The sequence below is a fragment of the Burkholderia sp. MSMB1589WGS genome (assembly GCF_001636105.1).
Lineage (GTDB): Bacteria > Pseudomonadota > Gammaproteobacteria > Burkholderiales > Burkholderiaceae > Burkholderia > Burkholderia humptydooensis.
Map to the genome: position 1 here is coordinate 170,626 of NZ_LNJT01000001.1, position 56,594 is coordinate 227,219.

At 67.1% G+C, this 56,594-nt stretch carries 51 protein-coding genes and 4 tRNA genes (2 of these 55 only partly in view); 25 read left to right on the forward strand and 30 right to left on the reverse strand.

The features are described from left to right. From WT16_RS00795 to WT16_RS00805, 3 genes are all read right to left on the reverse strand, one after another. Positions 1-806: the 5' portion of a permease gene (locus WT16_RS00795; RefSeq protein ID WP_063532517.1), read on the reverse strand. Its footprint begins 256 nt before the window's first position; 806 of the gene's 1,062 nt are visible here — the first part of the coding sequence; it begins with the start codon at positions 804-806; its stop codon lies off the left edge, out of view. Positions 807-1,138: 332 nt separating this feature from the next. Beyond that, positions 1,139-2,191 (reverse strand): NADP(H)-dependent aldo-keto reductase, encoded by a 1,053-nt coding sequence (locus tag WT16_RS00800; RefSeq protein WP_015601897.1) that lies wholly within the window; start codon positions 2,189-2,191, stop codon positions 1,139-1,141. Between the two features lie 100 nt (positions 2,192-2,291). After that, positions 2,292-2,729, reverse strand: a complete 438-nt coding sequence (locus tag WT16_RS00805; protein WP_059934408.1) for a PaaI family thioesterase — start codon at positions 2,727-2,729, stop codon at positions 2,292-2,294. A gap of 181 nt (positions 2,730-2,910) precedes the next feature. Here WT16_RS00805 and WT16_RS00810 point away from each other — a divergent pair, with 181 nt between their 5' ends. From WT16_RS00810 to WT16_RS00825, 4 genes are all read left to right on the forward strand, one after another. After that, positions 2,911-3,387, forward strand: a complete 477-nt coding sequence (locus WT16_RS00810; protein ID WP_006026611.1) for a helix-turn-helix domain-containing protein — start codon at positions 2,911-2,913, stop codon at positions 3,385-3,387. A 590-nt stretch (positions 3,388-3,977) separates the two neighbouring features. After that, positions 3,978-5,279 (forward strand): dicarboxylate/amino acid:cation symporter, encoded by a 1,302-nt coding sequence (locus WT16_RS00815; RefSeq protein WP_006026610.1) that lies wholly within the window; start codon positions 3,978-3,980, stop codon positions 5,277-5,279. Positions 5,280-5,368: 89 nt separating this feature from the next. Further along, positions 5,369-6,388 (forward strand): tRNA dihydrouridine(20/20a) synthase DusA, encoded by a 1,020-nt coding sequence (gene dusA, locus WT16_RS00820; protein ID WP_063532518.1) that lies wholly within the window; start codon positions 5,369-5,371, stop codon positions 6,386-6,388. 71 nt (positions 6,389-6,459) lie between these two features. After that, positions 6,460-6,535 (forward strand) — tRNA-His (locus WT16_RS00825). A 636-nt stretch (positions 6,536-7,171) separates the two neighbouring features. Here the strand turns inward: WT16_RS00825 and WT16_RS00830 are convergent. The 6 genes from WT16_RS00830 to ssuD form a co-directional block, all read right to left on the reverse strand. After that, complete coding sequence (locus WT16_RS00830; RefSeq protein WP_009912545.1) at positions 7,172-7,426, reverse strand: hypothetical protein; 255 nt, start codon at positions 7,424-7,426, stop codon at positions 7,172-7,174. A gap of 74 nt (positions 7,427-7,500) precedes the next feature. Next, complete coding sequence (locus tag WT16_RS00835) at positions 7,501-7,698, reverse strand: hypothetical protein (RefSeq protein WP_006026607.1); 198 nt, start codon at positions 7,696-7,698, stop codon at positions 7,501-7,503. Positions 7,699-7,832: 134 nt separating this feature from the next. Beyond that, complete coding sequence (locus WT16_RS00840; RefSeq protein WP_006026606.1) at positions 7,833-8,048, reverse strand: molybdopterin-binding protein; 216 nt, start codon at positions 8,046-8,048, stop codon at positions 7,833-7,835. Between the two features lie 84 nt (positions 8,049-8,132). Next, the gene (locus WT16_RS00845) at positions 8,133-9,146 is read right to left on the reverse strand and encodes an ATP-binding cassette domain-containing protein (protein WP_059934227.1); all 1,014 of its coding nucleotides are present in this window, start codon (positions 9,144-9,146) and stop codon (positions 8,133-8,135) included. Continuing rightward, on the reverse strand, positions 9,143-9,961 hold the full coding sequence (gene ssuC, locus WT16_RS00850) for an aliphatic sulfonate ABC transporter permease SsuC (RefSeq protein ID WP_006026604.1): 819 nt from the start codon (positions 9,959-9,961) through the stop codon (positions 9,143-9,145). Before ssuC ends, WT16_RS00845 begins: the two co-directional genes overlap by 4 nt. 17 nt (positions 9,962-9,978) lie before the next feature. Then, a complete protein-coding gene (gene ssuD / locus WT16_RS00855; protein WP_009912551.1) occupies positions 9,979-11,136 on the reverse strand; it encodes an FMNH2-dependent alkanesulfonate monooxygenase in 1,158 nt (385 codons plus the stop codon). Positions 11,137-11,441: 305 nt separating this feature from the next. Here ssuD and WT16_RS00860 point away from each other — a divergent pair, with 305 nt between their 5' ends. Then, positions 11,442-11,906, forward strand: coding sequence for a hypothetical protein (locus WT16_RS00860; protein ID WP_006026602.1), 465 nt, complete (start codon positions 11,442-11,444; stop codon positions 11,904-11,906). A gap of 298 nt (positions 11,907-12,204) precedes the next feature. On the opposite strand, the gene WT16_RS00870 is transcribed toward WT16_RS00860, so the two are convergent. Genes WT16_RS00870 through WT16_RS00880 form a run of 3 tightly spaced genes read right to left on the reverse strand, consistent with a single transcriptional unit; the run spans position 12,205 to position 14,215 of the window. Then, on the reverse strand, positions 12,205-13,347 hold the full coding sequence (locus WT16_RS00870; RefSeq protein WP_063532519.1) for an enoyl-CoA hydratase/isomerase family protein: 1,143 nt from the start codon (positions 13,345-13,347) through the stop codon (positions 12,205-12,207). Positions 13,348-13,374: 27 nt separating this feature from the next. After that, on the reverse strand, positions 13,375-13,713 hold the full coding sequence (locus tag WT16_RS00875; protein ID WP_006026600.1) for a multidrug efflux SMR transporter: 339 nt from the start codon (positions 13,711-13,713) through the stop codon (positions 13,375-13,377). Positions 13,714-13,717: 4 nt separating this feature from the next. Beyond that, on the reverse strand, positions 13,718-14,215 hold the full coding sequence (locus WT16_RS00880; RefSeq protein WP_006026599.1) for a heme-degrading domain-containing protein: 498 nt from the start codon (positions 14,213-14,215) through the stop codon (positions 13,718-13,720). 268 nt (positions 14,216-14,483) lie between these two features. Here WT16_RS00880 and WT16_RS00885 point away from each other — a divergent pair. The 4 genes from WT16_RS00885 to WT16_RS00900 all read left to right on the forward strand — a co-directional run bounded on the left by WT16_RS00885 (position 14,484) and on the right by WT16_RS00900 (position 17,122). Further along, positions 14,484-14,560: transfer RNA gene (locus WT16_RS00885), tRNA-Met, on the forward strand. Between the two features lie 376 nt (positions 14,561-14,936). Continuing rightward, on the forward strand, positions 14,937-15,482 hold the full coding sequence (locus WT16_RS00890; protein WP_006026598.1) for an NUDIX hydrolase: 546 nt from the start codon (positions 14,937-14,939) through the stop codon (positions 15,480-15,482). Between the two features lie 8 nt (positions 15,483-15,490). Then, entirely contained in the window at positions 15,491-16,258 is a 768-nt protein-coding gene (gene aat, locus WT16_RS00895; protein ID WP_015601105.1) for a leucyl/phenylalanyl-tRNA--protein transferase, read from the forward strand. Between the two features lie 33 nt (positions 16,259-16,291). After that, positions 16,292-17,122, forward strand: coding sequence for an arginyltransferase (locus tag WT16_RS00900; protein WP_015600343.1), 831 nt, complete (start codon positions 16,292-16,294; stop codon positions 17,120-17,122). A gap of 55 nt (positions 17,123-17,177) precedes the next feature. Here the strand turns inward: WT16_RS00900 and WT16_RS00905 are convergent, their stop codons facing one another. Beyond that, the gene (locus WT16_RS00905; protein ID WP_015601316.1) at positions 17,178-18,293 is read right to left on the reverse strand and encodes an ISAs1 family transposase; all 1,116 of its coding nucleotides are present in this window, start codon (positions 18,291-18,293) and stop codon (positions 17,178-17,180) included. Positions 18,294-18,484: 191 nt separating this feature from the next. Here WT16_RS00905 and WT16_RS00910 point away from each other — a divergent pair, with 191 nt between their 5' ends. From WT16_RS00910 to WT16_RS00920, 3 genes are all read left to right on the forward strand, one after another. After that, positions 18,485-19,522, forward strand: a complete 1,038-nt coding sequence (locus WT16_RS00910) for a quinone-dependent dihydroorotate dehydrogenase (RefSeq protein WP_009912565.1) — start codon at positions 18,485-18,487, stop codon at positions 19,520-19,522. Between the two features lie 109 nt (positions 19,523-19,631). Then, positions 19,632-20,426, forward strand: a complete 795-nt coding sequence (locus WT16_RS00915) for a cystine ABC transporter substrate-binding protein (RefSeq protein WP_063532520.1) — start codon at positions 19,632-19,634, stop codon at positions 20,424-20,426. 142 nt (positions 20,427-20,568) lie between these two features. After that, a complete protein-coding gene (locus WT16_RS00920; RefSeq protein WP_015600753.1) occupies positions 20,569-21,228 on the forward strand; it encodes an amino acid ABC transporter permease in 660 nt (219 codons plus the stop codon). Positions 21,229-21,302: 74 nt separating this feature from the next. Here WT16_RS00920 and WT16_RS00925 read toward each other — a convergent pair whose 3' ends face one another. The 6 genes from WT16_RS00925 to rnr form a co-directional block, all read right to left on the reverse strand. Next, positions 21,303-22,286, reverse strand: a complete 984-nt coding sequence (locus WT16_RS00925; protein ID WP_063532558.1) for a Gfo/Idh/MocA family oxidoreductase — start codon at positions 22,284-22,286, stop codon at positions 21,303-21,305. A gap of 102 nt (positions 22,287-22,388) precedes the next feature. Further along, the gene (locus tag WT16_RS00930) at positions 22,389-23,102 is read right to left on the reverse strand and encodes an FCD domain-containing protein (protein ID WP_009912568.1); all 714 of its coding nucleotides are present in this window, start codon (positions 23,100-23,102) and stop codon (positions 22,389-22,391) included. A 338-nt stretch (positions 23,103-23,440) separates the two neighbouring features. Continuing rightward, positions 23,441-24,136 (reverse strand): ribose-5-phosphate isomerase RpiA, encoded by a 696-nt coding sequence (gene rpiA / locus WT16_RS00935; RefSeq protein WP_006026590.1) that lies wholly within the window; start codon positions 24,134-24,136, stop codon positions 23,441-23,443. Between the two features lie 159 nt (positions 24,137-24,295). Further along, entirely contained in the window at positions 24,296-25,195 is a 900-nt protein-coding gene (locus WT16_RS00940) for an N-acetylmuramoyl-L-alanine amidase (RefSeq protein WP_063532521.1), read from the reverse strand. A 126-nt stretch (positions 25,196-25,321) separates the two neighbouring features. Further along, positions 25,322-26,065 (reverse strand): 23S rRNA (guanosine(2251)-2'-O)-methyltransferase RlmB, encoded by a 744-nt coding sequence (rlmB, locus tag WT16_RS00945; RefSeq protein ID WP_006026588.1) that lies wholly within the window; start codon positions 26,063-26,065, stop codon positions 25,322-25,324. A gap of 132 nt (positions 26,066-26,197) precedes the next feature. Continuing rightward, positions 26,198-28,633 (reverse strand): ribonuclease R, encoded by a 2,436-nt coding sequence (rnr, locus tag WT16_RS00950; RefSeq protein ID WP_006026587.1) that lies wholly within the window; start codon positions 28,631-28,633, stop codon positions 26,198-26,200. A 269-nt stretch (positions 28,634-28,902) separates the two neighbouring features. On the opposite strand from rnr, the gene WT16_RS00955 reads away from it, so the two are divergent. From WT16_RS00955 to WT16_RS00970, 4 genes are all read left to right on the forward strand, one after another. Beyond that, a complete protein-coding gene (locus WT16_RS00955; RefSeq protein WP_015601316.1) occupies positions 28,903-30,018 on the forward strand; it encodes an ISAs1 family transposase in 1,116 nt (371 codons plus the stop codon). Positions 30,019-30,113: 95 nt separating this feature from the next. Continuing rightward, a tRNA-Leu gene (locus WT16_RS00960) sits at positions 30,114-30,200 on the forward strand. 156 nt (positions 30,201-30,356) lie between these two features. Further along, positions 30,357-30,443, forward strand: a tRNA-Leu gene (locus WT16_RS00965). A 334-nt stretch (positions 30,444-30,777) separates the two neighbouring features. Further along, a complete protein-coding gene (locus WT16_RS00970; protein ID WP_063532559.1) occupies positions 30,778-31,941 on the forward strand; it encodes a glycosyl hydrolase 53 family protein in 1,164 nt (387 codons plus the stop codon). A gap of 29 nt (positions 31,942-31,970) precedes the next feature. Here the strand turns inward: WT16_RS00970 and WT16_RS00975 are convergent, their stop codons facing one another. The 6 genes from WT16_RS00975 to ugpC all read right to left on the reverse strand — a co-directional run bounded on the left by WT16_RS00975 (position 31,971) and on the right by ugpC (position 39,647). Beyond that, complete coding sequence (locus WT16_RS00975) at positions 31,971-33,284, reverse strand: sugar efflux transporter (protein WP_063532560.1); 1,314 nt, start codon at positions 33,282-33,284, stop codon at positions 31,971-31,973. A 4-nt stretch (positions 33,285-33,288) separates the two neighbouring features. After that, the gene (locus WT16_RS00980; RefSeq protein ID WP_063532561.1) at positions 33,289-35,259 is read right to left on the reverse strand and encodes a beta-galactosidase; all 1,971 of its coding nucleotides are present in this window, start codon (positions 35,257-35,259) and stop codon (positions 33,289-33,291) included. A 37-nt stretch (positions 35,260-35,296) separates the two neighbouring features. Further along, entirely contained in the window at positions 35,297-36,148 is an 852-nt protein-coding gene (locus tag WT16_RS00985; RefSeq protein ID WP_006026583.1) for a carbohydrate ABC transporter permease, read from the reverse strand. An 11-nt stretch (positions 36,149-36,159) separates the two neighbouring features. Further along, the gene (locus WT16_RS00990) at positions 36,160-37,077 is read right to left on the reverse strand and encodes a sugar ABC transporter permease (RefSeq protein WP_006026582.1); all 918 of its coding nucleotides are present in this window, start codon (positions 37,075-37,077) and stop codon (positions 36,160-36,162) included. 113 nt (positions 37,078-37,190) lie between these two features. Next, positions 37,191-38,429, reverse strand: a complete 1,239-nt coding sequence (locus WT16_RS00995; protein ID WP_063532522.1) for an extracellular solute-binding protein — start codon at positions 38,427-38,429, stop codon at positions 37,191-37,193. Between the two features lie 63 nt (positions 38,430-38,492). Continuing rightward, positions 38,493-39,647 carry a sn-glycerol-3-phosphate ABC transporter ATP-binding protein UgpC gene (ugpC, locus tag WT16_RS01000; protein WP_063532523.1) on the reverse strand — a complete coding sequence of 385 codons (1,155 nt, stop codon included), beginning with the start codon at positions 39,645-39,647 and terminating at the stop codon, positions 38,493-38,495. Between the two features lie 235 nt (positions 39,648-39,882). Between ugpC and WT16_RS01005 the strand changes: the two genes are divergently transcribed. Further along, positions 39,883-40,896 carry a LacI family DNA-binding transcriptional regulator gene (locus tag WT16_RS01005; RefSeq protein WP_009917110.1) on the forward strand — a complete coding sequence of 338 codons (1,014 nt, stop codon included), beginning with the start codon at positions 39,883-39,885 and terminating at the stop codon, positions 40,894-40,896. Positions 40,897-41,027: 131 nt separating this feature from the next. Here the strand turns inward: WT16_RS01005 and WT16_RS01010 are convergent, their stop codons facing one another. Together WT16_RS01010 and WT16_RS01015 are read right to left on the reverse strand one after the other, a co-directional pair. Then, positions 41,028-41,405, reverse strand: coding sequence for an outer membrane protein assembly factor BamE (locus WT16_RS01010; protein WP_006026578.1), 378 nt, complete (start codon positions 41,403-41,405; stop codon positions 41,028-41,030). A gap of 44 nt (positions 41,406-41,449) precedes the next feature. Further along, complete coding sequence (locus WT16_RS01015; protein ID WP_063532524.1) at positions 41,450-45,559, reverse strand: YadA-like family protein; 4,110 nt, start codon at positions 45,557-45,559, stop codon at positions 41,450-41,452. On the opposite strand from WT16_RS01015, the gene WT16_RS34660 reads away from it, so the two are divergent. From WT16_RS34660 to WT16_RS01030, 6 genes are all read left to right on the forward strand, one after another. Continuing rightward, positions 45,543-45,920 (forward strand): hypothetical protein, encoded by a 378-nt coding sequence (locus WT16_RS34660; protein ID WP_231892008.1) that lies wholly within the window; start codon positions 45,543-45,545, stop codon positions 45,918-45,920. The genes WT16_RS01015 and WT16_RS34660 overlap by 17 nt on opposite strands. A gap of 494 nt (positions 45,921-46,414) precedes the next feature. Next, complete coding sequence (locus WT16_RS33395; RefSeq protein ID WP_156521389.1) at positions 46,415-46,795, forward strand: hypothetical protein; 381 nt, start codon at positions 46,415-46,417, stop codon at positions 46,793-46,795. Positions 46,796-46,942: 147 nt separating this feature from the next. Then, positions 46,943-47,776 carry a response regulator gene (locus tag WT16_RS01020; RefSeq protein WP_043282585.1) on the forward strand — a complete coding sequence of 278 codons (834 nt, stop codon included), beginning with the start codon at positions 46,943-46,945 and terminating at the stop codon, positions 47,774-47,776. 12 nt (positions 47,777-47,788) lie between these two features. Next, the gene (locus WT16_RS33400) at positions 47,789-47,971 is read left to right on the forward strand and encodes a hypothetical protein (RefSeq protein WP_156521390.1); all 183 of its coding nucleotides are present in this window, start codon (positions 47,789-47,791) and stop codon (positions 47,969-47,971) included. A 194-nt stretch (positions 47,972-48,165) separates the two neighbouring features. Further along, the gene (locus WT16_RS01025; RefSeq protein WP_063532525.1) at positions 48,166-49,647 is read left to right on the forward strand and encodes an alkaline phosphatase family protein; all 1,482 of its coding nucleotides are present in this window, start codon (positions 48,166-48,168) and stop codon (positions 49,645-49,647) included. Between the two features lie 116 nt (positions 49,648-49,763). After that, positions 49,764-51,353, forward strand: a complete 1,590-nt coding sequence (locus WT16_RS01030) for a PA domain-containing protein (protein ID WP_063532526.1) — start codon at positions 49,764-49,766, stop codon at positions 51,351-51,353. Positions 51,354-51,469: 116 nt separating this feature from the next. On the opposite strand, the gene WT16_RS01035 is transcribed toward WT16_RS01030, so the two are convergent. The 3 genes from WT16_RS01035 to WT16_RS01045 all read right to left on the reverse strand — a co-directional run bounded on the left by WT16_RS01035 (position 51,470) and on the right by WT16_RS01045 (position 54,550). Next, positions 51,470-53,182, reverse strand: coding sequence for a SulP family inorganic anion transporter (locus WT16_RS01035; RefSeq protein ID WP_009912573.1), 1,713 nt, complete (start codon positions 53,180-53,182; stop codon positions 51,470-51,472). 46 nt (positions 53,183-53,228) lie between these two features. Continuing rightward, positions 53,229-53,855: a ParB-like protein gene (locus WT16_RS01040; protein ID WP_063532527.1), complete on the reverse strand. Its 627-nt coding sequence runs from the start codon at positions 53,853-53,855 to the stop codon at positions 53,229-53,231. A gap of 140 nt (positions 53,856-53,995) precedes the next feature. Continuing rightward, entirely contained in the window at positions 53,996-54,550 is a 555-nt protein-coding gene (locus WT16_RS01045) for a GNAT family N-acetyltransferase (RefSeq protein WP_063532528.1), read from the reverse strand. Positions 54,551-54,924: 374 nt separating this feature from the next. On the opposite strand from WT16_RS01045, the gene WT16_RS01050 reads away from it, so the two are divergent. Together WT16_RS01050 and WT16_RS01055 are read left to right on the forward strand one after the other, a co-directional pair. Next, positions 54,925-56,151, forward strand: a complete 1,227-nt coding sequence (locus WT16_RS01050) for an MFS transporter (protein WP_006026569.1) — start codon at positions 54,925-54,927, stop codon at positions 56,149-56,151. Between the two features lie 216 nt (positions 56,152-56,367). Continuing rightward, positions 56,368-56,594, forward strand: partial view of a TetR/AcrR family transcriptional regulator gene (locus WT16_RS01055; protein ID WP_063532529.1) — the 5' portion only. 730 nt of this gene lie beyond the right edge of the window; only the first 227 of its 957 coding nucleotides appear in the window; the start codon lies at positions 56,368-56,370; its stop codon lies off the right edge, out of view.

Genomic DNA, 56,594 nt, shown 5'->3' on the forward strand with positions numbered 1-56,594 from the left:
ATCCAGCCGATCCCGTTGCCGATGTCCGGCCCGATGTGCGGAAACAGCCACGCACGCGCCGCGCCGAGCAGCAGCACGAGCACCAGGTATTCGGGCACGAGGCGCACGGTCATCCGCGCGAAAATCTTCATCCACCGCACGAACGCGTTGCCGGCCGCCGCCTGCTCGGCGACGAGCTTCGCGCGCAGCGCATCGTCGACGACGCGCGTTTGCGCGCCGGCGAGACGATTGATCAGATAACCGATGCCGAACACCATCGCGACGCCAAGCACGAGCCGCAGCGCACTCCAGTGCCAGCCGAGCACGAAGCCCATGAACACGAGCGCGGCGGGATTGAGCACGGTGTTGCCGAGCCAGAACGCGAGTGCGCCGCCCGGCGACGCGTCGCGCTCGCGCAGGCCCGCGACGACGGGCGCCGCACAGCACGTGCACATCATGCCCGGCAGCGCGAGCAAGCTCCCCGCCGCGACGCTGCCGAAGCCCGTGCCGCCGAGCGCGCGCACGACCCAGTGCGCGGGCAGGAGCGCCTGCACCGCCGAGCCGAGCAGCAGGCCGAGCACCATCGCCTGCCAGATCGCCTTGCCGTATGCCCACGCGTAATCGAGCGCCGCCTGCAGCGACGGCCCCGGCGCGTGCGCCGCGGCGCCCATCAGGATCGACTGGCCGATCGAATGATGCTCGGCCGCGACGAACGCCTTGTGATAGTACGGAAACCACTTCACGTAGAAGAGGCCCGCGACGGCCAGCACGACGAACGTCGCGAGGCCGAGCGCCGGATGCGGTGTGTAGGAACGGGAACTGCTCATGCTGGTCGCCGTGAATGCGTGTGATTGAACGTTATGGCGCATCGACGCAGAAAGCCGAAGACGGACGAATGCCGCGTCGCGTCATGACGCGACGGACGCGGCTCATCGGCGCCTCGGTTTCGGATGCGGGATGACGCGTCCGGCCTGACGAGCCGGACAGCCAACGGAAAGCGGCAATTATCGCACGCGGCGCGCGATTCTCCGATTGGGGCATTCGAGGCGGCGGCGCCTGGCGTCCTGCCGAACGGCGTCCGGTGGGCCGTCAGCGCATCCGCGAGGCCGACAGGCCAACATCTCGGCAGGCCGAGGGCCGCGCCGCCGACCGTCAGCCGTTACGGCGCAGGATTCGGCTGCTGCTCATGGAGCGCGTCGATTTCGGCGAGGATCTCGGGCGACAGCTTCACATCGACGCTCGCGATGTTTTCGCGCAATTGCTCGAGCGACGTCGCGCCGATCAGGTTGCTCGTCACGAACGGCCGGCTGTTGACGAACGCGAGCGCGAACTGCGCGGGCGACAATCCGTGCCGCCTCGCGAGCGCGACATAGCGCGACGTCGCCTGCACCGCATGCGGCCTGCTGTAGCGCTGAAAGCGCTCGAACCGCGTGATGCGGGCGCCCTCGGGACGCGCGCCCCCTTCGTACTTGCCCGACAGCCAGCCGAACGCGAGCGGCGAATACGCGAGCAGCCCGATGCGCTCGCGATGGCTGAACTCCGACAAGCCGTTCTCGAACGTGCGGTTCAGCAGGCTGTACGGATTCTGGATGCTGACGATGCGCGGCAGGCCGAGCTTCTCGGCCGCGCGGAGAAATTGCGCGACACCCCACGGCGTCTCGTTCGACACGCCGACATGACGCACCTTGCCCGCTTTCACGAAATCGCCGAGAACGGCGAGCGTCTCTTCGATCGGCACCGTGTATGGATCGTCGATCCACGGATACGCGGGGCGGCCGAACGTCGTCGTGCTGCGATCCGGCCAGTGCAACTGGTACAGGTCGACGTAATCGGTGCGCAGGCGCTTCAGGCTGCCGTCGAGCGCCTCGGTCAGGTTCCTGCGGTCGAACTGGTTGCCCGCGCCGCGAATGTGCGTCGGGTTGTGCGGCTGGCGCGCAGGGCCGGCGATCTTCGTTGCGATCGTCAGCTTCTCGCGCAGCGTCGGGCGCTTCGCGAGCCACGTGCCAAGATACGTCTCCGTGCGGCCCTGCGTTTCCGCCTTCGGCGGCACCGGATACATCTCGGCGGCGTCGATCAGCGTGACGCCCCGGTCGGTCGCATAGTCGAGCTGCGCATGCGCATCGCTTTCGGTGTTCTGCTCGCCCCAGGTCATCGTCCCGAGACCGATCAGGCTAACTTTGACGCCTGAATCGCCGAGTGTGCGGTATTCCATGCCGAGGTTCCTGTCGCGTCGAATGCAAAGACCCAAAGCTAACACATCGGAACAATTGCTTCAGGGCATCGCCTCGACGCCGGCGCGCCACGCATGCCGCTTACGCCGGCCGCTGGATGAAGCACGTCGCCGACGCGTGCGCGACCACCTTGTCGTCCGGCGTCTTCAACGTGCCCTCGGCGACGCCGAGACTCTTCGAGAGATGGATCACACGCCCTTCGGCGACGAGATCGACGTCGCGAGGCACCGGGCGCAGCATTTTCACGTGCAGATCGACGGTGCCGTAGCCGACGCCCGGATCGAGCATCGTATGCACCGCGCACCCCGTGACCGAATCGAGCACCGTGGCGGCGAAGCCGCCGTGCACGCCGCCGAGCGGATTCAGATGGCGGCCGTCGGCGCGCGCGGTCATCTTCACGTAGCCGAGCTCGACGCTCTCGGGCCGCATCGGGATCGTCTCGGCGATCGACGCGGCGGGCAAGTCGCCCGCCGCCGCGGCGCGCAACAGTTCGAGACCGGACAGGGAAAGCGGATTCATCGACGACACTCCTCGCAGGGATGCGGAACGCGGCGCGACGCGCCATCAGTTCCAAAAAAGAACTTATATTGGCGCTCATTATTGGCAGACGCTCATCGGCTGTCAATACACAAGGGCGCGGCCGATTCGAGCGTGCGTTCTATAATCGAACGCACTTTCCCTGCTCTCACGGAATCCGATCATGAAATGGGACGACGTCGGCTCGATGCCATGCTCGGTCGCTCGCACGCTCGCCGTGCTCGGCGACCGCTGGACGATGCTGATCCTGCGCAATGCGTTTCTCGGCCATCGCCGCTTCGAAGCGTTCCAGACGCAACTGGGACTCACCCGCCACGTGCTCGCGGAGCGGCTCGCGCGGCTCGTCGACGAGGGCATCTTCACGAAGCGCGCGTATCAGGACCGGCCGCCGCGCTTCGAGTACCGTCTGTCGCAGAAAGGCCTCGACCTGTATCCGGTGCTGCTCGCGCTCGCCGCGTGGGGAGACCGCTGGAAGGACGACGGCAACGGGCCGCCCGTCGTGCTTCGCCACCGTCGATGCGCTCACGTGATGCATCCGGTGATGGTGTGCTCCGAATGCGGCGAGCCGATCGATCCACGGGAAGTCGAGCCCATGCCGGGGCCGGGCTGGGCCGAGCGACAGGCGGACAAGGTCGAGTGACGGCGCGGGCCGCCGCCCGCAACGGCGACGATCGCGCCGCGATCCGGAACCCGCGTGAGCGTAGACATGCGAGCGCGAGGCGGCCCGCTCACCGCGGCACGAATTCAGCCGTGGCCGATCTGGCGGCGGTTTTCCGCATGCCGGAAAAACTTTGGATCGCGAACCGTTCGTGCAGACAAACGCATGACGCACGGCTCTTCTCCGGTCGATGCGGCAAGCCCTCGTGACATGCGAGCCGGCGAAACCGCATTCGGCGGCCTCACCCGAACGCGATCACGAGCCGCCGCAACAGCGCGCACCGCACCGCCGCCGCCGATCCGCAGGGGCGTGCGCGGCGACGGCCGCGCGACACACGTGCGACGCGATGTCCCGAGCGAACGGCTGTCATTTTTGAAAGCGGCCCGGTCAATTGATGTACCATAGCGCCCGCTTGCGTCGAGCGTCCGCCTCCCGCCACCCGTCTCCCGCGAGCATTGTCTGGTGCGTGCCGTACCGGAAGGCGCGCGAACAGCTCAGATTCCCAGTCCACTGCTTGCACGCCGGCGAGCCGCGCCGTCATCTGCATTACCTGCCGTGCATTTGGACTCCTCATGAAGAAAAGACGCAACATCACCTCGTACATCGTGATTGCGATGATCCTCGGCATCGCGGTCGGCTATGGCTGCCACAGCGCGTTTCCGGACCCGGCGATCGCGAAGGAAATCGCCGGCTACGTCTCGTTGCTGTCCGACGTGTTCCTGCGTCTCATCAAGATGATCATCGCGCCGCTCGTGTTCGCGACGCTGACAGTCGGCATCGCGCACATGGGCGACACCGGAGCGGTCGGCCGGGTCGGCGTGAAGGCGCTAGGCTGGTTCTTCGTCGCGTCGCTCACGTCGCTGCTGCTCGGCCTGCTGGCCGCCACGGTCCTGCAGCCGGGCAGTCATCTGAGCCTGCCGCTGCCCGCCACCGATGCCGCCGTCAACCTGAATACCAGCTCGTTCACGCTGAAGGACTTCGTGACCCACCTGGTGCCGAAATCGATCGCCGAAGCGATGGCGAACAACGAGATCCTGCAGATCGTCGTGTTCTCGATCTTCTTCGGCACCGCGCTGTCCGCGCTCGGCGACGCCGGCAAGCGTCTGACCGGCGTGATCGAGGATCTCGCGCAAGTGATGCTGAAGGTCACGGGCGCCGTGATGTGGTTTGCGCCCGTCGCGGTGTTCGCGGCGCTCGCGTCGACGATCACGACGGAAGGACTCGGCATCCTGCTCACGTTCGCGAAGTTCATGGGCAGCTTCTATATCGCGCTCGCGCTGCTGTGGGGCGTGCTCACGCTCGCGGGGCTCGTGTTCCTCGGCAAGCGCACGTTCACGCTGATCCGCCTGATCCGCGAGCCGTTCCTGCTGTCGTTCGCGACCGCGAGCTCGGAGGCCGCATATCCGAAGCTGCTCGACGCGCTCGACCGCTTCGGCGTGAACCGCAAGATTTCGAGCTTCGTGCTGCCGATCGGCTATTCGTTCAATCTCGACGGCTCGATGATGTACTGCACGTTCGCGGTGCTGTTCATCGCGCAGGTGTACGGCGTCCACCTGCCGCTCGGCACGCAGATCACGATGCTGCTTCTGCTGATGCTGACGTCGAAGGGCATGGCGGGCGTGCCGCGCGCGTCGCTCGTCGTGATCGCGGCGACGCTCAACCAGTTCCACCTGCCCGAAGCCGGCCTGCTGCTGATCATGGGCGTCGACATGTTCCTCGACATGGGCCGCTCGGCGACCAATGCGGTCGGCAATTCGATCGCGGCCGCCGTCGTCGCGAAGTGGGAAGGCCAGCTCGACGACCCGCGCGACGATGTCGACTCCGACAGCGACGACGCGTCGCGCGAAGCGCCGCGGATCACGGAGCGCGTGTAGCGCGCGGCATTCGCATGCGCGGGCCCGACGGCCGCCTTGCGGTAAAATATGCGGTTATCCATGCGCCCCGGCGCTTTTCCGTACCGCCTATGTCCGCTTCGCCTGCCCTCAGTCCTCGCCGGGTGTCCGTCGCCCCGATGATGGATTGGACCGATCGCCACTGCCGTTCGTTTCATCGCACGATCTCGCGCCATGCGTGGCTCTATACCGAAATGGTGACGACGGGCGCGTTGATCCACGGCGACGTCGCGCGCCATCTGGCGTTTACGCCCGACGAAGCGCCCGTCGCGCTGCAACTGGGCGGCAGCGAGCCCGCCGATCTCGCGCACGCCGCGAAACTCGGCGAGCGCTGGGGCTACGACGAAATCAATCTGAATTGCGGCTGCCCGTCCGAGCGCGTGCAGCGCGGCGCGTTCGGCGCGTGCCTGATGAACGAGCCTCGGCTCGTTGCGGATTGCGTGAAGGCGATGCGCGACGCGGTGTCGATTCCGGTGACGGTCAAGCATCGAATCGGCGTCGACTCGGTCGACGACTACGCGTTCGTGCGCGACTTCGTCGGCACGGTCGCCGCGGCCGGCTGCGAGGTGTTCGTCGTGCATGCGCGCAACGCGATCCTGAAGGGCTTGTCGCCGAAGGAAAACCGCGAGATCCCGCCGCTCAAGTACGACTACGCGTATCGGCTCAAGCGCGACTTTCCGCAGCTCGAAATCGTCATCAACGGCGGCGTCACGACGCTCGACGAAGTCGAGCAGCATCTGCGGCATGTCGACGGCGTGATGCTCGGCCGCGAGGCGTATCACAATCCGTACGTGCTCGCCGGCGTCGACGCACGCTTCTACGGCGCGACCGCGCCGGCGCCGACGCGCGAAGCCGTGGAGGCGAAGCTCGTCGAATACTGCGCGACCGAGCTCGCGCGCGGCACCTATCTCGGCGCGATCGTGCGGCATGCGCTCGGCCTGTATCGAGGCGTCGCGGGTGCGCGCGGCTGGCGCCGCGTCCTGTCGGACAACAAGCGTCTCGTGCATGGCGATCTATCGATCTTCGACGAGGCGCGCACACACCTGGCGAACCCGGAAGAACTTTTTGAAAAAAAGGCTTTGCAAAGCTAAACGGCCTTTGTATAATCTCGCTTCTTCATTGATGCCGCTGCTGCAGCGAATCAAACGGAGAGAAAATAGTGGTGGCTGTAGCTCAGTTGGTAGAGTCCAGGATTGTGATTCCTGTCGTCGTGGGTTCGAGTCCCATCAGCCACCCCAAAGTTTCATTGCAAAACAGGCGCTTCGGCGCCTGTTTTGCTTTCCGCGACAAGAATTCGGAAACGACGCGCATGTCTTGCCGCGATTCGCAGACAACGCGAAATCTTCAGCGCCAATCAAACGATATTCGAAACTTCACCGGGATCGCACCGCCGCGCACTCGGCACGCAGAAGCTTCCCGGGCCTCCCCGCCCGCGGCGCCCATTTCCACTTCATGAGCCACCGTCGATCCTCCTGATCGCCGCAGGCCCTACGCCACACCGTTTCGCGCGCCGCTTTTGCGCCGACACTCCGGACGTTCGACGCCCAAAACGCGAAAGCCCCAACCGCATTACGCAGCCGGGGCTTTCTTTTGCATCAGATCCTTTGGCACGAGGAGAAGATGCTTTTGCAGTATATTCGACGCGCGCCGCGCGACATGTCGATTCTTTGTGAATATTTGTATCGCGAGTTAAGCGCTTTCGTGAAAACCGATTCGCTCGATCGGATCGATGCAAGACGGCAACCGGCGTGCGGCGCCGATACCCGTTCGGCACTCGCAGCGCGACCGCTGCGCGCCGACACCGCACCCACATCCGGCCCCCGCGATCCGCCGACGGATCGCCGGCATGCCGGCCAGCTCCCAGGCAAGCGTCGTCAGACGACGCCAGCGCCCAGCAATTCCCGGTCGATCGCCGATCGCGCGACGGCAAGCGTCTGCTCGATCACCCGGCGTTCACTGAGCAACAGCCCGTCAACGTGCACGAGCCGCCAGTCGATCATCACCGCGCCGCCCTGCAGCACCCGGTAATGCGCCTTCTCGCCCGCCCAGACCTGCTCGGTCTTCACTTCGATGTCGTAGCCCTTGTAGGCCTCGCCGAAGTCGCCGATGTCCCTGCCTTTCGGTTCCATTTCGTCGCCTCCCGATCCGGACGGCCGTGCCGGCGTCGGCACGGGCAAGCTCCGCCCGGCGTCCGCCATCCCCGTCAATCGTACGCTTCAGACAGGTAAGCCTTGCCGTCGTCGGTGATGTCGACCCGGTCCGGGCCGCTCTGATAGACGAAGCCGTCGTTCAGAAGCTCCTCGAGCGCAAGCCGGAAGCCCGCCGGCAGCGGGCGGCCGGCGCCGAACTGGTCGATCCATTTCAGCGCTTCGATCGCTTCGGGACTCAGGGTAGGAAACATGGCCCGCCTCCGCCGTCGGTTTCGTTCCATCCTAGCACTTTCGTTCATGCGCGGAAAAACGGCGAAGCCGGCGCCGACGGGCGCAAAGTGTCGCCCCGCGCGGGCCGGGCGCGCGCGGGCGGCGGCCGCCTCGCTCAGAGGCGGGCGATCGATACTTCGGTCGACTTGACGAGCGCCACCACCTCGGTGCCGACCTTCAACTCCAGTTCGTCGATCGAGCGGGTCGTGATGACCGACGTGACGATGCCGAACGGCGTGTCGACGTCGACCTCGGACACGACAGGCCCGCGGATGATCTCCTTCACCTTGCCTCGGAATTGATTTCGTACGTTGATTGCCGTGATGCTCATCGGGTATTCGCTCCGAATGGTTCGTCTGATTGATCGTGGCGATCGGTCCGATCGCGCGGGCGGCGGCGCGTCGTCGCCCGCCCGTCATACCGCCCAGCGCAATCCGCTCGCCGCCGCCGCGCGGCCGCGCGGAGCGCCGTCCGGAATCGCGGCGGCCGGCGTTGCATCCGCCGGCTCCGCGCCCGTCAACACGCGTTGCAGCACACGATCCTCGAACGCGGCGAACGCCGCCGACGCCCGCGCGCGCGGCCGCTCGAGCGGCACCCGCTGATCGAATGCGATCCGGCCCGCTTCGATGAGCAGAATCCGGTCGGCGAGCGCGACCGCCTCCTGCACGTCGTGCGTGACGAGCAGCGCGGTGAAGCGATGCTCGCGCCACAGGCGCTCGATCAGCGCATGCATTTCGATGCGCGTGAGCGCATCGAGCGCGCCGAGCGGCTCGTCGAGCAACAGCAGTTGCGGGCGGTGGACGAGCGCCCGCGCGAGCGCGACGCGCTGCCGCTGCCCGCCCGACAATTGCGCGGGCCAGTCGTTCGCGCGCGCGAGCAGCCCGACTTCGTCGAGCACCGCGCGCGCGTCGTCCTTCGCGCGTCGCCCGAGACCGAGCATCACGTTCTGCAGCACGGTCTTCCACGGCAGCAGGCGCGCGTCCTGATACATGATCCGCGTATCGAGCGCGCCGCCGCCTTCGCCGCGCTTGACGAGCGCGCCGGCGCTCGGCGTCTCGAGCTCCGCGACGAGACGCAGCAGCGTCGATTTCCCGCAGCCGCTGCGGCCGACGATCGAGACGAAGCTGCCTCGCTCGATCGCCAAATCGACATCGGCGAGCACGGCCCGCTCGCCGTAGCGCTTGCTCACGCGCGTCAGGCGCACCGATGCGTCGCCGGCGCCGGCGACGCGCCGCGCGTCAGCGTCGTCGCGCGGCGCACGGCCAAATGCGCCGCCCGACGCGAACGGCAGCACGTGCGCGCCGCTGTCGCGTTCGAGCACCGCGGCGTCCTGCGCATCGCCGTCGGCGGTGCGCGCCTGCGCGAGCTCGGCTTCGAGATCCGCTCCCGCGATCGGGCCGTATGTGGCGGCCAGCGTGGTTCCAGTCATGCGTCGGCTCCCGGTTGATACGCGGGGTGCCAGCGCAGCGTCGCGCGCTCGAGCCACTTCGCGAGCACGTCGGCGAGCTTGCCGAGTACCGCGTACAGCAGGATGCCGACCACCACCACGTCCGTTTGCAAGAATTCGCGCGCGTTCATCGTCATGTAGCCGATGCCCGATTGCGCGGAGATCGTTTCGGCGACGATCAGCATCACCCACATCAGCCCGAGCGCGAACCGCACGCCGACGAGAATCGACGGCAGCGCGCCCGGCAGGATCACGTCGCGATAGAGCGCGAAGCCCCTCACGCCGTAGCTCCTCGCCATCTCGACGAGGTCCGCGTCGACCGAGCGTATCCCGTGATACGTGTTGATGTAGACGGGGAAGAACACGCCGAGCGCGACGAGGAAGAGCTTCGCGTTCTCGTCGATGCCGAACCACAGGATCACGAGCGGGATCATCGCGAGCGCGGGGATGTTGCGGATCATCTGGATCGTCGAGTCGAGCGCGACCTCGGCCGTCTTCGAAAGCCCGGTCGCGAGGCCGAGCGCGAGCCCGACGCCGCCGCCGATCGCAAAGCCGACGAGCGCGCGCCACGTGCTGACCTTCACGTTCGCCCACATGTCGCCCGATTCGACGAGCGTCCACGCGGCGCGCGCGACGGCGAACGGCTCGGGCAGCACGCGATTCGACAGCGCCCCCGAGCGCGCGGCGAATTCCCACGCGAGCACGAGCGCAAGCGGCACGAGCCACGGCGCGATCGCGCGCGCGGCCTGGCCGGCGCGGCGAGCCGCGAAACCCGCGCCTGGATGCGTCATCGCCATGTCGGTGCCCTCCTCGCTCAGCTCTGGCTCGCCTTCGGCAGATACTGATTGCCGACGACTTCGCCGAACGGCCCCGACAGCGGCCCCGCGCGCCGCGCGCCGCCGCCGCCCTTGACGAGCGGGAACACGAGCTCGGCGAAGCGGTACGACTCCTCGAGGTGCGGATAACCGGACAGGATGAACGTCTCGATGCCGAGCGCCGCATACTCGCGCATCCGCGCGGCGACTTGTTCGGGATTCCCGACGAGCGCCGTCCCCGCGCCGCCGCGCACGAGCCCGACGCCCGCCCACAGGTTCGGATAGATCTCGAGCTCCTGGCGCGAGCCGCGCTTGCCGCCGTGCAGCGCGGCCATCCGGCGCTGCCCTTCGGAGTCCATCTTCGCGAACGCCTGTTGCGCGCGCGCGATCGTGTCGTCGTCGAGCCGGCTGATGAGGCGGTCGGCGTCGCGCCATGCCTCTTCTTCGGTCTCGCGCACGATCACGTGCAGGCGAATCCCGAACTTGATCTCGCGCCCGCGCTCGGCCGCGCGCGCGCGGATGTCGGCGATCTTCCTCTCGACCGCCGCGGGCGGCTCGCCCCAGGTCAGATAAGTATCGATGTGATCGGCCGCGATTGCATGCGCGGCGTGCGACGAGCCGCCGAACCACAGCGGCGGATGCGGGCGCTGAACGGGCGGGTACAGCAGCTTGCCGCCCTTCGCGCTCAGATGCTCGCCGTCGAAATCGACGCGGCCGTTCTCGTGCGATTCGGCGAGCAGCTTGCGCCAGATGTGCAGGAAGTCGTCGGTGATCGCGTAGCGCGTGTCGTGATCGGCAAAGAGGCCGTCGCCTTCGAGCTCGGCCGAATCGCCGCCCGTCACGACGTTGATCAGCAGACGCCCGTCGGAGAGCCGGTCGAACGTCGACGCCATCCGCGCGGACAGCCCCGGCGACGACAGGCCCGGCCGGATCGCGACGAGGAATTTCAGGCGCTTCGTCGCCGGAATCAGGCTCGACGCGACGACCCACGCATCCTCGCACGAACGGCCCGTCGGCAGCAGCACGCCGTCGTAGCCGAGCGTATCGGCCGCGACGGCGACCTGCCGGAAGTAGTCGTAGTCCGCGGCGCGCGCGCCCTCGGCCGTGCCGAGATAGCGGCTGTCGCCGTGCGTGGGAATGAACCAGAACACATTCATGCGAAGCTCCTGCCTGACTGATCGTGCAAAAAAGGGCGACGGCGACACGACGCGGCACGCGCATCGCTCGCGGATGAGCCGGGAAACACGCGTCGCGGCGGATCGCGCGATGCGCGCGCGCCGTCGCGCGGTGGGCGGCCGGGCCGTCTCTCGGGGAATCAGTCTAGGGAGCGCGGTTTCGTATAGGAACGATTTTTTTGAGCTTAGGTTTTCCGCTTTCGTGCATAGCGTGCTGCTGCAGCGAATATGCGCGCACGGGCCCCTATAATGTCGCACCAGGTCCCTGACAACCCGGCGCGCGCCGCATGGCGCCGCGCCTTCACGTGGCGCTCTCGATGCAGAAAGTGATCCTGCCGTTTCTGTCCGGCTTTCTCGCCGCTCTCTTCTTCCGCGAAGCGACGCTCGCGCTCTTGCACACGGCGGGCCTCATCGACGCGACGGGCTTCTCGACCGCGCCGTTCGCACCGCTCGGCATTCCTGAATTCGTCGCGAACGCGATCATGAGCGCGTGCTGGGCGATCCTGATGGCGTGGCTGTTGCGCGTGTCGCCCGAGCGCGCGGCGCCGTGGGTGCCGTCGCTCGTGTTCGGCGGCATCGTGCTGACCGCCGCGCGCGTGTTCGCGATCGATCCGCTGCGCGGCATCTGGCCCGCCGGCAACATGCTGCCGCCCCTCGTCGTCGGCTTCGTCGCGAATGCGGTCTGGGGCTGGGGCACGCTCGTGTTCATGCGCGCGTTCATGTCGGACGATGACGGCGGCGGCGACGCGTGAGCACCGCCGGCCCGGCGCGCGCGATGCGGCGCTCGGCTGCGCGGCCGGCCGCCCCGCGCGGAGCGGCGATCGCTCGCCATCCGCGCCGACGATCGCGCGATCGTCGGCGTCGATCGGCGCGCACGCCGACGGATCGACGCTCCCGCATCGCGCCAACCGATCATCGTTTTTCTGCGAATAGATCGTTCGAAGCGACCGTCCGGATCGATCCTGCTCGCGCCTGTCGAGCGCCGCTCGAACAACGCGAAGCGATCACGCGATGCCGCACACGCGATGCCGCGCGCGATCCGCAAAATCGTCAGTCGTGCAAATTCCTGAGCGGATGCTCGTCCGCGCGCCACGGGCTCTCGAACATCGCCGCGACCGCCTCCGCCGTCACGTCGGCGATCGCAGGATAGCGCCACTTCGGCGCGTGATCCTTGTCGACGATCACCGCGCGCACGCCTTCGATCACGTCGCCGCGCGCGAACGTCGAGCGCGTCAGATCGAGATCGCGGCGCAGGCAGTCGGCCATCGTCGCGCCGCGCGCGCGCTCGACGACTTCGAGCGACACCGCCATCGACAGCGGCGACAGCGAGCCGCCGCGCATCGCGGCGCGCGCCTTGTCGGCCCACGCGGCGCGCACCGCATCGTCGCGCTCGGCGTCGAGCGACGCCGCAATCGCGGCGACGTCCCCTTGCGCGAAATGCCGGTCGATCGACGCGCGCGCGGCCGCGAGCGCCGACGCATCGGGCGCGGGCGCCGGCGCGTGCCGCGCGGCTTCGGCCGCGATGCGCGCCGTCACCGCCGCGCCGTCGCCGAAGCGCTCGGCGCGCAGCGCGTCGACGAGTGCCGGCAGCGCCGCATCCGGCAGATAGGCGTCGGCGAGCCCCGCGTACAGTGCGCTCGCCGCGTCGAGCGTCGCGCCCGTGACGGCGAGATAGCGGCCGAGCGCGCCCGGCGTGCGCGCGAGAAACCAGCTCATGCCGACGTCCGGAAAGAGCCCGATGCGCGTTTCCGGCATCGCCATCTTCGTCGAATCGGTGACGACGCGCAGCCCGCCCGTGCGCTTCGCCGCCTGCGAGATGCCCATCCCGCCGCCCATCACGACGCCGTGCATCAGCGCGATATACGGCTTCGGGTACGTGAAGATCGCGTGGTTCAGCGAATACTCTTCGATGAAGAACGTGTCGATCGATGCTTGATCGCCGCGCCGGTGCGCGTCATGGAAGAAGCGCACGTCGCCGCCCGCGCAGAACGCGCGCGGATGCGGGCTGTGGATCACGACCGCGAGCACGTCGGCATCGTCGCGCCACGCGTCGAGCGCGCGATGCAGCGCACGGATCATGCCGGTCGACAGCGCGTTGAGCGCCTGCGGGCGGTTCAGCTCGAGAAAGCCGATGCGGTTCGCGACGTGCGCGCGGACGTCGGCCTTGGGCGAATCGGAATGGAATGCGTTCATACATTGAGAAGTGGGCGGGCGCGGCCGTCAATGCGCCTGCATGTTCGAAAACAGGTTGAGCACCGCGACGCCCGAGATGATGAGCGCGAGCCCGACGATCGCGGGCCAGTCCGGCACCTGCCGATAGAGCACGACCGCGACGAGCGTGATGAGCACGATGCCCGCGCCCGACCAGATCGCGTACACGATGCCGACCGGCATGCTCCTGAGCGTCAGCGACAGGCAATAGAACGCGGTGCCGTAGCCCGCGGCGACGACGAGCGTCGGCCCGAGCCGCGTGAAGCCTTCGGCCGCGCGCAGCGCCGACGTGCCGATCACCTCGGCGACGATCGCGATCGCGAGCCATGCGTAAGCGGGCAGTTGCATCGCGTCAGCTCCTCGCGAGCGCGAGCGTCTCGTACGCGTGGCCGAGCTGCGCGCACAGCGCCTCGACGACGAGCTCGTGGTCGCCGCGCTGCGGCAGCCCCGACACCGTGACCGAGCCGATCACGCCCGCGCCCGCGACCGTCAGCGGAAACGCGCCGCCGTGCGACGCATATTCGGCGACAGGCAGCCCGTGCTTGTCGGCGAGCGTCGCGCCCGCCTGCTGCATCCGCAGCCCGACCGCATACGAGCTGCGCCTGAAGTGCGCGGCGACGTTGCCCTTGCGGCGCGCCCAGTCGACGTTGTCGGGTGTCGCGCCGTCGAGCAGCGCGAAGAAGAGCGGCTGACCGAACGTGCGCACGTCGATTGCGACCGCGTGGCCGCGCGCGAGCGCGAGTTCGCGCAGTTGCGAGCCGAGCGCCCATGCGCGCGCGGCGTCGAACTGCGGGAACACGAGGGTCTTTTCCTGTACGGCGATCGACTGCAGATCGAGAGCGATATCCATGAAGCGTATAGGCGAACGAAAGCGGGAATACGGAAGGAAAAGGCGCGCGCCGTCCCGGATGGCATGCGCACTGCGCGGCCCTTGCGGCGCGGCCGGTGAAGCGACCGGTAAAGCGGCCCGATGGAACGGTCCGATAAACGGTCCGATTCTAGCGCAGCACTGCCTGCGAGCTGTTCGGCGAGCCGCTCGGGCGAGTCGGCAAACGGAAATCATCAGGAAGGTGTTGCATTTATCCGGGCAACTCCCTATAATTTTATTTTTCGACGGACGCGGGGTGGAGCAGTCTGGCAGCTCGTCGGGCTCATAACCCGAAGGTCGTAGGTTCAAATCCTACCCCCGCAACCAAGCCAGTTTTTTCGCAGGCAAGCCCCAAGCGCGAGCATGCGAAAACGGATGAATCCGCGTCGAAACCGATCAGAAAGCCCGCCCTCCACGGTGGGCTTTTTGCTTTTCCAACGCCTGCGCGATTGCGTCGCCGATCTGCATCCGCGCGCCATCGCATGCGACCGGCACAAGACGAGCTGCGATACGAGCGAAAAACGATGCGGGAGGCGGCGCGAAAATGCGAGACGAAAAGCGCGAAACAAAAATCGCGATCGCACTCAGCCCCGCGAACCGGCCGCGCCGCCGCGCCCGCCCGCTTGGCGCCGCTCGACTTCGCGCGCACGAGAATGCCCTCGCCCGGTGATACACTCGCATCACCATTTCCCATCCCCTTTCTATGAAATTCTGTTCCGTTTGCGGTCACGAAGTCGTCGCGCGCATCCCGCCGGGAGACAATCGCGAGCGCTTCGTCTGCGACCAGTGCGGCACGATCCACTATCAGAACCCGCGCAACGTCGTGGGCACGATTCCCGTCTGGGGCGATCAGGTGCTGCTGTGCCGGCGCGCGATCGAGCCGCGCTACGGCTACTGGACGCTGCCCGCGGGCTTCATGGAGATGGGCGAGACGACAGCCGAGGCCGCCGCGCGCGAAACGCTCGAGGAAGCGGGCGCGCGCGTCGAGGTGCAGAACCTCTTCACGCTGCTGAACGTGCCGCACGTCCATCAGGTGCATCTCTTCTACCTGGCGCGCCTTGTCGATCCGTCGTTCGAGGCGGGCGAGGAAAGCCTCGAGGTGCGGCTCTTCGACGAGGCGGACATTCCGTGGGACGAGATCGCGTTCCCGACCGTCAGCCAGACGCTGCGGTTCTTCTTCGCCGACCGCGAGGCGGGCGACTACGGCGTCCACACGGGCGACATCTTCCGCTCGCTGCGCAACGGCTAGGCACGCGCATGGTCCCCTGGCTCGGCCCAGACGATCCGTTTCCGAGCGTCGAGCGCGCGCTCGGCGCGGCGAGCGGCGCGCCCGGCCTGCTCGCCGCGAGCGCGGACCTGCTGCCGTCGCGCCTCATCGACGCGTACCGGCGCGGAATCTTCCCGTGGTATTCGGACGGCCAGCCGGTGCTCTGGTGGAGCCCCGATCCGCGAATGATCCTCGTGCCCGCCGAATTCAGGGTTTCGGCGACCTTCAGGAAGACGCTCAAGCGCGTGCTGCGCGAGCCGCGCTGGGAAATCCGCGTGGACTGCGACTTCGCCGGCGTGATGCGCGCCTGCGCGCAGGCGCCGCGGCGCGGGCAGCGCGGCACGTGGATCACCGCGGAGATCATCGACGCGTATTCGTCGCTGCACCGCGCGGGCGACGCGCACAGCATCGAAACCTGGCTCGACGGCCGCCGCGTGGGCGGCCTCTACGGCGTGTCGTTCGGCCGGATGTTCTTCGGCGAATCGATGTACGCGGACGTCAGCGACGCGTCGAAAATCGCGCTCGCCGCGCTCGTCGCGCACCTGCGCGAGCACCGGGTGGAAATGATAGACTGCCAGCAGAATACGTCGCATCTGGCGTCGCTCGGCGGCCGCGAGATCGCGCGCAAGGCGTTCGTCGCGCACGTGCGCCGCGCCGTCGCCGAGCCGCCGATACCCTGGCGGTTCGACAAGACCGTCGTCGCCGGATTGCTCGGCCAGGCCGCTTCGGCGACGGCAGCGGAAGCGTTCGATCGTTAGCGCGGCAAAACATCAATACATCGAGAGCTGCCCATGACTCATCCCACTGAGCTGCCGCTTTCACCGCTTTCGGCGTTGCAATTCTATGCAACGGCCCCCTACCCGTGCAGTTATCTGGACGGGCGCATTGCGCGCTCGCAAGTCGCGACGCCGAGCCATCTGATCAATTCCGACATCTACACCGAGCTCGTGAAGGCGGGCTTTCGCCGCTCCGGCGTGTTCACGTACCGCCCGTACTGCGACGGCTGCCGCGCGTGCGTGCCGGTGCGCGTGCCCGTCGACGCATTCGCGCCGAACCGCGCGCAGCGGCGCGCATGGAAGCGCCACCGCGCGCTCGTCGCGACGGTGTCGCCGCTCCACTACGACGAAGAGCACTACGCGCTCTACATGCGCTATCAATCGGCGCGCCACGCGGGCGGCGGCATGGACCGCGACAGCCGCGATCAATACGAACAATTCCTGCTGCAGAGCCGGATCAACTCGCGGCTCGTCGAATTCCGCGATCTCGATCCGGCCGAGGACGGCGCGAGCGCGCTGCGAATGGTCAGCATGATCGACATCCTCGGCGACGGCCTGTCGTCCGTCTACACGTTCTTCGATCCGGACGAGCCGCACGCGAGCTACGGCACCTACAACATCCTCTGGCAGATCGAGCAGGCGAAGAGCCTGCGCCTGCCATACGTCTATCTCGGCTACTGGATCCGCGAAAGCCCGAAGATGGCTTACAAGGCGAACTTCCATCCGCTCGAAGGGCTCATCGACGGCCGCTGGAAAGTGCTCGACCCGACGCTCGCCGTTCTGCCGCCCGTCGACGCCGCCTTCGCGCGCGCGCCGTTGCCGGGCGGCCATTCGGGCACGCGCTGAAAGCCGCGCGGCCGCATCCGCCGCCGCGCCCAGGGCTTCCGCATGAAGAGGCATGTCAGGCAAGGCCGAGGATGGAGTCACGCATAGCGGTATCCCATGCGGCGAGGTTACGGATGTTCTTCAGGCTCACCTTCTTGGGCTGCCGACTCTGAGCCAGCCGGGCGAGATTGAGTGTGATCTTGCGCAGACTGGCCATGTTGCGGGCGGCCAGGGTGTCGCGGATCAGGCTGGCATCCTCGCCCCACGAGACATCGAGGACCCAGTGCAGTTGGTTTTCGATGCCCCAATGAGCACGGATGACCGGAGCCATCTCAGTTGCTTTCACCGCTTTCGAGCTGATGTAGTAACAGCGCTCGGTCGTCACTTTCTCGCCAATCTGGCGTGTGCGCTCGAGCATCACCAGCCGCTGGAGACCCGCCCAGTGCTGTCCTGTCCCGCTCAGCCACGCCACATCATCGCTGACCCGGCAAACCCGGGTCTCCAGCCGCCCGTGGCCTTTGTCATGTTCGGTGTGCTCCCAGTACGAGCTTTCGAGCTTGCCGTCCTGGGCAGCCGCAAACCACTGGCGCACGCCTTCGGCCAGTCGCGGCTGATTGTCCTTGACCGCCAGAACGTAGTCGGCCCCGGCCTCCACGATCGTGCGTGCGATCTCGTGCTGCGTGCCGATCGCGTCGATCGTTATCGTCGCGCCCTGCAAATCGAGCGCGGCCAGCAATTCCGGGATCGCCGTGATCTCATTGCTCTTATCGGCCGTGCTCACTTGCCCGAGGCTCAAGCCGTTGTTCGAGCACCATGCCGACACCAAATGCAGCGCCGCATGCGTGCCGCTACGGTTGCCGCGCACCGCCTTGCCGTCAATCGCCACATGCTGGCCAGCCAGCGCCGGACACAGTTGCCCGACCCAGTCGATGAAGCAGCGCTCAAACGCTTTCGCACTGAGCGCGCCGAATACCCGCCGGAACGTATCGGGCGACGGCACGCCGTTCTCATACGCCAGATGGCTACGCAGCCAAGCAAGCTGCGTGCGGCCCCACAGTGTCATCGTTTCCCAGTCCTCCACGCCGCATAAAACCGCGCACAGGGCGGCAAACAGGATTTCCTGCAACGGATAACGGCAGGCGCGGCAGCGCGGGTCTCGCAGTTCGGCAAACGCGTCCATGATCGTTGGCATCTCTCGTCCGGCAAAAATCGAGAGTAAACCTGAGACGCCAAATGTTTACAACAACCTTTTCCGCTCTCAGCCTTGATTCATGGGGGCCTTCATGCGGAAGCCCTGCCGCCGCGCCGCCCGACGAAGGCGCGCCGGCGCTTCTCGGCTAAAATGACGGGTTGTCAATTTTTCGGCTGCCGCCGCCCCTTTTCGTGTTCAGCTCCCTCTATCCGCTTGCCCGCGCGTCCCTCTTCAAGATGGATGCGGAAGATGCTCATCATCTGACCCTGCGCATGCTCGGCGCCGCGGGCCGCACCGGTCTCGCGTGCGCACTGTCGCCTCGCGTGCCCGACGCGCCGCGCACCGTGATGGGGCTCACGTTCCGCAATCCGGTCGGGCTCGCGGCCGGCCTCGACAAGGACGGCGCGGCGATCGACGGCTTCGCCGCGCTCGGCTTCGGCTTCATCGAGGTCGGCACGGTCACGCCGCGCGCGCAGCCCGGCAACCCGCGCCCGCGGATGTTCCGGCTGCCCGAGGCCGGCGCGATCATCAACCGGATGGGCTTCAACAACAGCGGCGTCGACCAGTTCGTGAAGAACGTGCAGGCGGCGCGCTACCGCGGGGTGCTCGGCCTGAACATCGGCAAGAACGCCGACACGCCGATCGAGCGCGCGGCCGACGATTATCTGTACTGCCTCGAGCGCGTCTACCCGTTCGCGAGCTACGTGACGATCAACATCTCGTCGCCGAACACGAAGAATCTGCGCCAGCTTCAAGGCGCGGGCGAGCTGGACGCGCTGCTTGCCGCGCTGAAGCACAAGCAGCAGCGCCTCGCCGATCTGCACGGCAAGCTCGTGCCGCTCGCGCTGAAGATCGCGCCCGATCTCGACGACGAGCAGGTGAAGGAAATCGCCGCGACGCTGCTTCGCCACGACATCGAGGGCGTGATCGCAACCAACACCACGCTGTCGCGCGACGCGGTGAAGGGCCTGCCGCACGCCGACGAAGCAGGCGGGCTGTCCGGGCGGCCCGTGTTCGACGCGTCGAACGCGGTGATCCGCAAGCTGCGCGCGGAGCTCGGCGACGCCGTGCCGATCATCGGCGTGGGCGGCATCTTCTCGGGCGATGACGCGCGTGCGAAACTCGCGGCGGGCGCGTCGCTCGTCCAGTTGTACACGGGCTTCATCTATCGCGGTCCGGCGCTCGTCGCCGAATGCGTGAAGGCGATCGCTCTCGGGCAAACGCGGTGATATAGAAATAAACAAACAATATTTAGACATCGATTGTTATTTCGCTATCATCGGGCGATCGATTTCAAGGCCTCGTCGAAGGCCCTCTCCCAGGCAAGGAAACAACACGATGAAAATTGCGTCGCTGAAGAAGCTTCTGGTCGCCGGCCTGATCGGCGCGTCGTTCGTCGCCGCCACCGCGCACGCGGCGGATCTGCTCGACGAAGTCAAGCAACGCGGCACGCTGCGGATCGGCCTCGAAGGCACGTTCCCGCCGTTCAACTCGAAGAACCCGCAAGGCGAGCTCGTCGGCTTCGACGTCGACATCGCGAAGGCGGTCGCCGCGAAGCTCGGCGTGAAGCCCGAATTCGTCACGACCGAATGGAGCGGCATCATCGCGGGCCTGCAGGCGGGCAAGTTCGACGTGATCGTCAATCAGGTCGGCATCACCGACCAGCGCAAGCAGACGCTCGACTTCTCGCCGACGTACACGTTCTCGTCCGCGCAGCTCATCCAGCGCAAGGACGACACGCGCCAGTTCACATCGCTCGAGGACCTGAAGGGCAAGAAGCTCGGCGTCGCGCTCGGCACGAACTACATGGACATGGCGAAATCGGTGCCCGGCGTCGACGTGAAGACGTATCCGGGCGCGCCCGAATACCTGCGCGACCTCGCGGCGGGCCGGCTCGACGCGGCGCTCAACGATCGCCTGATGCTCGCGTACCTGACGAAGAACTCGCAGTTGCCGCTGCGCCCGGGCGCGAACGTCGGCTCGGCGAACCCGTCCGGCATTCCGTTCAAGAAGGGCAATCCGAAGTTCGCGAAGGCGATCGCCGACGCGATGACGCAACTCGAGGCCGACGGCACGTTCACGAAGATCTCCGACAAGTGGTTCGGCATCGACGTGACGAAGCCCGTCAAGTGAGCGTGTAATTCGTAGCCTCGCCGCCTCATCCGGCGGCGAACGAGGGCGGCATTCGCAACGGTGCCGCCCTTTGCATTGCGCGCCCGGTTTATGATTGCGCTTTCATGATTGCGCTTTCGCTCACGCCTCGTCTCCGCTTCACATGCCGATCACTTCCCTCCTCGCCCAATCGCTCCCGGTTCTGCTCCAGGGCGCGCTGCTGACCGTCAAGTTCGCCGTGCTGTCGATGCTGTTCGGGCTCGTCGGCGCCGTCGTGCTCGCGCTGATGGGCATCGGCCGCAACCGGGCGCTGGCCGGCCTCGCGCGCGCGTACGTGAGCGTGATGCGCGGCACGCCGCTCCTCGTGCAGATCTTCGTCGTCTATTACGGACTGCCAAGCCTCGGCGTGTCGCTCGATCCGACGCCCGCCGGCGTGATCGCGCTGTCCGCGAACGTCGCCGCTTACATGTCCGAAAGCATGCGCGGCGCGATCAACGGGATCGACAAGGGGCAGTGGCTCGCCGCGTACAGCCTCGGGCTGTCGTGGCGGCAGACGCTGCACTACGTGATCGGCCCGCAGGCGCTGCGGATCGCCGTGCCGAGCCTGTCGAACAGCCTCATCAGCCTGATCAAGGACACGTCGCTCGTGTCGGTGATCACCGTCACCGAGCTGCTGCGCAGCGCGCAGGAAATCATCGCGTCGACCTATCAGCCGCTGCCGCTCTATCTCGCCGCGGCGGGCGTCTACTGGGTGCTGTGCCAGATCCTCGAATGGGTGCAGCGCTGGTACGAGCAGCGGCTCACGCTGCCGAGCCGGCATTGAGCGGGATCGCGCATTGCTCGGCGCGGCGGGCGCGGCGGGCGGCGGCACACGCCACGCGCTAAGCGCAGCGCCCATCAATCCATCGGATAGCGCACGCCGAGCGCCGCACGCGCAGCGTCCGTCATCGCGATCATCCGCCGCGAATGATCGTGCGTCATCACCGGGCTTTCGAGCTCGCCCGCACGCAGCAGATCGCAGAAGTGCGCGATCTCGTAATTGAGGCCGCCGCCGTCGAACGGCTCGTCGAGCTCGACGATGCGGCCATCCGCGTAGCGGATCGTCGCGCGCGCCGGATTCCACCAGTTCTCGTGAATCGTCACATAGCCGCCCGCCGCCGCGAGCAGCGCGTCGCCGCGCCCCATCACGTCGAGCCCGCAGAACAGTTGCGACACGCCGCGCTCGTGCCGCGCGTTGACGCTCGCGAACACGTCGACGCCCGTCGCGCCGACGCGGCCCAGCGTCTGCACGTCGAGCGGCGCGCCGAGCCAGTCGACCGCAAGAAACATCTCGTAGATGCCGATGTCGAGCAGCGCGCCGCCCGCCTGCTCGAAACGGTAGACAGGATGATCGGCCGGCACCGTCGACGACGCGCAGCCCGCGCGCACGAGCGCGACCTCGCCGATCGGATCGCGTTCGAGATGCGCGCGCAGCCTCCGGTATAGCGGATAGAACGGCGGCTTCATCGCCTCCATGAACAGGCGCTTGCCCGCGTGCGCGGCGGCGAGCACCGCCTCGAGCTCGCGCGCGTTGACGGTCGCGGGCTTTTCGCAGAGCACCGCCTTGCCGGCCGCGAACGCCGCGAGCGCATAATGCGCGTGGCTGTCGTTCAGCGTCGCGATGTAGACGGCATCGATGTCGGACGCGAGGAGCGCGTCGACGCTATCGCACGGCGCGCCGCCATGCGCCGCGCAGAACGCGGCGGCCGCATCGGCGCGACGCGCCCAGACGCGCGACAGCTCGGCGCCGCGCACGTGCGCGAGGCTCTGGGCGAACCGGCGCGCGATGCTGCCCGCGCCGACGATGCCGAAGCGAATCGGCGTCGGTTGATAATCGGTCATCGAATCCATTCCGTGTCGCTGAGAGAGTCCGGCGTCGGGCTCGCGGCCCGGCCGGCCGTCATGATAAACGGCCGGCCAGCGGCGTGCGACACGGCGCAGCGCTCAATTGCGTTCGGGCACGTCGACCGCGAAGTCGCGCATCTCCTCCGCCGTATAGTCGATCAGCTCGAGCGCGGCCGCTTCCGCGTCACGCGCGTCGCGCCGCTCGATCGCGTCGACGACGCGCCCGTGCGACTTGAGCGCGAGCGCGCGAATGTCGTTGCGCTGGCTCATCCGCGGATTCACGACACGCAGCGCGCCGCGGATGATCGCCGCCATTTGCTGGAAGAACTGATTGCCGCTCGCATGCACGATCCGCGTATGCAGCAGCTCATCCGCCTCGTCGTAGGCCGGTGTTCCCGGCTCGGCCAGTTTGAACAGCTCGTATGCCTCCCTTATGCCGGCGATTTCCGCCGCCGTTGCGCGACTCGCCGCCTGCGCGGTCGCACGCGGCTCGATCAGCGTCCGGAATTCGATCACGTCGCGGATGAACTGCCGATCGGGCTTCGCCCGGAAACGCCAGTTCACGACATCTTCGTCGATCATCCTCCAGTGGCTCATCGGCCGCACGCGCGTGCCGACCTTCGGACGCACGTCCAGCATGTCGCGCGCAAGCAACATCGAGAGCGCTTCACGCATCACGGTGCGGCTGACGTCGAACTCTTTCGACAGCACGTCCTGCGGCGGCAGCACGCCGCCATACTTGTCCTCGACAATTCCCGTGACAAGCCCATCCATCACTTTACTGACCAGTGACCGGTCCTTTCCCTGCTCCATGAGACCTCTCCCCGAACATCACCTGTGTTGGCACAATGCCCTCGCAGTCTCGCCGGCCCTCTGTATCGAAATGACACGACTATCAGCCTTTGTTCTTATGAACGATACGTTGCTGAGTTCGTCGCAATTCCGCTATCTGGTAAACACCTGACAGGGTAATCCCTCTTACTATATCCAGAAAAAACAGCCCTAAAAAAATAGGTCCAGCAAGCTTGTTGCAAGCTTGCTGGACCTCGGATCGAACGGTACGCGAAAGCGTCGGCAATCCACTTTTTTTATGATTGGATTTAACCGACTTTATTGCTTTAGCGCATCGAATTCATTCTTGAATGATTTATTTAACGCGTCGCATAACGGAGCGTCTCTACGCCATGCTCGGTGCCGAGCAGGCAGAGATCCGCGCCGCGTTGCGCGAACAGGCCGACCGTCACGACGCCGGGCCAGCCGTTGACCGTCGCTTCCAGCGCGCGCGGATCGTCGATCCGCAGGCCCTTCACGTCGAGGATCTCGTTGCCGTTGTCGGTGACGTACGGCGCGCCGTCCTGCTTCACGCGCAGCACGGGCACGCCGCCCAGCGCGGCGAGCCGGCGGCCGATCGCGGTGCGCGCCATCGGCACGACCTCGACGGGCAGCGGGAACTGGCCGAGCACCGCGACGCGCTTGCTCGCGTCGGCGATGCAGACGAACGTTTCGGCGACCGAAGCGACGATCTTCTCGCGCGTGAGCGCGCCGCCGCCGCCCTTGATCATCGCGCCGCTTTCGTCGATCTCGTCGGCGCCGTCGACATACACCTGCAGCGATTCGATCTCGTTCAGATCAAACACCTTGATGCCGTGCGACTTCAGACGCTCGGTCGTCGCCACCGAACTCGACACCGCGCCGCGATAGCGGTCCTTGACGGCCGCGAGCGCGTCGATGAAGCAGTTGGCGGTCGAGCCCGTGCCGACGCCGATCACCGCGCCTTGCGGCACGTTGTCGGTCACGTATCGGGCAGCGGCCTCGCCGACGAGGCGTTTGAGTTCGTCTTGTGTCATGAGAAGCGTCAAGCAATCGAAGTACGGAAAACGCAAGTTTACCGGAGTCGCTCCGTCCGACGGATATTTTCGTTGCGGCGGCGCCGCCGCCGCTGCCGTTGTTCAGATTGAGAATCGTTCAGCCGCACCGCCGTTCGACTTTCCGAGCGCCCGATGCGCTCACTGCGCGGCCACGCCGCTCGCCGCATCGACCGCCGCCGCGTCGCGCTCGGGCGCCGGCTGCGACGGCATGTACTTGTCGAGCAGCGCTTGCGCGATCGCGTCGGTTTCCGCATCCGGATTGCCCGCGTAATCCGTCGGCCGGAAATGCATCTGGAACGCGGCGAACACGCGCTGCGTGCGGTCGTCGAGCACGCCGTCCGTCGCGATGTCATAGCCGTAGCGCGCGAGCTTCAACTGCAGTTCGCGCACGTCGACGAGCGACTTCGGCGGACGGCCGGCGAGGCGCGCGGCCACCGTCTCGTCGTCCGGCCACGCGCCGACGCCCGCCTTCGCGAGCGCGCGCCACGGGAACAGCGGGCCTGGATCGATCTTGCGCTGCGGCGCAATGTCGCTGTGACCGACGACGCGCGTCGGCGGAATCTGGTAGCGGGTGACGATATCCTTCGCAAGCCGAACGATCGCGTCGACCTGCGCGGGCGGATACGGCGCCCACATGCGGCCGTGCGGCGTATCGATCGGGCCGCGGTTCACGTTCTCGATGCCGATCGACACACCGTTCAGCTCGGTCGTGCCCTGCCACGCGCTCACGCCCGCGTGCCACGCGCGCTCGCTTTCCGGCACGAGCTGATAGACGACGGGCGCGCCCCGCTCGGTGCGTGGCGCGTCGGGCACGACGTAATGGGCGCTGACGTTTTCCTGCGTCAGCACGCGCAGCGACTGCGCCTCGCCGATCTCGGTGTAGTGCATGACGAGGAAGCGGATGCGCGAATCGACACTGCGCGCGGGAAGGCTCGTGTCGGCGTAGTAGTCGCCGTGATTGACGAGCGTGGGCGTCGTACAGGCAGTGGCGAGCACGCTGAGGCTCGCGAGAAGCGTATGACGCAGAGGAAATTTCATGATGACGGCGGCTCGGTGAATCGACGGTCGCCGGGACGGGCGTCCCGGCACGAGCGCTTCATTCTAGACGCTTCGTCGACCCCATTCCTGCGCGTTTCGTGTCTCCTTTGCGAAAGCGGCGCGCGCTCACTGCTTCGCGCGCCGCTGGCGCACCGCTTCGTACAGGCACACGCCGCTCGCGACCGACACGTTCAGGCTCTCGACGCTCCCCGCCATCGGAATGAACATCACTTCGTCGCACGTGTCGCGCGTCAGGCGCCGCATGCCCTCGCCTTCCGCGCCCATCACGAGCGCGACGGGGCCGTCGAGCTTCGTGTCGTACAGGCTCGCCGTCGCGTCGTCCGACGTGCCGATCACCCACACGCCCGCGTCCTTCAGCTCGCGCAGCGCCCGCGCGAGATTCGTCACCGTGATGTACGGCACCGTATCGGCCGCGCCGCTCGCGACCTTCGCCGCGGTCGCATTCAGGCCGGCCGCGCGGTCGCGCGGCGCGATGATCGCGTGCGCGCCCGCCGCGTCGGCCACGCGCAGGCATGCGCCGAGGTTGTGCGGATCGGTCACGCCGTCGAGCACGAGCAACAGCGCGGGCCCTTCGATCCCGTCGAGCAGCTCGGCAAGGTTCTGCGCGAGCGGCAGATCCTCGACGCGCGCGACGACACCCTGATGGCGCTCGGTATGCGCGAGCCCCCAGAGCCGCGTCTCGTCGGCGGCGATGAGGCGCACGCCCGCTTCCTTCGCCGCATGCAGGAAATCCTGCATCCGGCGATCGCGGCGCGTCGAATCGTAGAACACCTCCGCGACCGTCGACGCATCGTGCCGCATGCGCGCGGTCACAGCATGAAAACCGTAGAGAACCTTCAGACGTGACATGGCTGGAACAACCTTCGATCAAAACGCGCGGTGCGCGCACCGCGCGCACCGCATGGAAAACGGAAAGCGCCGCGCGCCCTTGCGGGTGCACGGCGTTCGATCGGCGTCGCCGCATGCCGGCGACGCGCTCGATCAGTACTTCTTGCGCGAATGCGCCTTCTTCGCGGCCGGCTTCGATGCGGCGCCCTTCTTGCGGGCGGCCCGCGCTTCCTTCACCGCCGCGCTCGGCGCGCTCGCGGCCTTCTTGCGCCGCGCAGGCCCTTCGGCGGGCGACAGCGCACGCACGCGCGGCCCGCCCGATTCGGCCGCGGCCGCCGACGCCGCCGGACGCGGCGCCTTCACGGGCGTCTCGCGCACGAGGCGGAAATCGATCTTGCGCGCGTCGAGATCGACGCGGCTCACCTGCACGCGCACGCGATCGGACAGCCGGTAGCGGATGCCCGTGCGCTCGCCGCGCAACTCGTTCTTGACTTCGTCATACTGGAAGTAGTCGGCGCCGAGCTCTGTCACGTGCACGAGGCCTTCGATGAAGAGCGCATCGAGCTGCACGAAGATGCCGAACGACGTGACGCCGTTCACCATCCCGCCGTATTCCTCGCCGAGCTTGTCGCGCATGAAATAGCACTTGAGCCACGCCTCGACGTCGCGCGACGCTTCATCCGCGCGCCGCTCGTTCGCCGAGCAGTGAAGCCCGAGCTCCTCCCAGATCGCCGCGTTCGACCGCGCGCGCCCGCGCGCCTCGTCTTCCTCGCGCTGCATCGCGCGCGCGCGCGGCGACAGCGCGGTGTTCAGCTCGACGCCTTCCGGCGACTTCGGCGTGTACTTCCTGCCGGACAGGATCGCGTAGATCGCGCGATGCGTGAGCAGATCGGGATAGCGGCGGATCGGGCTCGTGAAGTGCGCATACGCGTCGTACGCGAGGCCGAAGTGACCGATGTTTTCCGGGCTGTAGACCGCCTGCTGCATCGAGCGCAGCAGCATCGGCTGCAGCATCTGCGCGTCGGGCCGGTCGCGGATGTGCGCCATCAGCGCCGCGTAGTCGCTCGCATGCGGCGTGTCGCCGCCGCCCAGCGTGAGCCCCATGTCGCGCAGGAACGCGCGCAGGTTCTCGAGCTTCTCGGGCGTCGGGCCCGCGTGCACGCGGTAGAGGCCCGGGTGCTTGTTGCGCTTGAGGAAATCGGCCGCGCACACATTCGCGGCAAGCATGCATTCCTCGATCAGCCGATGCGCGTCGTTGCGCTGGCGCGGCAGGATCTGCTCGATCTTGCCTTGCGTATTGCAGACGATGTACGTCTCGGTTGTATCGAAATCGATCGCGCCGCGCTTCTGCCGCGCGGCGAAAAGCGCCTTGTAGACGCCGTACAGGTTCTGCAGGTGCGGCATCAGCTCGGCGCGGCGCGCGGCCTCCGGCCCCTTCGTGTTCGCGAGCACCGCGGCCACTTCGGTATACGTGAGCCGCGCGGCCGAATGGATCACGGCCGGATAGAACTGGTATGCCTTGATGTCGCCGCGCGCGTTGATGATCATGTCGCACGCGAGCACGCAGCGGTCGACCTGCGGATTCAGCGAGCAGAGCCCGTTCGACAGCTTCTCCGGCAGCATCGGAATCACGCGGCGCGGGAAATAGACCGACGTGCTGCGCTCGACCGCGTCGACGTCGAGCGGGCTGCCGGGCTGCACGTAGTGCGACACGTCCGCGATCGCGACGATGAGCCGGAAGCCCTCGCCGCGGCCGACCGCGACGGGCTCGCAATACACGGCGTCGTCGAAGTCGCGCGCGTCCTCGCCGTCGATCGTGACGAGCGGCACGTCGCGCAGGTCGACGCGATAGCGCAGATCCGCGGGCCGCACCTTGTCCGGCAGCGCCGTGGCCTCGCCGAGCGCCGCCGCGCCGAATTCGTGCGGCACGCCGTACTTGCGCACCGCGATCTCGATCTCCATGCCGGGATCGTCGATGTCGCCGAGCACCTCGGCGACGCGGCCGAGCGGCTGCGAATGACGGCTCGGGAAATCGGTGAGCTCGACGACGACGACCTGCCCGACCTTCGCCTTCTTCACGTTCTGCGTGACGAGGATGTCGTGGCTGATCCGCTTGTCCTCGGGCGCGACGATGAGCGCGCCGTTCTCGTTCAGCAGACGCCCGATCACGCGCTTGTTCGCGCGCTCGGTCACCTCGACGACGTGCCCTTCCGGCCGCCCGCGCCGGTCATAGCCGACGATCCGCGCGAGCACGCGATCATTGTGCATGACCTTCTGCATTTCGGCGTTCGGCAGGAACAGGTCGTCCTGGCCATCGTCGCGGATCACGAAGCCGTAGCCGTCGCGATGGCCTTGCACGCGGCCCGCGACGAAGTTGGACGGATGCGTCAACTGATAATGGCCGCGCTTGTCGAGACGGATCTGGCCGTCGCGCTCCATCGCGGCGACGCGACGGAAAAATCCTTCGCGCTCCTGACGCTTGATCGACAGCGCTTCAGCGATATCGTTCGCGGCAAGCGGCGTGTCGCTCGTGCGCAGCACGCCGAGAATCTCTTCGCGGCTCGGGATGGGATACGGATACTTGCTCAAGGGCTTGTCGATGATTTTTCTCGTTGCGTTTGGCTTGCGCGACCGCGGCAAGCGGAGCCGAACGGGCGCGCCGCTCATGCCGCCCCATTCTAACACCCGCCGCTGCGGCGAACGGACCGCGCGCCGCGTATTGCGCCGCATGCGCCGCGATACGCGCGGCCGATCAGGGCTTCCGCATGAAGGCCCCCATGAATCAAGGCTGAGAGCGGAAAAGGTTGTTGTAAACATTTGGCGTCTCAGGTTTACTCTCGATTTTTGCCGGACGAGAGATGCCAACGATCATGGACGCGTTTGCCGAACTGCGAGACCCGCGCTGCCGCGCCTGCCGTTATCCGTTGCAGGAAATCCTGTTTGCCGCCCTGTGCGCGGTTTTATGCGGCGTGGAGGACTGGGAAACGATGACACTGTGGGGCCGCACGCAGCTTGCTTGGCTGCGTAGCCATCTGGCGTATGAGAACGGCGTGCCGTCGCCCGATACGTTCCGGCGGGTATTCGGCGCGCTCAGTGCGAAAGCGTTTGAGCGCTGCTTCATCGACTGGGTCGGGCAACTGTGTCCGGCGCTGGCTGGCCAGCATGTGGCGATTGACGGCAAGGCGGTGCGCGGCAACCGTAGCGGCACGCATGCGGCGCTGCATTTGGTGTCGGCATGGTGCTCGAACAACGGCTTGAGCCTCGGGCAAGTGAGCACGGCCGATAAGAGCAATGAGATCACGGCGATCCCGGAATTGCTGGCCGCGCTCGATTTGCAGGGCGCGACGATAACGATCGACGCGATCGGCACGCAGCACGAGATCGCACGCACGATCGTGGAGGCCGGGGCCGACTACGTTCTGGCGGTCAAGGACAATCAGCCGCGACTGGCCGAAGGCGTGCGCCAGTGGTTTGCGGCTGCCCAGGACGGCAAGCTCGAAAGCTCGTACTGGGAGCACACCGAACATGACAAAGGCCACGGGCGGCTGGAGACCCGGGTTTGCCGGGTCAGCGATGATGTGGCGTGGCTGAGCGGGACAGGACAGCACTGGGCGGGTCTCCAGCGGCTGGTGATGCTCGAGCGCACACGCCAGATTGGCGAGAAAGTGACGACCGAGCGCTGTTACTACATCAGCTCGAAAGCGGTGAAAGCAACTGAGATGGCTCCGGTCATCCGTGCTCATTGGGGCATCGAAAACCAACTGCACTGGGTCCTCGATGTCTCGTGGGGCGAGGATGCCAGCCTGATCCGCGACACCCTGGCCGCCCGCAACATGGCCAGTCTGCGCAAGATCACACTCAATCTCGCCCGGCTGGCTCAGAGTCGGCAGCCCAAGAAGGTGAGCCTGAAGAACATCCGTAACCTCGCCGCATGGGATACCGCTATGCGTGACTCCATCCTCGGCCTTGCCTGACATGCCTCTTCATGCGGAAGCCCTGGGCGGCCGATGAGGAAGTGTTGACAGGATCGTTCGGCCGTCTATAATAGCAGTCTTTGCAGCACACACCTGCCCAGGTGGCGAAATTGGTAGACGCACTAGGTTCAGGTCCTAGCGGTGGCAACACTGTGGAGGTTCGAGTCCTCTCTTGGGCACCAGCTTCAAAAGCCAGCGCAAGCTGGCTTTTTTCTTTTATGTGTGAGGCGACATGCGTCCCGTAAACACCGTCTTCAAGAAATTTTGGTCTCTCCCCAAATTTCTGTTGACAGATTTCATAAGACGTCTAGAATAACGACCTTGCTCGATGCAGCAGTGCCCAGGTGGCGGAATTGGTAGACGCACTAGGTTCAGGTCCTAGCGGTGGCAACACCGTGGAGGTTCGAGTCCTCTCCTGGGCACCACAAGGCTGTTTAACGCAGTACAGAGAAGTCCAGAAGACCCCGTAAATCATTGAATTTGCGGGGTTTTTTATTGCCGTCCAAACCGGAACACGGCAAGCCACGTGCAGACGAGTACGTTTTTGAGTACATCGACATCGAAAGTTCGAGATGACGCCGGGAATGCACGCCCTGTCGTGCTTCGCCAGATAGTAGGCAACGCATGCGTTCTTTGCATGCGCGACAGCGGGTGCGCTACGCTCGATCCGGCCTCGTATCGAGGCTTGAAATTTAAGCGCTTAAAGTCTTGAAGACGACAACTCCTCACCCGACGGGGTCCATCACATGGAGGATGACGATGAACAGACGATCGATGTTGCGCTGGAGCGTTACAACCGCGGCGCTCGCGTGCCTCGACCTGGCCGGCCCGCTGCCGGCCTTCGCGCAACGCACTGCGCGCGGTGCGGCAGCGAGCCCGTTCGCGATAGGCGCCGACGTCTCGACGCTGCCGGAACTCGAAGCCCACGGCGCGAGTTTCTTCGACCGCGGCGGCGCCTCGCGCGACTGCCTGAAGATCCTGCGCGCGCACGGCGTCGACGCGATCCGCATCAAGGTCTGGAACGATCCCGGCAACCCGGACTTCTTCCCCGCGAACCAGAGCGCCGCGGCCGGCTACAACGATGCGGCGCACGCCATCGCGCTCGCACGACGCGCGGCCGCGCTCGGGATGCGCATCCTGATCGACTTCCACTACAGCGACTGGTGGGCCGATCCGGGCAAGCAATACCCGCCGCATGCGTGGGCCGGCAAGAACCTCGCGGACACCTGCGCGCTGCTGTCCGCATACACGGCCGACGTGCTGCGCCGGCTTGCACGCGCCGGCGTGCGGCCCGAGTGGGTGCAGATCGGCAACGAGATCACGGGCGGCATGCTGCGGCCGCTCGGCCGGTACGATCAGTGGGACAACCTCGCGCAATTGCTGAAGACGGGCCACGACGCGGTGAAGGCCGTCGATCCGCGCATCAAGGTGATGCTGCACATCGACAGCGGCGGCGACAACGGGAAAAGCCGCTGGTGGTTCGACAGCGCGGCGCAGCGCGGCGTCGCGTTCGACGTGATCGGCCTGTCGTACTACCCGCAATGGCAAGGCTCGCTCGACGACCTGCGCAACAACGCGAACGATCTCGCGGTGCGCTACGACAAGGAGCTGATCGTCGTGGAGACCGCGTATCCGTGGACCACGAGCGATGGCGATTCGGAGCCGAACTCGATGACGAATACCGGATCGACGACCTTCCAGCCGTCGCCGGCCGGTCAGGCGCAGTTCCTCGCAGCCGTGGTCGACATCGTCAAGGGCGTGCCGGGTAATCGCGGCTCGGGCGTGTTCTGGTGGGAGCCGGAATGGATTCCGACGCCGGGCGTCGGGTGGAAGCTCGGCGCCGGCGATCAATGGGACAACAACACGCTGTTCGACTTCCACGGCCATGCGCTGTCGTCGCTCGACGCATTCCGGCGACGCTGACCTGCCGCCGCACTGGCGCGCGCTGCGCGTCAGTGCGGTGCGTCGAAGCGGCTGCGCGGCCGTTCCGACGCATCTGTCGTACTTGTCTCACGTGTCGCGCCGGCCCGCGGATCGCGCGCATCGTAACCGAGCAGCGCGAGCGCCACGAGTGCGAGCGCGCCGCAACCCGCGAACGTCGCGCGATAGCCGAACAGGTCGACGAATGCGCCCGACAGCACACCCGCGACGATCGAGCCGACACGCGCCGTACTGAAGAACATCGCGGTCGCTGTGCCGGAACGTGTCGGCATCAGGTCGCATACGCGCGTCATGCCGAGGCACGACGTGATCGCGACCACGCACGCGCTCAGCAGTTGCAGCGGCAGGATCGCCTCGACGCGCGTCACCGCCGCGAGCCCCGCGAAATACGCCGCATGCACGGCCGCGCAACCCGTCAGCCAGCGCGCCTTGTCCAGCCGCGTGGAGCGGACGCCGAGCCACAGCATCATCGGGATCTCGAGCAGCGCAGCGAGGCCGAGCGCAGCCGACACGTTCGTCGGCGTGCCGCCCAGCCCGCGCACGATATATAGCGGCAGCACGATCATCGTCGCGTTCGCCGCGAGGCCGATCAGCATGAGCGCGGCGAGCGTGCGCAGCACGACCGCACGCGGCGCGACCGCGCCCGGTGCCGCATCGACCGACTGCGCCGGATCGCCGCCGGCTGCGCTCGTCATGGCGGACCTGCCCGCTTCGGCCGCCGCCGGGCGGCGCGTGGGCTCCGGAATGCGCGCGACGATCACCGCGCACGCGACAAACCCGGCGGAGGCCGCGAGAAAGAGCCCGGTGAAGCCCGTCTGCGCGAGTATCAGCGCGCCGAGCGCCGGGCCGAACACCCAGGCGGCCGACAACATCGTACGCAGCGCGGCCAAGGCCAGCTCGCGCTGCGCGTCGCTGTCGGCCGGCAGCACCGCACGCGCGAACGAGAAGATCTGCGACAGCGACACGGCGCCCGCGCCGAGCAGGATCGTGCCGGCTGCGATCACGGGCATGGGCGCGCGCAGCACGCACAGCAGCGCGAACCCGAGCGCGGCGGCCGCGAGCGACACGACGAGCAGCGGCCGGTGGCGATCGCGGCGATCGGACCAGCGGCCGGCCCACGTACTCGCGACGACTCCGCTCGCCGCGATCAGCGTCATGAACACGCCCGCGAGGAACGGCGACATTGCGGCCGCCTCGACGCCGAACAGCGACAGGTACGGCGCGGTAAACGACATCGCGACGCCCAGCATCAGCGCCGCGGCGGACAGCGGAACAAAATGCGCAATCCCGGCCAGCCCCGCGAAACGCGATCGCAGCGCCCGCATCGCGTCAGTCCGGCTCGACCCATGCGGCGACATCGACCGCGCCGAGCTCCGGCCCGCCGACCACGAAGCGCGCACCGGCCGGCGCGGACAGCGTGCACGGCGCGTCGCCGTAGTTGAGCGCGAACACGACGCGCCCGCGGCGGCGCAGTCTCAGGCCGTCGGGCAGCGCCGCCGCCGGCAATCCGGCGTCGCGCGCGCAGCGGCCGACGATCGTACGCAACAACGCACGATCGAAGCACGCGGTCGCCATCGTCACGTGAGCACGCCGCACCAGCGCCGGCACGCCGTCGTCGAACGTCGCGAGCACGTCGACTCCGGCCGCCGCATCCGCGTCGACGTGATCACGCCATTTCACCGCGTGGCCATCGACGCCGTCGAGCGCGACACGCGGCGCAAGCGACGGCCGCAACGATTCGACCTGTGCGATCCGCATCGGCAGCACGTCGCGCAGCTTGCCGGGCGCAAGTCCCGGCACGATCGAGAAGTCGGCCGTGCGCGAGCCCGTGCGCGGCCCGAACAGCCAGTGCGTGCCGCCGCGCGCGACCTGGGCGGCAACACGGTCCGGAACGACCGGCAGCGTCGGCGCGACCGCCAGCGCATAACGCGACACGTCGGCATCGGCCGCGACGATGTCGACGTCGAGCCCCAGCTCACGCAGCGCGCGATACCAGTCGAACGCGTGCTGTTGATAGTCGAAATCGACGCCGTGCGGCTGGATCCGGATCATCCAGTCGGCCTCGTAGTCGAACAGCAGCGCGACGCGCGCCGGAGCGGCTGCGCCCTCGACCAGCGCGCGGTCGAATGCCGCAAGCTCGCGCGCAACGCGCGCCGCTTCATGCCCGCCCGCCGACAGCCGGTCGTCGGGTGCGTTCAGGCCCGAATGCAGTTGCTCCTGCGCGTGCGGATACTGCCGCCAGCGGAAATACGATACAAGCTCCGCGCCGTGCGCGAACGCTTCCCACGTCCACAGCCGCACCGCGCCGGCATGCGGTACCGGGTTGTGCGGCCCCCAGTTGACGGGCCCCGCCTGTTGCTCCATCACCCACATCCGGCCGTTGCCGACCCCGCGATACAGGTCGTGCGAAAACGCCGACACGTCGGGGTGGCCCGTGCGGGCCCAGCGATGCTTGTCCTGCTCGTCGAGTAGCAGCACTTCGGTGCGCGGCACCGGGTAGCTGTCCCACGCGGCGACATCGAGGCCGCCGCGCGCGAACGCGTAGTGATCGAATTCGGTGAAAAAGCCCATGAAATTGTGCAGCACGTCGCGCCCCGGCGCATGCGCGCGGATCGCATCGACCTGCACCGCATGAAAACGCGCGACCTCGTCCGACTGAAAGCGCCGGAAGTCGAGCACGTGCGCGGGATTCGCGTCGGTCGGCGTATGGCGCGGCAGTTCGATCTCGTCGAAGCTGCGATATTCCATGCTCCAGAACACGTTGCCCCACGCGCGGTTCAACGCGCCGACGTCGCCGTAGCGCGCGGCGAGCCACGCGCGAAAACCCGCCAGCGCCGCGCGCGTATAGCTCGGCAGCGTGTTGTGGCAGCCGAGCTCGTTGTCGGTCTGCCACGCGATCACGGCCGGATGCGTGCCGTAGCGCCGCGCCATCGCGCCGACGATCCGCACGCAATGCTCGCGATAGACGGGGCTCGAGATGTCGTAGTGGCGACGCGAACCGAACTGCCAGGCGGCGCCGTCCGCGCCGACCGGCAGGATCTCCGGATGACGGTCGACGAGCCATTTCGGCGGCGCGGCCGTCGGCGTGCCGAGCACGATCTTCAACTGCCGGCGCGCGAGCGTGTCGATCGCTTCGTCGAGCCACGCCCAGTCGTAGCGGCCGGGCTCCGGCTCCATCCGGCTCCACGCGAATTCGGCGATTCGCACGCGGCTCAGGCCCAGTTCGGCCATCCGCCGAGCATCGCTGTCCCATTGTTCGCGCGGCCAGTGTTCGGGGTAGTAGCAAACGCCGAGGTGCATCATGGATTCCCTGCAGGAAGAAAGAGGATTGGACGGATCAGCCCTTGGTCGCGCCGAACGTGAGCCCCGCGACGAAGTGCTTCTGCATCGCGAAGAACATCAGGACCGACGGCAGCGCGGCGAGCACCGAGCCGGCCGACACGATGTTCCAGGCGGTCGTCCACTGCCCCTTGAGCGCGGCGACGCCGACGGTGATCGGCGCCGCGTCGTCGCCTTGCGTGAGGCACAGTGCCCAGAAGTAGTCGTTCCACACGAACGTGAAGACGAGGATCGCGAGTGCCGCGAGCGCCGGCCGCACGAGCGGCAGCACGACGCGCCGGTAGATCGCCCACTCGGACGCGCCTTCGACGCGCGCGGCCTCGATCAGCTCGAACGGCAGCTCGCGGATGAAGTTGCGCAGGAACAGCGTGCAGAAGCCGGTCTGGAACGCGGTATGGAACAGCACGAGCGCCCACACGGTGTTGTAGAGGCCGACGCCTAGCATGATCTGCCGCACCGGAATCATCAGGATCTGGATCGGCACGAAATTGCCGGCGACGAACAACCCGAGCAGCACGAGGTTGCCGCGGAACCGGTAGTTCGCGAGCGCATGACCCGCCAGCGACGCGAGCAGGATCGACGCGGCGACCGACGGCACCGTGATCAGGATGCTGTTCGCGAAGTAGTGGAGCATCGGCGTCTGCGTGAGCGCGGTGCCGTAGTTGTCGACCAATGCGAACTGCTTCGGCCAGCTCCAGTAATGACCGGCCATGATCTCGTCGGTCGAGCGGACCGACGTGACGAGCACCGCGAGCAGCGGCACGAGCCACAGCGCTAGCGCGCACGGCAGCGACAACCGGTACAGCCAGCGGGCAGGACGTCCCCAGCGGGACACGGGCATCGGGTACATGTTGGCGATCCTTATGATTCCACGCGCACCAGCTTGCGCAGTTGCCACACGATATAGACGAGCATGATCGCGAACAGCACGACCGCGATCGCGGCCGAATAGCCTTCGCGGTAATACTTGATCGCCTGGTCGACCATGAAGTACGCGAGCACGGTCGAGCTGTCGAACGGGCCGCCGCCCGTCATCACGGAGATCAGGTCGAAGCTGCGCAGTGCGCCGATCACGGTCAGCACCACCGCCATGAAGGTGGCGGGCCGCAACTGCGGCAGGATCACGTGCCACAGCAGCGTGAAGCCGCGCGCGCCTTCCATCCGCGCCGCCTCGACGATTTCGCCGTTGATGCCGGTCAGCCCGGTCAGATAGAGGATCATGCAGAACGGAACCTGCGGCCACAGCGCGGCGGCGATCACGCCGTAGGTTGCATAGCGCGGATCGCCGAGCACCGGAATGCCGTGCCCGACGATGAGCTTGAGCAGCCCGAAGGTCGGGTCGTAGAACCACGAGAACACGAGGCCGACGACCACGCCCGGCAGCACGAACGGCGCGAAGAACAGCGACTTGACGAGCCGGATCCCGAACACGTTCTGGTTCAGGTACAGCGCGAGCGCGAGGCCGAGCGGCGGCGCGGCGAGGAACAGCGCGAGCCACAGCACGTTGTTCTTCAGCGCGACGTAGAACGTATCGGACTGCAGCAGCTCGCGATAGTTGTCGAGCCCCGCGTACGTCATCGGCGTCATCCCATCCCAGTGATGAAAGCTCAGCCAGATGCTGCTGACGATCGGATACAGCACGAACATGGTGAAGAGCGCGAAACCCGGCAGCACGAACAGCAGCGCCGCGCGGTGGCGCCGGCGCGCGAGCGACGCACGTGCATGCCGCCGCGGACCGGCCTCGCAGCGCGCGGCACTTTCGGACAGGCTGGTTGACATGAGATGACCTTCGACGAAACGGACGAAACGGACGCAACGAACGCAACGAACGCAACGGGCGTGACGGTGACAACGAAGCACCGGACCGGCGCAGCCGGCCCGGCCCTGCTGCGCTACTTCCGGTAGATGCGCTTGCGGGTCTGCTCGAGACGCTGCAGGATCGCATCGAGCTGCGTCGGGTCGGACAGGAACTGCTGCATCGCCTTCATCCCCTCGTCCGCCATTTCCTTCGTCATGTCGCGATCGTAGAACTGCGCGATGCCGCCCGGCGTCGCCGCGAGCGTGCGGAAGCCGATCTTCGAGATCGGGTCCTGCGGCTCGGGCGCCTTGTTGTTCGACGGCAACTGTCCCATGCCCTTCGCGAACTCGCCATTGATCGCGGGTTGCCCCATGAACGCGAGCAGGCGGCGCGCATCCGTCTTGTTGCGGGCCTTCGCCGGGACGATCAGCACATTGACCGGGCCGTCCTCGGCAAGCGGCACCGACGCGTCGATCACCGGGAAGCGGAAAAAGCTGATCGGGTTGCGCGTTGCGCTCAGCAGGCCGGCCGAATACCAGGTGCCCATCAGCGTCATCGCGGCCTGACCGTTGACGATCAGCGGGCTCAGCGAATCGACGTCGTAGGACAGCGCGTTGTCGATGAAATACTTGTCGTCGATCAGCTTCTTCCATGCCGCGTACACGGCGCGCACGCGCGGATCGGTATAAGCGACGTCGCCCGCCATCAGCTTCTGGTGGAACGCATAGCCGTTGATCCGCAAGTCGAGGTAGTCGAACCACGCGGCCAGCGTCCATGCATCGCGCGCAGCCACCGCGATCGGTGCAATGCCCGCCGCCCTCAGCTTGCGACAGGCGTCGAGAAACTGCGCCCAATCGGCCGGCTCGCCATGAATGCCCGCCCTCTCGAACAGATCCTTGCGGTAGAACAGGCCGTACGCGTCATAGCCGAGCGGCAGACTGTAGAGCTTGCCGCCGTATGTCGACGACTGCTTCACGGCCGCATACGTGTCGTTCCAGCCGTTCTTCTGCCAGTCCGCGCTCAGGTCCTCGATCAGCCCGCGCTTCGCGAAATACGCGAGCCGCTCGCCGTTGTTCCAGCTCAGCACGTCGGGCGGATCGGTCGCGAGCCAGCCGGACATCTGCACCTTGTACGCCTCCTCGCCGACGTAGCTGACCTTCAGGTCGATGTCCGGATTCGCCTTGTGGAACTGGTCGAACACCGCTTGCCACGTCGCGCGCTGGTTGCCGCGCGCGGCGACGTTCACCTTCAACGTGCCCGCGTCGGCCGTTGCCGCGGCGAACGCGGCGGCAGTCGTCAGGGCAAGCAGCAGTCGGCTCGCACGAAGTCTCATCGTTGTCTCCTGGTATTGGTGTGATGGGTGCCGCGCCGCGCGCGGCGGATCGGCGCGGCGCCGCTACGCGAACGCCGCTTCGGCGTGTGCGGCCGGCAACGCGATGCCGGCCTCGTCGAACAGGTGGCAGCACGACGGCGGCACGCAGAACGCGCAGCGCTCGCCGCGCCGCAACGCGACCTGGCCCGGCAATTTCGAGAGCAGCGGTACGCCGTCCGGCTGGTCGAGATGCACGTACGCCGCTTCGCCCAGTTGCTCGACGAGCGCGACGTCGCGGACGATCGCGGGCATATCGGTGTCGCCGGACGGCGCGACCGCAAGATGCTCGGGACGGACCCCCAGCGTCACGCGCGCGCCGCTGCCGGTATGGCGCGGCAATGGACGATCGCGCAACGTCAGCGTCTCGCCGGTGCTGTCCAGACGCAGGCGGCATCCGTGTGCATCACTCGATACGACGGCCGCCGGCAGGAAATTCATCCGCGGCGAGCCGATAAAGCCCGCGACGAAGCGGTTGGCCGGCCGGTGATACAGCTCGAGCGGCGCGCCGGCCTGCGCGATGCTGCCGAAGCGCGCGACGTCGTCGCCCGCGTGCAGCAGCACGATCCGGTCGGCCAGCGTCATCGCCTCGATCTGGTCGTGCGTCACGTAGACGGAGCTCGATTGCGTGAAGCGTGCATGCAGGCGCGCGATCTCGACACGCGTCTGCCCGCGCAGCGTCGCGTCGAGATTCGACAGCGGCTCGTCGAACAGGAACACACGTGGCTCGCGCACGATCGCGCGGCCGATCGCGACGCGCTGCCTCTGGCCGCCCGACAGTGCCTTCGGCTTGCGCTCGAGCACCGTGTCGAGCTGCAGCACGCGCGCGGCCTCGGTCACGCGGCGGCGGATCTCGTCCTTCGGCACGCCGGCGATGCGCAACCCGAAACCGATGTTGTCGAACACGGTCATGTGCGGAAACAGCGCATAGCTCTGGAACACCATCGCGACGCCGCGCTCGGCAGGCGGCGTGTCGTTCATTCGTGTGCCGCCGATCTGCAGTTCGCCTTCGCTCACGTCCTCGAGCCCGGCAATCATCCGCAACAGCGTGGATTTGCCGCAGCCCGACGGACCGAGAAACACGCAGAACTCGTGCGACGCGATCTCGAGGTTCACGTTGCGCAGCACCGGCGCATGGTCGCCGTAGCGCTTCGAGACATCCTTCAATGAAATGGCGGTCATCGCACTCTCCTCTCCTGAATCACACGCGTCGAATCCATAGATTTAAACGCTTAAATTTTGATGGTGCGATCAGCCCGCTTCGCCGTACCATGTCGTCTCCTTCATGTGATGCGTTCAGAAATTAGCGTATCGCCTGTCTCTGCGCAACTTGTGGGACGCACTCCCAGAATATGAGCAAACACGCCCCCTCTTCATCCTTCCCGCACGACGCTGCCCGACCGGCCGGAGGCCTCGCATGGTGACGCTCGCGCAAGTCGCGCGGCGCGCGAACGTCACCGCGGCGACAGTTTCGAACGTGCTGCGGAATCCTCAGAAAGTGAAGCCGGCGACCGTCGAACGCGTGATGGCGGCGATTCGCGAACTCGGCTATCGACCGAACCTCACCGCGCGCGCGCTCGCCGAGGGCCGCACATCGACACTCGCGCTGATGCTGTCGAACATCACGAACCCGTTCTATCCGGAGTTCGTGCTCGCCGCGGAGCGCGAGGCGCGCAAACGCGGCCATTATCTGCTGGTGTCCAACACCGACGACGATCCGGCGATCACGCGCAATTATCTCGAGCGGATCGCCGGCACGCTGGCGGCCGGCGCGATCGTGATGAACACCGACCTCGCCGAGGCCGAACTCGCCGACATCGCGCGCCGCGGGGCGGCGATCGTGCTGTGCATGTGGGAGCATGTGCACGCGTCGCGCACACTGCCCTGCGTGACCGTCGATTTCGCGGCGGCGGGTGCGCTCGCCGCCGCGCACCTGTCCGAGCTGCGGCATCGCGCATTCGGCGCACTCGTCGGCAAGGGCTCGGGCGGCCCGCAGTCGTTGCGGCTGCGCGGTTTTGCCGACGAACTCGCAGCTCGCGGCCATCCGGTGGATGCGCTGACGACCGTGTCGACGCACGATTCGATCGAAGGCGGTTACGAAGCGGCCGCCGCGCTGCTCCGGGCGAAGCCCGACCTCACCGCGCTGTTCGCGACCAACGACCTGATGGCGATCGGCGCGATGCAGGCGGCCGCCGATCTCGGCCGGCGCGTGCCGGCCGACCTGTCGGTCGTCGGCATGACGGATATCCAGCTCGCGCACCAGTTCCGCCCCGCGCTGACGACGGTCCGATTCCCGACGTCACTGATCGCCGCGCGCGCGATTGCACTGACGCTCGACATGATCGACGGCTTCGAGCCGGCCGCGGCCGTGCATACGATCGGTGCGCCGGAGCTGGTCGTGCGGGAGTCGACGGGTGCGGCGCGGGGTTGAAGCCGCCCGGCAGGCGCCGCGGCGCCGGGCGGCGACGCCGGCCTGGCGCGGTAAAGCGGCGGCGGGCGCCGAGCGACTCAGGACATCGGCGCCCGCAAGCGGCCCGAAGGCCGGTCAGACGGCGTCGGCCTTCATGCTCCCTTCCCGCCGAACGCCTCACACTCCGCCTTGTCCCACCGCGTCTTCACGACGCGGTTGTCCGAATCGAACTGAACCTGATACCGGCAGGTCTCGACCTTTCCAGCATGACGGAACTGGAACAGGTAGTTCCACGTCCGCACATGGAAAATCCACTCGTGGAAATGCGGCGGCCCGAGCAGTTCGTACAACTGGTTCTTCGTCACGCCCGGCTGGACCTGCGCGAGGTTCGCGAGATTCGGATACGTGCCCTCGGGCAGCGTGGCCGCATCGGGCGACGGGAACGGCGGATCGCCCTGCTGCGTGGCGCATCCGGTCAGGCCGGCGGCGAGCAGTGCCGCGGCCGCGAACTTTGCAAGATTTGCGTTCATGTTTGCCATTGTCTGAATGGAAGGGAAACGGCGCGGGCCGCGGCTCACCACTGGTATCCAGCACCGACCACCGCGCCGTACGTGCCGCGCGTGTTGGTCGAGACGGCCGCCTTGTAGATCCAGTGGTTGTTCTCCGAAATCGTCGAAATGCCCAGCGCCTGTCCCGACTGGCCGCGATACACGCTGCCGGCCAGCGCGACCATGCTCTTGCCGGGGCCGGACGGTTGCGGCAGGCCGGCCACGGCCATCGCCGTCGCCGTGCCGCCGTCCGCATCGCGGCGGTAGCTGTCGAGGCTGTTGCGCAGGCTGGCGACCTGGCCGTCCGTATAGCTGTTCGCCTGCGCCAGCGTATTGGCGACGCTGGCGTTCAACTGGTTCACGTTGACCGCATCGGTCCCCTGCGTACCGGCCGCGACGTTGACGACCTGGCGCGCCGAATTCGCCGAGCCGACCGCGACGACGTCCGACCGCCCGCCGTCGTTACTGCCCGTGCCGATCGCGGCCGAATTGCTGCCCGTCGCGGTGGACCCGACGCCGATCGCGGTCGATCCGTTGCCGGACGCCAACGCCCCGTTGCCGACCGCCGTGCTGTTCGAACCCGATGCGACCGCGCCCGAGCCGCCCGCCGACGAGTTCGACCCGGTCGAGCCGGGCGGCACGTTCGTGCCGCTCGGATTCGTCGTGTACGAACCGCCGAGGTTCGACGTGCGCTGGTTGATCAACGTCGTCAGTTGGCTGGCGACCGAATCGAGCTGCGACACGTTTACCGCATCGGTGCCGTTTTTCCCTGCGGCGAGACCTGTGATCTGCCGGTTGCCGACGTTGACCTCGCCGGCCGAGGACTGCGGGCTGCTCAGGCCGTACGCGATGTAGTTCGTCAGCGCGCCGACCGTGGTCAGCGAACCCGCGCCGAGCGCGACGCTGTTCGCGAACGTCGCCGATGCGCCTGCGCCGAGCGCGAGCGCGTCGGTCGCATTGCTGCGCGCACCCGAGCCGAGCGCGACGCTGCCCACACTGACCGCGACCGCGTTGGCGCCCTGCGCGACCGACTGCGCGCCCGTCGCCGTCGCGCCGCTGCCGAGCGCGATCGCGTCGGCCTGCGCGGAACTCGCGGCCTGGCCGATCGCAACGCCGCCCGGCGCGGTCGCATCGACGATCGCGCCGTTGCCGATGCCCACGCCGTTATCGCCGTTGACGACCGTCGTGGGCCCCACCGCAACCGATTCCGCGCCGACCGCGAGCGAATCCCCGGACGTCGAGTTCGCATGGAAATACTTCTGGCCCGTCACCGCGAACGACTGTAACGCGCCGGCCAGTTGCCGCACGGTCACCGCATCCTGCTGCCCGGTGCCGTCCGCGACGTTGGTGATCTGGCGATAGGTCTTGCTGGTCGCGTCGCCGACCGATACCGCGCCGAGCAGCGTCTGGTCGGTCGTGTCGAACGGAATCGACGCGCTGCCGTTGCGGATGATGCCCGAGGCCGGTACCGTCGCGCGGTCGGCCACCGAACCGGCGCCGAGTGCGATGCTGCCATCCACCTTCGATACCGCGTTCGGGCCGATCGCGACACTGTCGACGCCAATCGCCTGGCTGTCCGGCGCGGACGAGTTCGCATGAAAATACTTGATTCCGTGTGCGTTGATGTTGTCGATCGCCGAACCGACGTTGTTGTTGATCGTCGTCGAGCCGTCGCCGTTGTACGTCACGTACGACGGCGCCGAAATCGTTCCGGTCGTCGGATCGTAGGCGGCCCCGCCGCCGATCGCGCCCGCCGTGCTGTTGCCCAGATTGTTGTTGTTCGTCGCGATCGAGCTGAGACCGGTCGACAGCGAACTGATGCCCGTCGACGTCGCGGAGGACAGCGACGTCAGGTTGCTGTTCGTGCTCGACAGGCCGGTGGACAGCGAGCCGACGATCGTCGACGTCGCGGTCGACAGCGACGTGATCGAACTCGTCGTCGAGCTGAGGCCGGTGGACAGCGAACCGATGCTCGTTGACGTCGCAGTCGACAGCGACGTCACACTGCTGTTCGTCGTGCTCAGGCCGGTCGACAGCGAAACGACGCCGGTGGACAGCGAACCGACGATCGTCGACGTCGACGTCGACAGCGACGTGATCGAACTGTTCGTGCTCGACAGGCCGGTGGACAGCGAGATGATGCCCGTCGACGTCGCCGTGGACAGCGAGGTGATCGTGCTGTTGGTCGAGCTCAAACTGGTCGACAGCGAGCCGACGACCGTCGACGTGGACGTGGACAGCGACGTCACTGAACTGTTCGTCGAACTCAGGCCCGTCGACAACGAGCCGACGACCGTCGACGTGGCCGTGGACAGCGAGGTGATCGTGCTGTTGGTCGAGCTCAGCCCCGTCGACAACGACGACACGCCGGTCGACAACGACGTGATGCTCGACGCCGTCGACGTCGACAGCGAATTGACCGCCTGGTTCGTCGCATCGAGCTGCGAACCGTTGATCGCGTCCGTGCTCGCCGAACTGATGCGCCCGGCCGCGACGTTGGTGATCTGGCGCTCGGTGCCCGACGCGCCGACGCTGACGACGCTGGTCGGCGTCGTGCCCTTGAAGTTGTACGTGACGCCGCCGATCATCGCGCTTGCCGTCGGATTCGGCGCGGCGGTCGTCGAACCGGAGCCAAGCGCGACATCGCCCGCGTTGTTCGCCACAGCCGACGCGCCGAACGCCACCGCGCCCGCCGCCGCCGCCGTCGACGTATTGCCGAGCGCGATCGAGCCGGTGCCTTGCGCGTTGTTCGTATTGCCGATCGCCACCGCGCCGTCGCCGTTCGCCGTGTTGTTCGAGCCGGCGGTGACCGCGCCGGTGCCGATCGCGGTGCTCGGATCGCCGATCGCCACCGCGCCGTTGCCGCTCGCCGTCTGACCTTCGCCGAGCGCGACGGCGCCGGTGCCGCTCAGCACCTTCGAGTTGTTGCCGCCGGCGATCGAGCCGGCGCCTGCTGCGGCGGCGACCGAGTTGGTGTCGCCGATGGCGACGGTGGAGCCCGCCGCCGCCACGCTGTTGATGCCGATTGCCGTCGCATTCACGGCCGATGCGGTCGCACCGGAACCCAGCGCGGTCCCCGATATGCCGGTCGCGAGCGCGAGATTGCCGAGCGCGACGCCGAACTCCTGTGTCGCGTTCGACTGCACGCCCATCGCGATCGAACTGATGCCCGACGCGTTCGCGCCCAGGCCGTATGCCATCGCCTGATCGGCACTGGCCGTCGTGCTCGAACCCAGTGCGATCGAACTGATGCCGAGCGACTGCGTGCCCGATCCGGGCACGCCGGCGGTGCCGCCCCAGCCGATCGCGATCGACGACGTGCCCTTCGCGCCGCTGTTGACGCCCATCGCGACGCCGGAATTCCCGGAAGCCAGCGCGCCGCTGCCGACCGCCACGCCGGCCGCACCGGAACTCGTCGCCTGGTTGCCGAGCGCGACCGTTCCGGTATCGGTGGCATGCGACGCATAGCCGAGCGCGACGCTTTGAGCTCCGGACGCAATCGACCCGAGACCGAGCGCGGCTGCATATTGGCCGGAGGCCAGCGCATTGTTCCCGAGCCCGATGGCGGAAACGCCGGTCGCGGAAGCGCCGCTGCCGATCGCCACCGTGCCGCTTTGGGTCGCACTCGTAAGGTTGCCGATGGAAACCGAGTAGTCGCCGTTAGCGATAGCCTGCACGCCGAGCGACGCGCTATTAACGCCGTTCGCCTGCGCGTTGATACCGACAGCGGTAGACCCGCTGCCTGTCGCGTGCGCACCTGGGCCCAACGCCGTGGCGGAAACACCCGTCGCCGTCGACAGGTTGCCAAACGCGGTGGCATTCTCCTGCGTGGCAATCGAACCGAGGCCGATCGATATGGAACTGGGGCCGCCAGTGGCGGAACCGCCATCCTGCGAATACTGCGCATGAGCGCCTGTCTGGAACAACCCGAGATACGCGGACGCCGTCAGCACGGCCAGCCGCCGCCGCGACATCAGCGAAGGCGTTCCCGCGCTTGCCCCGGTCCCCGTGTTCGTGGCGGGCGTCGACGCGCTCCGCGACGATGCGACACGCTTGCCGCGTGCCCGATCATGCTCCGACGCTGCAACCCAGGCCCCCAATGCTTCGTTCCAGATCGACTTGAACGACTTGTTCATCTTGTCTTCCCTCGGTTCCCATGTGCTGGATGACGCAACAGCGAACGCGGCGGCCGGCAAAAAACGCACCCTTTCCGTTTTCGCCCACCTCGCGACGCCCCGTTATTTGATTCGCATTACCAATAAAACTGACGAACAGCGCTGCCCGACACTCACGATGAATATCGCGATCACGCGACCGCACGCCGCCCGTGCCCTTCGGCACGATGCGCGACGGCGATCGCCGGTTATCGGATCATGGAAGTCGACGTCGCCGCCGAAACGGCGGCGCGATGCGCAGCGCGCCGCAAAAAGACGCACGCGTGCGCCGTCGCGCCGAACGAAGGGCGACCTCGAATCTCATGGGAAAGCGGCGTTCTGACGCCGGATGGACGGTTGCCGGCCCGCACCGCAGGCGGCCCGTCATGTTTCATTCGGGAGGAGGATGAAGTCGTTCAGTCCCCGGGGCTGAAGCATGCGTCGCCGGATCGCTGACGCTGACAGCCGACCCCGGTTCGATCGAACCGGTGCCCTGACCTGCCATGCTTGTCGTGCTCATATTTATCGTGCCCGCCTGATTCGATAGAGCGCCACGCGCGACCGCCCCCGAATGGATCGAACTGCCGGCGGCCAACGCGAAGTCACTCACTCTTTCCGTTCGGCTACCGGACGAACTTTCCGGATTTCCGGAAAAATCGATGGCTTGCCGAACGACCCCTGCACCGAATTAATTGCTTGAATTTCCTCGACGATTTCTTCTTGCTAGACGCCTCATATCTTTACAGGCCTCATAATTCCCAGCTTGCCTTATATATCAACACATTCGAGAAAATATGAAGCTTTCGTTACCTTCGCGCTGGCCACCAGCCTGTCGCCATGCCCTCGGATCTGAAAGAACCGATTCCAACCTCACCTGGCCTAGTGTGCAGGCATTTGTCCAAACAAACCTTTTCCAGAGCGGAAAAAATATTTTCCAGAGCGGACGACATTTACATTCATACGATCCGGCTGAATATTTTATTTAAACATGAAGAAAATTTTGGCCGCCCACCCAAAATTCTCAATCAGATGGGCAATGAATTGCCTCATTCGATCAACATCAAATTTCATATGGCACTCCGATGCCGCACGCGTGAATTCATCGCCCATGCCAATTCGAGTTTTCGCGAATTAACCGGGAATAACGACCGAAAATCAAAGCGCCATCCGGCAGATTTTTCCACCTCTTTTCCGTCGCCCGGCCACCTGCCGCGATGACGCAGCCATATCCCGTTCGCCATGCCCCCACCGGTCGCACGGAATCCACACAAACGGCACTGTTGTCGGCATATAATTTTTCGCAACAATCGTGCACATTGCGATGCTTTCTGTCCAACAGACCATCCTCCCCACGCGTTCGCAACCATGTCATCCCGCTCGTCCAGTCCGGTGTCGCTTCGCACCACGCCGGATCTCGTTGGCGCACATATTCTTGTCGCCGACGATCGCCCGAACGACCTGCGGCTCCTGACCGAGATCCTGCGTGCCGCGCGGTGCCGGATCAGCGTCGCGTTCGACGGCCTGCAGGCCTATCACCGTGCGCAGGCGATCTCTCCCGACCTGATCCTGATGGATGTCCGCATGCCGCGCATGGACGGTTTCGCCGCGTGCAGGCTGCTGGCGTCGACGCCGTCCACGCAGTCGATACCCGTGATCATCCTGACCGCCGCGGGCGACCTCGAGGACCGCATCGCGGGACTCGAAACCGGCGCGATCGACTACATCGTCAAGCCGTTCGAACCGGCTGAAGTGATTGCGCGAATCCGCAATCACCTGAAGCGCGCGCGCCGCAGCCAGCCCTTTGCGCATCTGCCCGAGCTTCCCGACCATCCCGACGCCGCGCTGGTGCGCGCGGCGAGCGAGGTCCTGCTGCGCGACCTGCGCTATCCGCCCGCGCTCGAGGATCTCGCCCGGCAGGTCGGCACGCACGAAAAGCGCCTGTCGCGCGTGTTCCGCGACCATCTCGGCCAGACCGTGTTCGAGTATCTGCGCGACACGCGCCTGCGCGCCGCGATGCACTTTCTCGCGGAAACGTCGATGGGAATCGGCGATATTGCCGAGGAAATCGGCTTTTCCACGCCGGGCAATTTCGCGACGGCCTTTCGCGAACGCTTCGGCATCACGCCATCCGACTGGCGGCGCCAGCGCAACGCAGTCGATGCGCGCGCCACATCTGATGAGCATCACCGCGATGCATAAGCAATACGCGGCATGGGCAGCAGGATGTCGTGCATTGCTGCTGCTTCTGATAGCGATGGCCGTTGCCTGCGCCACGGTCAATCGGAACAGCCGGTAGATCACGTGCTGGCCGCGATGGCGCTGAGCACGACGCTGTTCGAGGCGGCGTACCGCAGCCATGCGGCGACGGCGTTGCGGCCCGCCGCGCGCGAGTAGTGGTCGGCGCGCGCTCGATCGCCTTTCCTGCGCATTGCATTTGATCTCCTGCACCGGCATTCGTATAACGATCACATGCCCGGCGTATTTTCAGCACACGAATCCGAGGCCCGGCGCAAGCCGGGAAGCCCACCGCCCCCCGTCATGCACAACCGCCCAAATGCACGCCGGAGGCCCCCGAACGGAGTCCACTCGTGGCGAATCCACTCTCCAGGATCGAACATGTCGTCTATCTGATGCTCGAAAATCGTTCGTTCGATCAGATGCTCGGCTTTCTCTATGCTGACGACGGCAACCGCTCCCCCACCGGCCAGCCGTTCGACGGCCTCACCGGCAGCGAATCGAATCCCGACGATCTCGGCCGCCCGGTCGGCGTCTACCGGATTCGCGCAACTGATCCGCATCCGTATCTGATGCCGGGCGCCGATCCCGGCGAAGGCTTTCAGAACACCAACTACCAGTTGTTCTCCGACGACAACCCCGCCCCCGGCGCCGTGCCGACGAATCAGGGCTTCGTCGTCAGCTTCAAGTCGGCGATCGCGACCGATCAGTCGCGGCACGACAAGGACGCGCTGCCCGGCACGACGCCCGCGCAGATCATGGGCATGTACACGCCCGAGTTGCTGCCCGTGCTGTCCGGGCTCGCGAAAGGCTATGCGGTGTGCGACCGCTGGTTCGCGTCGGCGCCGACGATGACGATGCCGAACCGCGCGTTCGCGCTCGCCGGCACGTCGCAGGGCCATCTCGACGATCACGTGAAGATCTTCACGTGCCCGAGCATCTTCGGGCGGCTGTCGGACCAGGGCGCCGACTGGGCGATCTTCGGTTACAACCGCGATCCGCTCACGCGCCACGATTTCCCCGACACGCAGAACGCCGACGACAGCCACTTCGGCCACTTTCGCGATTTCCAGACGCGCTCGGCGAACGGCACGCTGCCCGCGTTCACGTTCCTCGAGCCGAGCTGGGACGCGAGCGGCAACAGCCAGCATCCGAACTACGACGTCACTGCGGGCGAGCAATTGATTCACGACGTCTACTACGCGCTGCGCAACGGTCCCGGCTGGAACGGCACGCTTTTCATCGTCACGTACGACGAGCACGGCGGCAACTACGATCATGTCGCGCCGCCATCCGGCGCGACGCCGCCCGGCGACGGCACCGTCGGCGAATTCGGCTTCGACTTCACGCGCTTCGGCGTGCGCGTGCCCGCGGTGCTCGTCTCGCCGCTGATCGCGGCGGGCACCGTGTTCCGCAGTGCGACAGGCACGATCGATCACACGTCGGTGCTGAAGACGATCAGCGAGCGCTTCGGGACGACGCCGCTGACGGCGCGCGACCGCGATGCGCCGTCGCTCGGCGACGTGCTCACGCTCGCGAGCCCGCGCGCCGCGAGCGACGATCCGCTCGCCGGCGTGACCGTGCCCGTGTCGGACCTGTCCCATCCGAATGCGGCGAAGCCGTCGAAGCTCGACAAGATCCACGCGGCCCGCATCGCGGCGCTGCCGCTGCGCAACGAGAAAGGCCATTACGAGGAGGCCGACGCGCCGCTCGCGTCAACCGCCGAGCTGTCGAACTTCATTCGCGACCGCAGCGCCGCATGGAGCCAGCATCGCCAGCGGCAGCAGCAGCGGTTGCAGCAACGGCAACAGCCGCCGCGCAAGCGGCGGCGCTGAAATGCGCGGGCGGCGGAACGCGTCGCCCGCGCCGCCGAGCGCCTGACAACGTATCACCGGATTCGGCCGGCGCTCCCCGCCTGACCGCCCCGCGCACCGCTCTCGAGGAAACACGAATGGCCCAGCTCAAATCATGGACGCGCCGCTTGTTCGGCGCTTCGGGATGCGCGCTGTTGCTCGCGCTGTCGGCGCTCGACGCGGCGCATGCGGATTCCGAGCCCGACGCATCGCCGAGCGGCGCATGGCCGAGCGCCGCGCTGCCCGATCGCGCCGCCGTCGACGTGGACGCGTCGCAGTTGCTGCCGACGCCGCAGCTCGTGCAATGGCAGATCGACCTCGATCGCCGCGGCCTGAGATCGACCGGCTCGCCCGCGCACGAACGCTACATCGACGTGCTGCGCCGCCGCCTCGCGCGAGCCGGCGTGCCGCAGCTCCATACCGAGGCGGCGACGCTCACGCGCTGGACCGCGCGGCACTGGCGGCTCGACGTCGCCGACGGCGCGCCGCGCGAACGCATCGACGTCACGGGCTACCTGCCCTATTCCGGCGACACCGGCCGCGACGGCGTCGTCGCGCCGATCCGCTATCTCGCGGCCGGACAGATGCCCGATGCGGACGTGGCCGGCAAGATCGCCGTCGTCGAATGGCCGGCATCGCCGCTATCGGGCGCGTTCTTCCACGAGCGCGCGCTGCGCGTGTTCGATCCGGACAACGCGTTTCCGCCGTCGGCGCCCTATGTCCGCACGAGCTTCATGCTCGGCACGCTCACCGCGATGCTCGACAGGCTGCAAGCAGCGGGCGCGGCGGGCGTCGTGATGATCGCCGATACGTCGAGCGCCGAGGCGACCGATCTGTACGCGCCGTACGACGGCCGGCTGCGGCGCGTGCCCGGCCTCTTCGTCGATCGTGCGACGGGCGCGAAGCTCGTCTCGCTCGCGGAGCGCCGCGCGACGCTGCGGCTGTCGCTCGACGCGAGCGTCGAGCGCGTGCAGACCCGCAACCTGATCGGCATCATCCCCGGCATGAGCGACGAGCTGACCGTCGTCAACAGCCACACGGACGGCCCGAACGGAATCGAGGACAACGGCCCGAACGCGATCGTCGCGATCGCGCAATACCTGAGCCGCCTGCCCCGCGCGGCGCTGCCGCGCACGGTCATGATCCTGCTGTCGAGCGGGCATTTCGCGGGCGGTGTCGGCGCCGAGGACTTCATCGCGCGACATGTGCGCGACGGGCTCCTCGCGCGCATCGCGTGCATCGTGACGATCGAGCATCTCGGCGCGCAGGAATGGCTGCCGAACGCGCACGGCGCGCTCGCGCCGACGGGCCGCGCGGAGCCGACCGCGCTCTTCATGCCGCCCGTGCCGGCGCTCGTCGATGCGGCCGACGCGCTCGTGCGCCGCGCAAACGCGGCGCCCGCATTCGCGATGCCGCCGCTGAACCCGAACGGAGACGGCAGCGCGGACGACGCGGTCTGGCCCGGCGAGGGGCAGTACTTCTGGGGCCGCGCGCGCGTGCCGACGATCAATCTGATCACGGGCCCCACGTATCTGCTCAACTACGGCGTGACGACGGCGGACAAGATCGACTATGCGCGCCTGCGTCGCGAAATCGCGGCGACGGCGCAGGCGCTGCTCGATCTGTCGCGGGTGCCGTTCGCCGCGCTGCGCGCGGTGCAGCCGGCGATGCGCGCAGCGACGCCGTGACGCGCGCGCCCCGCCTCCCCTGCGCGGCGGCGCAAACCGAGCGACACGACCGCGGGCGAACCCGGCAGCCGCCAATATCGACGATGCAAGAAACGAAGCGGCTCGACATCGATACGTCACGCGCGCGACAGCTCGCCCGCCGCCAGCGACTGCAGGCTTTCGTCGACGCTCAACTCCGACAGCGCGTCCGCCCGCAGCGCCCCGTCCGCCGCGCGCTGCAGCACGCGCAGCACGTTCGGCTTCAGGCGCACGAGCACGAGGCGCCAGCCGCGCGCGCCGCACTCGGCGCCGAACGTCTTCAGCGCTTCGATCGTCGTGCCGTCGACGTCGGGCGACTCCTCGAGACTCAGCATCACCGTGTGCACGGGCGGCTGCGCGTCGCGCGCGAGATGCCGCGTCATGGTCAGCACGCGCTCCGCGTTCGCGAAGAAGAGCTGCGCTTCCGGCCGCACGATCAGCACGCCGGAAATCGGCTTTGCATCCTCGTGCATCGACACGTCGACGAAATCGTGGCTCTCGCGCAGCCGCCCGAGCACGCTCACGTTCGGCTCGGACAACTGTCGCAGCGTCAGCAGCAGGCTCACGCCGATCGCGGCGAGCAGGCCGTGCAGCACGCCGAGCACGATCACGGCCGCGAGCGCGGCGATCACGACGATCCGGTCGCGATGCCAGCTCCAGTACGGCCTGAACACTTCGGGGTGCAGCGAATGACTGACCGCGAAGATCACGATCGCCGCGAGCACGGGCTCGGGGATGCGCGCGAGCTGCGGCAGCAGCAGCCAGACGATCAGCGCGATCACGGCGGCCGCGAACAAGCCCGCCATGCGCGTCTGCGCGCCCGCCGCCTCGTTCGCCGACGTCGCCGAATAGCCGGCGCCGACGGGCATTCCGTGCAGCAGCCCCGATACGAGATTCGCGCAGCCGAGCGCGACGAGATCGCGGTTCGGCGAAATCGTGTCGCCGTGCTTGAGCGCGAAATTGCGAATCGATCCATACGATTCCGCGTACAGGATCAGCATCAGCGCGAAGCCGAACTCGGCCGTCTGCATCCAGTCGGAGCGGCCGAGCACCGGCATGCCGAACGCGAGATTTTCCAGATCGATCGTGCCGACGACGGCGATGCCGTAGCGATGCCAGTCGATCCAGTAGCCGGCCGCGATCCCGAGCACGATCACGACGAGCGTCGCCGGCACGCGCGTGCGCCTGCCGAGCGCGAACAGGATCGCAAGCGCCGTCGCGCCGAGCGCCGCGCTGTGAACGTTGGAGTTCGGTATCCCGAGCACCAGGTCGAGCGCGACGCGCAGCGTGTCGCCGTGACGGATCGGCACGTCGAGCATCTTCGGCAACTGCTTGATCACGATCGTGAGCGCAAGGCCGAACGTAAACCCGCGCAGCACCGGCCGCGCGATGAAATCCGACATGCCGCCGAGACGCGCGGCGCCCGCGAGGATGAACACGATGCCCGTCGTCGCGACGAGCGCCGCGGCGAGCATCAACTGCGTGCCGGCGCCCGGCCCGGCCTCGGAGATCACGGTGGCCGCGAGCACGACGGCCGACGACGACGTCGCCGACACGATCGCGAAGCGGCTGCTGCCCGCGATCGCATAGACGACGAGCCCGGCGACGAGCGCGATGAGCCCCGCCTGCGGCGGCAGGTTCGCGAGCCCCGCGTATGCGACCGCCTCGGGTATCAGGAGGCCCGCGATCGACAGCCCCGCGAGCGCGTCGAGCGCCGCGCGGCGCCCTCGCGGCGCAGGCGGCTCGTCGAGCGGCGCGAAATGCGCGGCCTGCTGCGGCGGCGCGTCGATGTGCTTCGAGCGGAGGTCCATGCGCGTTCCGTGGTCGTTGCCCGTCGTGCACACGAGAACGCGGCGCTCAGCGCGGCGCCGCGATCACGCCGGACCAGCCCGGCAGATAGCGCGCCTCCTGCGTGTGCGCGTAGCCGAGCGCCGCTTCGAGCGCCTTCGCGAAATCCTTGCGGATCTGCGTCAGCGCGATTTTCGGACGCAGGAAATCGGCCCACAGGAACTCGCTGAACGGCGTCGCGTCCTTCGCGTAGCCGCCCGCCGTGCGCAGCTCGCCCGCGAGGCTGCGGTAGGGATCGTCCTTCAGGCCGACGAGCGATGTCGGCAGGCGGGCGTAGTCGTGGCGCGCGCCGTTCGCGCCGAACGGATGCACCCATTGGTTGTGCTCCATCATCCGCCAGAAGATCGTCTCGTCGAGCCACGACAGATCCTTCAGCAGCATCGCCTTCACCTGGGTCACGCCCTCCTCGATGAGCGCGAGCCCGAGATGATGGTGATCGGTGATGAAGTATTCGCCGCCCGGCCCGAGCACGGCCGGGAACCAGTGCGACTCGATCGCCGCGCGGCGCGCCTTCTTGCCGAGCGACTTCCAATGCTTGCGCTTTGCCTTCACTTCGCGATAGCCGACCGTGATCTGCGTCGGGCGCAGCGCGTCGAGCTTCGCGGGAATGAAATGGACGTCCTGGCCGATCGTCATGATGGGGCTCCCGAATAGGATGTCGGCAACGATACATGGGATCGGCGTTCGCGTTAATACCGCGTTGCCCTCGAAGTTTGCGCAAAGCGCACTGCCGCACGCTGCGCGGCCGGCGGTGCGCGCCTTCCGCCCGCGCGCGCTCAGCCGCGTGCGGCCAGATCCGCGCGCTCAAGCCGGTGGCGAACGTACGGGATGCCGTCCCGCACGATGCCGACGCGCCGCATCCCGAGCTTGCGCGCGACGTTCAGCGACGCGCCGTTGGCCGCGGCGATGTCCGCGACGACGCGCGGCAGCCTGACCGTCTCGAACGCATGCCGGACGACGCGCCGCGCGGCTTCGCTCGCGATCCCGCGCCCCCATGAGGCGCGCACGAGCCGCCAGCCGATCTCGACGTCGCGGCCGCCTTCGACGTAGTCGGGGATCAGCAGCATCCAGCCGACGAACCGGGCGGGCTGCGCCTTCTCGAAGATCGACCAGTAGCCGAGCCCCGGCGGATACGCGCACGTGATCCGATGCTCGACGAAGCGGCGGTGCTCGACGGGGTCGTCCCACGGGCCGGCGATGTGGCGCGTCACGTCCGGATCGCGATCCATCGCGAGGCATGCGTCGAGATCGGCGAGCACGCGCGGACGCAGCCACAGGCGGTCGGTTTCGAGTGTCGGCAGCGCCGGGTGAGCTTGCGTATCCGGATCCATCCGTCAACCTGTAAGCACATGAAAGAAGGAAAACGGCGCTACCTTAGCACCGCGTGCCGCATCGCGAAAACCGGTGCGAATCCTGTCCTGTCGAAGCCCGTTGAGTCCCGCCGAGTCGCGTGCGATCCGCTCGATGCGCGCGCGACTTCGCCCCGGTATCGCGCGACTCGCATGCGGCGCGCGGCGCACGCGCATCGCAGCGCCCTGCGATTGCGGGACGCGCAACAATCCATTTCATAGGGATAAATCCGGATCGGCCCGCTCGGGGCCTTCACGCGCGCGGCGAGCGGCGTACACTCGCGTTACCGCCCGCGCGCCGCGCCAGCCGGGCGGTGCGGGGCACGACGGCGCTTCCCTCTCGAGGAGACTGCGTCATGGCCATAAGCTGGACCCGGGAACAACGCAACGTCACGATCGCCGCCTACCTCGGCTGGACGCTCGACGCATTCGATTTCTTCCTGATGGTCTTCGTGCTGAAAGACATCGCCGCCGAATTCAACACGAAGATTCCCGCCGTCGCGTTCGCGATCACGCTGACGCTCGCCGCGCGCCCGATCGGCGCGCTGATCTTCGGCCGCCTCGCCGACCACTTCGGCCGCCGGCCGACGCTGATGATCAACATCGCGTGCTACTCGCTGCTCGAGCTCGCGTCCGGTTTCGCGCCGAGCCTCGCCGCGCTGCTCGCGCTGCGCACGCTGTTCGGCGTCGCGATGGGCGGCGAATGGGGCGTCGGCTCCGCGCTGACGATGGAGACGATTCCGCCGCGCGCGCGCGGCGCCGTGTCGGGCCTGCTGCAGGCGGGTTATCCGAGCGGCTATCTGCTCGCGTCGGTCGTCTTCGGCCTCTTCTACCAGTACATCGGCTGGCGCGGGATGTTCATGATCGGCGTGCTGCCCGCGCTGCTCGTGCTGTACGTGCGCGCGAAAGTGCCCGAGTCGCCCGCGTGGCGGCAAATGGAAAAGCGCGCGCGCCCGAGCCTCGTCGCGACGCTCAAGCAGAACTGGAAGCTGTCGATCTACGCGGTGGTGCTGATGACCGCGTTCAACTTCTTCTCGCACGGCACGCAGGATCTCTACCCGACCTTCCTGCGCGAGCAGCATCACTTCGATCCGCATACGGTGTCGTGGATCACGATCGTGCTGAACATCGGCGCGATCGTGGGCGGCCTCACGTTCGGCTGGTTGTCCGAACGCATCGGCCGCCGCCGCGCGATCTTCATCGCCGCGCTGATCGCGCTGCCCGTGCTGCCGCTGTGGGCGTTCTCGGCGGGCACGCTCGCGCTCGCCGCGGGCGCGTTCCTGATGCAGATCTCGGTGCAGGGCGCATGGGGCGTGATCCCCGTGCACCTGAACGAGATCTCGCCGGACGAGATTCGCGCGACGTTCCCGGGCTTCGTCTATCAGCTCGGCAATCTGCTCGCGTCGGGCAACGCGACGATGCAGGCGCAGCTCGCGGTCGATCACGGCAACGACTACAGCATGGCGCTCGCGACGGTCGCGGGCATCGTCGCCGTCGTCATCTGCGTTTTAATTGTGTTCAGCCGCGAACGACGCGGGATCGACATGACGCAAACGGCCGCGATGGGCTCGACGACCGGATGACCTCGCGCGCGGCGGCGCACCATCGCGCAAGCGCGCGTCGCGCTGCGCGCGGCGCACCGTTCATGCTGCATCGCACTGTATGCTCTAGAGGATTTTGTCCATAAAGAACGCTTGCCGCCGCCCCGCGCCGCTTTTTATCTTAATGAAAACGGCTGTTTCAATTACAGATTTGAATCGCTTGTTCGCGTACCGGGAAACCGGCAAGGGAGGCGGAACATGGCAGTTCGACAAGCCAGCCGGCAATCCGGCGGGACGAAGGCGCGCATCCTGGATGCGGCCGAAGATCTTTTCATCGAGCATGGCTTCGAAGCGATGTCGATGCGGCAAATCACATCGCGCGCCGCGGTGAATCTCGCCGCGGTCAACTATCACTTCGGCAGCAAGGAAGCGCTCATCCACGCGATGCTGTCGCGACGCCTCGATCAACTGAACGAGGAGCGCCT

What these genes read in the sequence shown, in the direction of transcription:
- WT16_RS00800 (WP_015601897.1), bottom strand. Translation starts at nt 2,191, where the DNA reads ATGGAATACCGCACACTCGGCGATTCAGGCGTCAAAGTTAGCCTGATC.
- WT16_RS00805 (WP_059934408.1), bottom strand. Translation starts at nt 2,729, where the DNA reads ATGAATCCGCTTTCCCTGTCCGGTCTCGAACTGTTGCGCGCCGCGGCG.
- WT16_RS00810 (WP_006026611.1), top strand. Translation starts at nt 2,911, where the DNA reads ATGAAATGGGACGACGTCGGCTCGATGCCATGCTCGGTCGCTCGCACG.
- WT16_RS00815 (WP_006026610.1), top strand. Translation starts at nt 3,978, where the DNA reads ATGAAGAAAAGACGCAACATCACCTCGTACATCGTGATTGCGATGATC.
- dusA (WP_063532518.1), top strand. Translation starts at nt 5,369, where the DNA reads ATGTCCGCTTCGCCTGCCCTCAGTCCTCGCCGGGTGTCCGTCGCCCCG.
- WT16_RS00830 (WP_009912545.1), bottom strand. Translation starts at nt 7,426, where the DNA reads ATGGAACCGAAAGGCAGGGACATCGGCGACTTCGGCGAGGCCTACAAG.
- WT16_RS00835 (WP_006026607.1), bottom strand. Translation starts at nt 7,698, where the DNA reads ATGTTTCCTACCCTGAGTCCCGAAGCGATCGAAGCGCTGAAATGGATC.
- WT16_RS00840 (WP_006026606.1), bottom strand. Translation starts at nt 8,048, where the DNA reads ATGAGCATCACGGCAATCAACGTACGAAATCAATTCCGAGGCAAGGTG.
- WT16_RS00845 (WP_059934227.1), bottom strand. Translation starts at nt 9,146, where the DNA reads ATGACTGGAACCACGCTGGCCGCCACATACGGCCCGATCGCGGGAGCG.
- ssuC (WP_006026604.1), bottom strand. Translation starts at nt 9,961, where the DNA reads ATGGCGATGACGCATCCAGGCGCGGGTTTCGCGGCTCGCCGCGCCGGC.
- ssuD (WP_009912551.1), bottom strand. Translation starts at nt 11,136, where the DNA reads ATGAATGTGTTCTGGTTCATTCCCACGCACGGCGACAGCCGCTATCTC.
- WT16_RS00860 (WP_006026602.1), top strand. Translation starts at nt 11,442, where the DNA reads ATGGCGCCGCGCCTTCACGTGGCGCTCTCGATGCAGAAAGTGATCCTG.
- WT16_RS00870 (WP_063532519.1), bottom strand. Translation starts at nt 13,347, where the DNA reads ATGAACGCATTCCATTCCGATTCGCCCAAGGCCGACGTCCGCGCGCAC.
- WT16_RS00875 (WP_006026600.1), bottom strand. Translation starts at nt 13,713, where the DNA reads ATGCAACTGCCCGCTTACGCATGGCTCGCGATCGCGATCGTCGCCGAG.
- WT16_RS00880 (WP_006026599.1), bottom strand. Translation starts at nt 14,215, where the DNA reads ATGGATATCGCTCTCGATCTGCAGTCGATCGCCGTACAGGAAAAGACC.
- WT16_RS00890 (WP_006026598.1), top strand. Translation starts at nt 14,937, where the DNA reads ATGAAATTCTGTTCCGTTTGCGGTCACGAAGTCGTCGCGCGCATCCCG.
- aat (WP_015601105.1), top strand. Translation starts at nt 15,491, where the DNA reads ATGGTCCCCTGGCTCGGCCCAGACGATCCGTTTCCGAGCGTCGAGCGC.
- WT16_RS00900 (WP_015600343.1), top strand. Translation starts at nt 16,292, where the DNA reads ATGACTCATCCCACTGAGCTGCCGCTTTCACCGCTTTCGGCGTTGCAA.
- WT16_RS00905 (WP_015601316.1), bottom strand. Translation starts at nt 18,293, where the DNA reads ATGCCAACGATCATGGACGCGTTTGCCGAACTGCGAGACCCGCGCTGC.
- WT16_RS00915 (WP_063532520.1), top strand. Translation starts at nt 19,632, where the DNA reads ATGAAAATTGCGTCGCTGAAGAAGCTTCTGGTCGCCGGCCTGATCGGC.
- WT16_RS00920 (WP_015600753.1), top strand. Translation starts at nt 20,569, where the DNA reads ATGCCGATCACTTCCCTCCTCGCCCAATCGCTCCCGGTTCTGCTCCAG.
- WT16_RS00925 (WP_063532558.1), bottom strand. Translation starts at nt 22,286, where the DNA reads ATGACCGATTATCAACCGACGCCGATTCGCTTCGGCATCGTCGGCGCG.
- WT16_RS00930 (WP_009912568.1), bottom strand. Translation starts at nt 23,102, where the DNA reads ATGGAGCAGGGAAAGGACCGGTCACTGGTCAGTAAAGTGATGGATGGG.
- rpiA (WP_006026590.1), bottom strand. Translation starts at nt 24,136, where the DNA reads ATGACACAAGACGAACTCAAACGCCTCGTCGGCGAGGCCGCTGCCCGA.
- WT16_RS00940 (WP_063532521.1), bottom strand. Translation starts at nt 25,195, where the DNA reads ATGAAATTTCCTCTGCGTCATACGCTTCTCGCGAGCCTCAGCGTGCTC.
- rlmB (WP_006026588.1), bottom strand. Translation starts at nt 26,065, where the DNA reads ATGTCACGTCTGAAGGTTCTCTACGGTTTTCATGCTGTGACCGCGCGC.
- WT16_RS00955 (WP_015601316.1), top strand. Translation starts at nt 28,903, where the DNA reads ATGCCAACGATCATGGACGCGTTTGCCGAACTGCGAGACCCGCGCTGC.
- WT16_RS00970 (WP_063532559.1), top strand. Translation starts at nt 30,778, where the DNA reads ATGAACAGACGATCGATGTTGCGCTGGAGCGTTACAACCGCGGCGCTC.
- WT16_RS00975 (WP_063532560.1), bottom strand. Translation starts at nt 33,284, where the DNA reads ATGCGGGCGCTGCGATCGCGTTTCGCGGGGCTGGCCGGGATTGCGCAT.
- WT16_RS00980 (WP_063532561.1), bottom strand. Translation starts at nt 35,259, where the DNA reads ATGCACCTCGGCGTTTGCTACTACCCCGAACACTGGCCGCGCGAACAA.
- WT16_RS00985 (WP_006026583.1), bottom strand. Translation starts at nt 36,148, where the DNA reads ATGTACCCGATGCCCGTGTCCCGCTGGGGACGTCCTGCCCGCTGGCTG.
- WT16_RS00990 (WP_006026582.1), bottom strand. Translation starts at nt 37,077, where the DNA reads ATGTCAACCAGCCTGTCCGAAAGTGCCGCGCGCTGCGAGGCCGGTCCG.
- WT16_RS00995 (WP_063532522.1), bottom strand. Translation starts at nt 38,429, where the DNA reads ATGAGACTTCGTGCGAGCCGACTGCTGCTTGCCCTGACGACTGCCGCC.
- ugpC (WP_063532523.1), bottom strand. Translation starts at nt 39,647, where the DNA reads ATGACCGCCATTTCATTGAAGGATGTCTCGAAGCGCTACGGCGACCAT.
- WT16_RS01005 (WP_009917110.1), top strand. Translation starts at nt 39,883, where the DNA reads ATGGTGACGCTCGCGCAAGTCGCGCGGCGCGCGAACGTCACCGCGGCG.
- WT16_RS01010 (WP_006026578.1), bottom strand. Translation starts at nt 41,405, where the DNA reads ATGAACGCAAATCTTGCAAAGTTCGCGGCCGCGGCACTGCTCGCCGCC.
- WT16_RS01015 (WP_063532524.1), bottom strand. Translation starts at nt 45,559, where the DNA reads ATGAACAAGTCGTTCAAGTCGATCTGGAACGAAGCATTGGGGGCCTGG.
- WT16_RS33395 (WP_156521389.1), top strand. Translation starts at nt 46,415, where the DNA reads ATGCCCTCGGATCTGAAAGAACCGATTCCAACCTCACCTGGCCTAGTG.
- WT16_RS01020 (WP_043282585.1), top strand. Translation starts at nt 46,943, where the DNA reads ATGTCATCCCGCTCGTCCAGTCCGGTGTCGCTTCGCACCACGCCGGAT.
- WT16_RS33400 (WP_156521390.1), top strand. Translation starts at nt 47,789, where the DNA reads ATGGGCAGCAGGATGTCGTGCATTGCTGCTGCTTCTGATAGCGATGGC.
- WT16_RS01030 (WP_063532526.1), top strand. Translation starts at nt 49,764, where the DNA reads ATGGCCCAGCTCAAATCATGGACGCGCCGCTTGTTCGGCGCTTCGGGA.
- WT16_RS01035 (WP_009912573.1), bottom strand. Translation starts at nt 53,182, where the DNA reads ATGGACCTCCGCTCGAAGCACATCGACGCGCCGCCGCAGCAGGCCGCG.
- WT16_RS01040 (WP_063532527.1), bottom strand. Translation starts at nt 53,855, where the DNA reads ATGACGATCGGCCAGGACGTCCATTTCATTCCCGCGAAGCTCGACGCG.
- WT16_RS01045 (WP_063532528.1), bottom strand. Translation starts at nt 54,550, where the DNA reads ATGGATCCGGATACGCAAGCTCACCCGGCGCTGCCGACACTCGAAACC.
- WT16_RS01050 (WP_006026569.1), top strand. Translation starts at nt 54,925, where the DNA reads ATGGCCATAAGCTGGACCCGGGAACAACGCAACGTCACGATCGCCGCC.